Here is a 54,863-nt window from a genome sequence, read left to right as displayed (position 1 = left end):
GGTGGCGCAGTTCTCCGGCCTCGACAAGATCACGGGCCGGATCACCGGCTTTGACGTCTATATCAACGAGACGGTGCAGTTCGGCGCCCTGCAGATCACGCCGCGCGCCTGCTACACGCGGCCACCGACCGAAACGCAGCGCACCAGCGTGTTCGTAGAGGTGGACCAGGTGGCGCTGACCGGCAAGATCGAGCGGATATTCACAGGCTGGATGTTTGCCGACAGCCCGGCGCTCAATGCCATCGACCACGCGGTCTACGATATCTGGCTGCTCGACTGTAAGCAGAGCTCCGACGTGCCACCACCGGATGCGCCAGCCGCACCGCCGGCCGAGGGACAGCCGGACAACCGCGGCTAGGCCTTCGATGCGCGGTGGCGCAATCACCAAAGATGTCATCCCTGCGCAGGCAGGGATCCAACTCTCAGCCAGCGCCTGCGGCGGCTTGGATCCCTGCCTTCGCAGGGATGATACCGAGCGGGGGGCGCCTGCCCAGACCAATCAACTTCCGCCCGTACCTCGTTGACAAGCGCACGTGGCACGTATTTAACATTCGCGTTATTTAACGTATGCGTGAAATATGACTTCAACTCAACTCGCCCAGACCTTTGCTGCCTTGGCAGATCCGACGCGCCTCGCCATCCTCGAGCGCCTGAGCCAAGGCGAGGCATCGGTGAGCGAGCTCACCGAGCCGTTCGATATTTCCATGCCCGCCATTTCCCGGCATCTCAAAGTGCTGGAACATGCGGGGCTGGTGGTGCGGACACGGCAGGCGCAGTGGCGACCGGTGCAGCTGAACGCGGCGCCGCTCGCGGAGGTGTCGGGCTGGGTTGAGCGCTACCGGCGGCACTGGGAGCAGAATTTCGCGCGCATGGATGCCTATCTGGCGGAGCTGCAGGCAGGGGACCCGGATGGCCCGAAACAGTAGCGCGACGGCGGAACAGCTCGCCCTGGTGCTGAACATCGACCGGGTGTTCGACGCACCGCGGGAGCTGGTGTGGCGGCTCTGGCGCGATCCAGAGCACATGATCCGCTGGCACGGGCCGGAGGGCTATGCCCTGCTCGAATGCGAAATCGACTTCCGGGTCGGCGGTAAGTGGCGCCGCTGCATGAGCAACGGGCCGGGGCACCAGCACTGGATCCACGGCGAGTATCTCGAGATCGACGAGCCGGGCCGCCTCAGCTTCACCTACATCAACGACGCCGATGGGTTCGAGACCGTCGTAACGATGGAGTTCCTCGAAGCCGAGGGCGGCCGGACACGCATGTTGTTCGAGCAGACCCCATTCCTCAACCGCGAGGAACGCGACGGTCACGGCTGGGGCTGGAACAGCGGGTTCAATACATTCGCCAGCTATTTGCTGCTGTTTGAGGATGATGACTGGCGCCCGAAAGGGCGACCGCGCAGCGACGGAGTGACCGAGGACATTGCCGAGGCGCGGGAGCGGCAGAGGCAGGCAACGGAGGAAAGCCGGAATGGCGATAGAGCCGAAGATCGTTGAGCGGGCCGCCACGCCGTATGTGGCGGTGCGAAGGGCGGTGACGATTCCCTTCGGGGAGGTGATACCCGGGATCATGGAGAAGCTGTTCGCTGAAGTGAATAAGAAGCGTCTGCAACCAGATGGACCTGTGTTCTTCAAGTACAACTTCATCAACATGCCTGAGCTCGAGATCGATTTTGGTGTCCCTCTCGCCAGGCAGGTGGAGGCGGCAGGCGAACTCGTCGCCGGCGTGCTGCCGGCAGGGCGCTATGTCCAGCTCATTCATTTCGGTCACTACGACAGGCTGATCGACGCGACGGGCTTCCTGATCCGCTGGGCGCGGGAGCAGGGCATCCGCTGGGACGCGATCGAGACCCCGGAGGGCGATACGTTTGTGTCGCGGCTGGAGACTTACCCCAACGGGCCGCACGACGAGCCCGATCCGGACAAGTGGGAAACCATCATCGAGATCAAGCTCAGGGACTGATGCCATGCTGCTCGAGGGCAAGACGGCAATTGTCTATGGCGGCAGCGGCGCGGTGGGCGGCGCCGTCGCCAAGGCCTTCGCACGGGAAGGTGCGCAGGTGTTTCTCGCGGCGCGGAAGCTCGAGCGGCTGCAGGTGGTGGCCGGCGAGATTGCCGCGGCCGGCGGTCGCGCCGAGTTCGCTGCGGTGGATGCAACCGACAAGGACGCGGTGGAAGCGCACCTCGCTGGCGTCGTCGACCGCGCAGGGCCGGTCAGGCTGATGTTCAATGCTATCGACTGGGGCGACACGCAGGGCCAGCCGTTGGTCGAGATGGACATCGCCCGCTTCCTGCGCCCAATGCAGACCTCGCTGACCACCTGGTTCCACACCGGCACTGCGCTGGCGCGGCACATGGCGCAGAATGGCGGTGGGGTGATCGTTGGCATCACCGCCAATGCCGGGCGCGAGGCCTTCAGCCATGTCGCGGCTTCGGCATCGCCTGTGCGGCAGTGGAGCACTACCTGCGGCAGCTGGCGGTCGAGAACGGTCCGCAGCAGGTTCGCGTGGTCTGGGTCCGCTCGCCCGGGTCGCCCGATGCCCCCGGCGTGCGCGCCGCCTGGCAGTTGCGGGCCGACGAATGGGGATGGACCTGGGACGCGGTGGAGAAGGAGTTCAGCAAGGACACTCCGCTCCGCCGGGTGACGCGCCTGGCCCAGGTAGCCGATGCGGCCGTGCTCCTTGCGTCCGATCTCGCGGCGGGCATGACCATGACGATGGCCAACGCCACCGGTGGGGCTCAGATCGACTGAGTGTCGATGGCGCGGAAATCGGCGCTGTGCTTCAGCGCCTCCGCCAGGCGCGCCTCGTAGTCCTCGCGCGGAATCTCGATGCCGCCAAAGGTGCGGAGGTGGTCGGTGACGAACTGGGTGTCGAGCAGCCGATAGCCGCCAGCGACCAGCCGGTGCAGCAGGTGAGCCATGGCGATCTTGGAGCAATCGGTCTTCCGGTGGAACATCGATTCGCCGAAGAAGGCCGCGCCGAGCGAAACGCCGTAGAGGCCGCCGACAAGGTCCGGACCATCCCAGACCTCGACGGTGTGGACAAAGCGGCGCTCGAACAGGGCGCCATATAGGCGCCGGATCTCCGGGTTGATCCAGGTGCTCTCGCGATCGACGCCCGCCGTGGCGCAGCCCTCGATGGTGGCGGCGAAGTCGGTATCGACTTTCACCTCATACGGGTGGCTCCGCAGCGTCTTTCGCAGGGTGCGCGAGATGTGAAAGTCGTCGAGCGGGATAATACCGCGCTTTTGCGGGCTGACCCAGAACAGGTCAGGTGAATCCGCGTCCTCCGCCATGGGGAAAATCCCGGCCTGGTAGGCCCGGACGATGAGTTCCGGCGTGAGCTCGATGGCGAAGGGATCGGTCTTGCGAGACATGGCGCGAATATGGGCCGCCCCGCGCCGGCCGACAATGGCGACAGTTGTCGCGTCAAATGGATTAGGCGATGGTCCGCCCACTGAATCGGGGGCACATATGGGTAGGTGGGTGAAGCGGGTCGGTATCGGGCTTGTCGTCCTGGCGGGGCTATACGTGCTCGCCGGCGCGATCTTCACCTCGGCGCTGCTGAACCATCTGCTGACCCCGGGTAGCATCGACTGGGGCGGGTATAGCAATCCCAATCCGCCCAAGGACCCGTTCGAGCTCGGTTATTTCGGCGATCCGCAGGCGGCGCTCGGGCTGCCGTTCGAGACCGTGCACTACGACACCGATCTTGGACCGGCGGAGGCGTGGTTCGTGCCGGCGGCGAACGTGGATGGGCCGTGGGCGATCTATGTCCACGGCGTCGGCGGCACGCGCGAGAATGGCTATCGGCAGCTGTCGATCCTCCACGAGGCCGGCATCCCGACGCTGATGATCACCTATCGCAACGACCGCGGAGCGCCCGCCGATCCGAACCCGCTCTTCAGCTTCGGCATGACCGAATGGCGCGACCTCGATGCGGCGGTGAGCTGGGTACTTACGCAAGGCGCGCCGAACGTGATCGTCGCGGCGGAGTCGATGGGCGGGGCGATTGCCGGACAGTTCCTCCAGCACTCGCAGCAGGCCGACAGGGTCGTGGCGCTGGCGCTCGATGCCCCGGCGCTGGATTTCAACGAAGTGGTGGCTGACAAACTGGGGGCACGGGCGCTGCCGTTTGCACGGACGCTGGCGGCCGCCGGGGTCGGAGTGTTCGATCTCTACCGCGGTGCCAGGCTGAGCGACGCCGTGAGCCTCGATACGGTGGCGAAGTCTCCCGGGCCGGTTTTCCTGGCGCACGGCACGGCGGACACGCTGGTGCCGATCACGACCAGCGATCGGCTGGTGGCAGAGCGGGTCGGGCCCATCACCTATCTCAGGACCAGCGCCAACCATCTGCTCTCCTACAAGGAGAACCCCGCGCGCTATCGCGAGGAGATGCTGGGCTGGCTCCGCAGTCTCGGCGACTGATCAGCGAACGACGATTCGGACGAGGAACGGCAGGCTGATCGCGGCGGCGACGACGGGAAGCATGATGACGATGGCGTCGAGGTAATCGATGAAGTGCAACATGGCAGTTCCTCACGGGTGTGAGGGGAACATGCAGCAACGCAACTGAACGGGCGCTGGAGCGCTCGTTCAGAAATCGTTAACGAATTGAAGGCCGCCGTCAGGCCTTGTTGTCCCTGAGGAACTTTTCAAGCCAGTGGATGTCGTAGTTCGCGGCAGCGATGTCCTTGTTCTGGATCAGGCGCTGGAACAGGGGCAGGGTGGTCTTGATGCCGTCGATGACGAACTCGTCCACGGCGCGGCGCAGGCGCTGCAGGCACTCCTCGCGGGTGCGGCCGTAAACGATCAGCTTGCCGATCAGCGAGTCGTAGTACGGCGGGATCGTATAGCCCTGGTAGACAGCGCTATCGACGCGCACGCCGACGCCACCGGCAGGGTGGTAGAACTGGATCTTGCCGGGCGACGGGGCGAAGGTCTGCGGGTCCTCGGCGTTGATACGGACCTCGATGGCGTGGCCGTTGAACACCACCTGATCCTGGCGGAGGCTCAGCTTCTCGCCCGAGGCGACGCGGATCTGCTCGTAGACGATGTCGACGCCGGTGATGCGTTCGGTGACCGGGTGCTCCACCTGCAAGCGGGTGTTCATCTCGATGAAGTAGAACTTGCCGTTCTCGTATAGAAATTCGATCGTGCCGGCGCCGGAGTATTTCAGCTTGCGCATGGCGGCGGCGCAGATCTCGCCGATCTCGAGCTGCTCGTTGAGCGGCACGGTCGGGGCAGGGGCCTCCTCCCAGACCTTCTGGTGGCGGCGCTGCAGCGAGCAATCGCGGGTACCGAGGTGCACGGCGTTGCCCTGGCCGTCGCCGAGTACCTGCACTTCGATATGCCGGGGCTGGCCGAGGTACTTCTCCATGTAGACCGACTCGTTGCCGAAGGCGGCCTTGGCCTCGGCGCGGGCGGTCGACCAGGCGGTCAGGACGTCGGCCTCGGTGTGCGCGACCTTCATGCCGCGACCACCGCCACCGGCAGTAGCCTTGATCAGGACCGGGTAGCCGATCTCGAGCGCAGTCGCCTTGGCCTCGGCGTCGGTCTTCACCTCGCCCGCCGAGCCGGGGACCACGGGAATGCCGAGCTCCACCGCCGTCTTCTTGGCGGTGATCTTGTCGCCCATGATCTCGATATGGTGCGACGAGGGGCCGATGAAGGTGATCTTGTGTTCGCTCAGGATGCGGGCGAAGCGCGCGTTCTCCGAGAGGAAACCGTAGCCGGGATGTACGGCGTCGGCGCCGGTGATCTCGCAGGCCGCCATGATCGACGGGATGTTGAGATAGCTGTCCTTGGCCGGCGGCGGGCCGATGCAGACGCTCTCGTCGGCGAGGCGCACATGCATGGCGTTGGAATCGGCGGTCGAATGGATCGCGACGGTCTGGATACCGAGCTCCTTGCACGCCCTGAGGATGCGGAGCGCGATCTCGCCGCGATTGGCGATGAGGACCTTCTGGAACATGCGGGGTTACTCGATGACGACGAGCGGCTGGCCGTATTCGACCGGGGCAGCGTCCTCGACGAGGATGCGGGTGATGGTGCCAGAGCGATGGGCCGGGATCTGGTTCATCGTCTTCATCGCCTCGATGATGAGGACGGTCTGGCCCTCGGATACTTTCGACCCAACGGTAGCGAAAGCCGGCTTGCCGGGCTCGGGCGAAAGATACGCGGTGCCGACCATAGGAGAGGTCAGCGTGCCCGGGTTGGACGAGAGATCATCCGACGCCGTCACAGCTGCCGCCGCGGCGCCTGCCGGCACGGTCGACGCCTGAGGGGCCGGCGCGGCGGCCGGAGCCGGAGCGTAGGCCGGCACGCTCACCTGCTGCACGCCCTGAGAGGGGTAGCTGCGGGTGACGCGCACGCGCACGTCTTCGCGCTCAATCTCGATTTCGGCGAGGTTCTGTTCGTTGAGCAGTTTGGCGATGGCCTCGATGAGGGCCTGGTCGGAACTCGGGGGCGCCTTGGTCATGTTGTGCCTCTTATAGTTTTTCGGCCAGTGCGTGGAGGGCCAGCTTATAGCCAGTCGCCCCCAGCCCGCAAATCACCCCGGTCGCCACCGGCGACACATAGGAATGATGGCGGAAGGGCTCACGGGTGTAGATGTTGGACAGGTGGACTTCGATCACCGGCAACCCGACGGCCCGAAAGGCGTCGTGGATGGCAATCGAGGTGTGCGAATAGGCGCCCGGATTGATAATGATGGCGTCGAATTGCCCCATCGCCTGCTGGATCCAGGTGACAAGCTCGCCTTCGATGTTAGACTGCCGGCAGGTGACCTCGAGACCGAGTGCCTTGCCCTCGGCAACGGCCATCTTCTCGATGTCGGCGAGCGTCTGCGTGCCGTAGGTCTGCGGCTCGCGGGTGCCGAGCATATTGAGGTTCGGGCCGTTGAGGATGAGTACGCGGTGAGCCATGGTCCGTGCCTTGTGCACCGGCCCCCCCAACGGGCGCAAGCGCGGCGCGGAGTAATGCACGAAAAAGGGCGGATTTGGGGCGGGAGACTGGTCTGTCAGCCCGGCTGGTCGGTCGGGGCCGGGCACGCGGTGGCCCCGCACGCCCGCATGTTGGCGATGCGCTGCCTCAGCCCGTCGAGGCCAATGGCGCCGGGGATGACTTCTTCGCCGATGATGAAGGTCGGCGTGCCAGTGATCTTGAGCTGGTCGGCGATCTTGTAGCTCTCCTGCAGCACCGCATCGACCTTGGGCGTCGCCATGCCCATTTCGAGGGTGATCGGGTTGAGCCCGAGATCGCTCGCTGCCTTGAGCGCGGCGGCCTTGTCGACCTGGCCGCGGCTGGTGAACAGCGCCTGGTGGAAGCTCCAGTAGTCGACATCGGCTTCAGCGACCTGCACTGCGACACGCGCCGCTTCGATCGAGTCTTGCGACAGGATCGGGAACTCCTTGAGGACGATCTTAAGATTCTTGTCCTCGTCGAGCAGCGCCGCGATATCGGGCAGGGACTGGCGACAATAGCCGCAGTTGTAGTCGAACATCTCGACCAGGGTGACGTCACCCTGCGGGTTGCCGAGAACGATCTGGCCGGGCGACTCGAACAGGGTAAGCCTGAGTTCGGCGATAGCCGCCTTGGTCTCGGCAATGCGCTCGGCGGTAAGCTCGGCATTGAGCGCAACTGTGACGCGCTGCAGGATGCGAGGGTTCTTGAGGAGGTAATCCTCGATCATCGGGTTGATCGTCGCGGCGTCGATCACGCCTTCGCCGGGGTGATTCTGCTTCGGCTGGCGCGCGACAAGGTCGGCGACAATGGTCTCGACGGCGGACTCCGTAAGCCCGACCGTGGACTTGGGCGCCTGGGCCACGACGTCTTCGGCAATGGCCCGCACCTGGCTTACGTCCACCGTCGGGCGCGTGGCGATTGACACACCCAGGCCACCGGCGAGGACGCCGACAAGGAGAACGAGGGTGGTCGTGAAGCGAGACATGAAAGCTCCGAAGCGGCCCGTTGTCGGCAAGCTCTAGCAGACGGTGGTGAATTTGGCATTGCCGGCCCCGCGCAATTCTAGTTGAGCCCCCAGCCCATTTCCCATAGCCAAGGCGCCATGCAGGACGAAAAGCTCACCGGCCTCCGGCCGTTCTACGTGATGGAAATCACCGCGCGCTCGAAGCAGGTCGAGGCGAGTGGTCGAACCGTCATGCATATGGAGTCGGGCGAACCCGGGGCGCCGCCGGCGCCAAGGGTTCGACAGGCCGTGGCGGCAGCGCTGGACGAGCCGCAGAAGTACACCCATTCGGCCGGACAGATCGAACTGCGGCGGGCCTTGGTCGATTACTACCAGACGCAACACCGGGCTGGGGTCGATCCGGAGAGCCTGATGGTGACCATGGGCTCGTCCTCGGGCTTCATCCTCGCCTTCCTCGCGGCATTCGGACGAGGGGCGAAGATTGCCGTGACCCGGCCGGGCTATCCGGCCTATCTCAACACCCTCGATGGCCTGGGCATGCAGGCGGTGGAGATCCCCGTAACGGCCGCCGCGGGCTGGCGGTTGACGGCGGCGGATATCGAAGCAGCCTACCGGCGCGAGAAGTTCGACGGGCTGCTGTTCGCTTCTCCCGCCAACCCGACCGGTGCCGCGGTGACGCGCGAGGGGCTCGAAGAGATCGTCGCGACCTGTGCCCGGCTGGGCGTCCGCTTCATCTCCGATGAGATCTATCACGGGCTCGACTACCGGGCCCCGTCCGTATCGGCGCTCGAGTTCACCCGCGACGCGATCGTCATCAATAGCTTCAGCAAATACTACTGCATGACCGGCTGGCGTATTGGCTGGATGGTGCTGCCCGAGGACATCATTCAGCGCACCTACATGCTTCAGCAGAACCTGTTCATCGCGGCGCCGACCCTGAGCCAGATTGCCGGCCGCGTGGCACTGGGCGAGCGCGATTACTCGGAGGAGCAGAAGGCGCAGTACGCGGTGAACCGGCATGCGCTGGCCGAAGGCCTCGCTCAGTTCGGCCTCGCGACCGCCGGCGAGGGCGACGGCGCCTTCTACGCCTATGTCGATTTCTCCCGCTACACTAACGACTCGCTGAGCTTCTGCATCGAGATGCTGGAACAGGTCGGCGTCGCGGCGACGCCGGGCATCGACTTCGACCGCCTCAGCGGCAACCGCTTCGTGCGCTTCTCCTATGCTGGCACGAGGCAGACGATCGACGAGGGGCTGAACCGGATCGAGAGGTTTCTCAAAGGAAGATAGGGCAGCCATGATCGGGCTTGCGATTCCGACTATCGAGACATCCCGGCTGCGGTTACGCGCGCCCGCGCTCGACGACTTTCCGACCTTCGAGCGGATCATGATGTCCGATCGAGCAAAATACATGGGCGGGCCGTTCGACCAATGGGGCGCCTGGGGCATGTTCTGCCACGATATCGCCAGCTGGGCGCTGTTCGGGCACGGTGGGCTGATGGTCGACAGGCGCGACGATGGCGTGCGCGTCGGCGAGGTGAGCATCAACCACGGGCCGCTGTTCCCCGAGAAGGAACTGGGCTGGATGCTCTACGATGGGTTCGAGAGGCAGGGCTACGCGACCGAGGCGGCAGCGGGGCTACGCGATTGGGCCTTCGAGGCGCTCGGGCTCACGAGCCTCGTTAGCTATGTGGACCCGAACAATACAGCCTCTGCTGCCGTGGCGCAGCGGTTGGGGGCCGTGCTCGATCCGGACGCCGTGAGGCAGGATCCAGAGGATCTGGTGTTCCGGTACAGGCGGCCAGCTCGATAGCCGCCCGTGCCGGTTGCCGTCATCAGCGCGGGTTGTCGGCCGGCACGAACGGACGCAGGCGATGGCCATCCAGGTCCTCGGCGACAAAGGTGTAGCCAAAGTCCATGTCCGTGGGCTCCTGGACGATCTTCAGGCCGAGCGTCTTCCATTCCTCAAAGCTTGCACGGACGGCGTCCTTGCTGTCTTCGGTGAAGGAGATCTCGACGCCGCCGGCGGCGTTCGGCCTGGGCTCCATTTCATCGGCTAGCCACAGCCCGATCTTGAGGCCGGTCGGGAGCACGTAGAGCACAAAGGTCGTCGCCTTCTCGACCGGCTCGCGGCCAAGCAGTGGAGTGTAAAGGTCCGCGCTTTTCAGCGGGTCGCGGACGGCGAGGAGGATGTAGTTGAGGGTGCGCATGGGCGTCTCCTGTTGTCGATGGAGACGGTCTAGCGGCGGTGACTGACAGTTTTCGGCAGTGGTCAGCTGGGACGGATGCCTTCGCGCTCACGCCACTCCTTGAGCATCACGGCCCGGCGACGCGGATAACGGTCGGGCAGGGCTTCCATCCGCGAGATGCGATCGAGCCGGAAGGTGCGGTAGTCCTGCCGCAATTCGCACCAGGCGGCGACGACGCGGACACGGTCGAAGAAGCCGATAGCGAAGGGCCAGACCGCGCGTTCCGTAGCTGAGCCATCGGCATTGCGATAGGCGATAGCGAGTTTGCGCTCGCTTCGGATGGCGAGTCGGATCGCGCCGAGATCGACCACGGCCGGAGTGACCTCGCCGGCGCCAACGAGGAGGGCCGCCCCCTCCACCGACTGGCGCAGATCCTCGGGCAGGACCGACGTGATCTTGGCAATGGCGTTCGCCGCCGCATCGCCCAGCCGCGCGTCCTCGGCGCGACGCGCAACCCAGCGGCTGCCGAGGACCAGGGCCTCGATCTCATCGGCTGTGAACATCAGCGGCGGCAGCGTGAAGCCGGGCCGGAGGACATAGCCAAGACCCGGTTCGCCCTGGATATCGGCCCCCTGCGCCTGCAGCGTAGCAATGTCCCGATAGAGGGTACGAATGGAGATCCCGAGCTCGCTCGCGAGGGCCGGGCCGGAAACGGGCGCCCGGTGGCGGCGGAGCAGCTGGATCAGGTCGAGAAGCCGTTCGGCGCGAGACATGGCGGAAGCCTACAGGATTTTGCGTCGGCAGCGACCGTTTGCATGTCCCGCGTGTTCGAGGTTCTGGCGAGAAGCAGAGCTTTCGTTCACCCTCCGCATGATTGAGTCGCCGTCTGCCGGAGTGCCCATGCCTGACCCGAGTCCCGTGATCACCGCGATCGGCAGTTGCCGGGTGTACGATCCGATCAGGGCCATGGAACTAGAGGGCCGGGCGCAGCTCAACCAGCAGCGCGTGTTCGGCTACGTGCACAATACCCGCGAGGTGCTGCAGCAACTGCGGCTGATGACCGGCGAGATGCCGCTGGCTGGCCGGCTGCGGCCGTTCCTGAACGTTCCCTCCCACTGGAAGTGGCTGCCGCAGGACGAGGCGTTCGAGCTGGGTGATCTCTTCGCGGCAACCGATTGTTTCGTAGTCGAAATCTCCTCGATCCGCGCCATTCGTTTCAAGGCGATGTATCTGCAGCTCAACCGCACGCGCGAATTGCTGGTGACCAACGAGGCGATCGAGAAGCGCTGGTGGCAACCGCTTGTGCGACTGGGCCGCAACGAACCTCTGGCCTACCTTCTGGCGAACACGCTTGCGCAGATGGAACCGGTGCATCGCGAGGTGATGCAGGAGCTGGTGTGCGCCGAGCAGTCGACCGCGGAGATCGTCAAGGACATCCGCGCCATCCGCGACGCGCTGCCGGGCCCCGTGCTGTTCGTCTCGCACTTCAACACCGATGCCGAAAGCGAGCCGATAGAACAGCGGCAGACGATCGTCGACGCGATGGGACAGGCGCGCCGGCGCTATGGCATAAACTTCTTCGACCCGACCGACCTGGTCCTCGACACCGGTCCTGCAGTCGCGCTGCTGGACGGGGCCCACTATCAGCCCCAGTTCGTTCCCGAAGTCGGGCTGGCATTGCTCGCGCAGGTATCGGCAATCGTCACCGCGGCGGAGTTGCGGTCGGCGGGGTGAAAGTCGTCCAGCGGCTTTAGATAGAATTAGGGCAAATACGGACGCGCTTTTGACTTCCAGCCCAGCTCGCGAGATTCTCTCCCGACAAAGTTGGGATGGAGGCTCGCTTGAAGCCCGAAAGCATCGACTTCCAGGTTTTGAGCCGCCTCGGCGGTGAGCGCCGCGAATATCGGGCGGGAGAGATCATCTTCCGCGCCGGTGAGTCAGCCAACGAGTTCTTCGTTGTCCGCGAGGGTACGGTGGCCGTCGACGTCAACGGCGCGATCATCGAGCGCCTCGGCTCATCCGAAATCTTTGGCGAGATGGCTCTGGTGGAGGCCAAGCCGCGCAGCGCCACGGTCGTGGCGGAGACGGACTGCGCGGTCGTGCCGATCAGCGAAAAGCAGTTCCTCGCGATGGTGGAATACGCGCCCAGCTTCTCGCTCGCGGTGATCCGGACCCTGGCCCACCGCCTGCGTCGGGCCAACGCGCACCGCCGCGCCGCTTAGGCATCAGGAGATATTGGTGCTGGCGAAACCGACCAACCGCCCGGCCGTTTGCGTTGCACGAAACTCGCAAATCATCCGCTTGACACATTAGAGCAATAACTCTAAACACCCTTCGTAGAGTTAATACTCTAATCGGATGGTGTGATGTCGACGACCAAGGACCGCATTCTCGACGCCGCGTTGGTGCTCTTCAATGAGCGGGGCACCGACAACGTCACCACCAACCACATTGCCGAGGCGCTCGGGATGAGCCCGGGCAACCTCTACTACCACTATCGTAACAAGGCCGAGATCGTACGGGCGCTGTTCGTGCGCATCCAGGACGAGTGGGCTGGCAACTACGCCATGCCGGAGGGCAGCACGCCATCGATCAAGATGATGGAAACCATGCTTGCCGGCAACTTCGCGATCCAGGCGCGCTACCGGTTCTTCTTTCGCGACCTGACCCTGCTGCTCAACTCCGACCCCGAACTGGCGGCGGCCTATCGCGCCAATCGCCAGGAGGGAATCGCCAATACCGTGTTTCTAGTGCGGCTCTTCGTCGAAGCCGGGGTGATCGAAAGCCCGGGCGACGCCGACGCCGTAGACGATCTCGCCCAGTTGCTCTGGCTGGTGGGCGATTTCTGGCTTGTCTTCAAGGATGTCGGCGGCGCGCCGTTCACGCAGGCCGACAGTGACCACGGCGTCCGGATGTTCCGGCGCATCCTCGCCCCATACCTCAAAGGACACTGAAATGACCACCATAACCCGCACGACCGGCTCGCTGCTGGTCGCGATCCCGCTCGTCTTCACGGCCGGCTTCACCGGCCTGCAGATGACGTTCGACTACCCCGATATCCTCCGCCATCCGGCGGGCGAAGTGCTGACGCGCTTCGCCGCGGCGGGGGCCGACCTCCACCTCTACTGGTACGCCATGATGGCTTCGGCGCTGGCGCTGATCCCCACGGTCATCGGCCTTGGCCTCAAACTATGGGAGCGCGATCACCTCCTCGCCGCTCTGTCCATCGGGGCAGGGGTGCTGGCTGGGCTGGTGCAGGCCCTCGGGCTGCTGCGCTGGGTGCTGCTGGTGCCGATGCTGGCCCAGAGCTACGTGGCACCCGACGCGAGCGAGATCAGCCGGCAGGTGGCGGTTGCACTGTTCGATGCGGCCAATCACTATCTCGGCATGGGTGTGGGCGAGCACTTCGGTTACTTCTTCACTGCCGGTTGGACGCTGGCCGTGAGCGGCTTGATCTGGCGTCGGCACAAGATTCTCGCGCTAACCGGTGCCATGATCGCGCTCGGGGTACTGGCCGGAATGGCTGAGCCTTTCGGCGTGCCGGCAACCGGCGCCATCAACTCGATCAGCTACACACTCTGGGCACTTTGGGTACTTGCACTGGGCGTGATCGTGCTGCGCGGAGACCGCATCGCCAAGGTCGCCCCCGCGACCGCCGCGCTGGCATAACGGACCCGAAAACAGAAGCGGCGGCCACATGGACCGCCGCTCTGTCATTTATTTCGGTCCGGCTTAGCCGCCGAGACCCAGCCGGCGCTGCCACCAGCCGACCTTCTTGGGCTTGCCGTCTTCGACGGCCTGCTCTTCAGCAGCAACGGTCGAGCTGGTGAGGATCTCACCTTCCGGAATTTCCTTCTTGCGACGACGCGAAGCGGCCTTCGCTTCGGGCTCCGGCGCAGGCGCAGCTTCGACCGGCGCCTCGGCGACGGTGGCAGCGGGAGCTGCCTCCTCGGCCACCGCTGCCTTGGGCTTGCGGACCCGCGTGCGCTTCGGCTTCTCGGATGGAGCCTCTTCGGCGACCGGAGCCTCTGCTGCCGGCGCTTCGGCGACTGGCGCCGACTCGACGACCGCAGCCGCTTCTTCGGTCACAGGCTCGGCCTTCTTGCGGCGGCCACGCTTCGGCTTTGCCGGGGCTTCCTCGGCTGCAGCCGGCGCTTCGGCAACGACAGTCTCGATCGGCGTAGCGACAGCCATCACCTCGGCGACGTCCTCGGCGGCCGGGACAGTGGACTCGGTTGCGACCTCGGACGGCTGCTCGGCGCCATCCTCGGGACGACGGCTGCGACGACCACCGCGACGACCACGACGGCGGCGACGACGCGGCTCGCCATCCTCGCTACGCGGCGCGCCGTCTGCGGTCACTTCACCTTCGGCGGCCTCGTCGGCATCCTCGTCTTCGCCATCCGCCGCAGCGGGCGCTGCCGCTACCGGCTGGCGCTGCTGCTGGGCCGGACGCTCCTCGCCACGATCACCGCCGCGACGGCGGCGACGGCGGCGGCGGCCGCTGCGCTCCCCACCTTCTTCGGAGGCGCGGGCAGGGCGCTCGCTACCGCTGCTCGCTTCTTCTTCCTCTTCGTCCTCATCGTCGACCGCCAGGTCGGCAGCCTCGGCTTCGGCATCGATCAGGGTGGCGGTGTCAACGCGGACATGCGCGCCGGCAGTCTCCCCACGCTCGAGCTGGCGGGCCTCGCCACGCTCGATGGCAAAGTGCGAGGGACCGACATGGTCATCGGCAACGATGGTGATCGACAGGCCGTACTTGGCCTCGAGATTGTTCAGCGTACCGCGCTTGGTGTTGAGGATGTAGAGCGCCACATCGGTCGGAACGCGGACGTTGATCGACTGGCCGGGCTTTCGGAGGACATGGTCCTCGACATTGCGCATGACCATGAGCGCGAGGCTCTCGACCGAACGGACGATGCCGGTGCCGTTGCAGGTCGGGCACTTGTGGGTCGAGCTTTCGACGACGCCGAAGCGGATGCGCTGGCGGCTCATCTCGAGCAGGCCGAAATGGCTGATCCGGCCGACCTGGATGCGGGCGCGATCGTTCTTCAGCGCGTCCTTGAGCTTACGCTCGACCGCCCGGTTGGAGCGGTTCTCGACCATGTCGATGAAGTCGATGACAATCAGACCGGCGAGGTCGCGCAGGCGCAGCTGGCGCGCAACTTCCTCAGCGGCTTCGAGGTTGGTCTGGAGCGCCGTGTCCTCGATATTGTGCTCTTTGGTGGCACGGCCGGAGTTCACGTCTATCGAGACCAGCGCCTCGGTCGGGTTGATCACCAGATAGCCGCCCGACGGCAGGGTGACCTGCGGCGAGAACATCTGGTCGAGCTGGCCCTCGACGTTGAACTTCGAGAATATCGGCGCATCTTCCTTGTAGAGCTGCACGTTCTTGGCGTGGCTCGGCATGATCATGCGCATGAAGTCTTTGGCTTCGCGGTAGGCGTCGTCGCCGGCCACGAAAAGCTCGTCGATATCCTTGTTATATAGGTCGCGGATGGTGCGCTTGATCAGCGAACCTTCCTCATAGACGAGGCACGGCGCCTGCGACTTCAGCGTCAGCGTGCGAACATTCTCCCACAGGCGCTGCAGGTACTCGAAATCGCGCTTCACCTCGGCCTTGGTGCGCGAAGCACCGGCGGTGCGAAGGATGATCCCCTGGCCCTGCGGCACCTCGAGATCGCCCACGATATCCTTGAGGCGCTTGCGGTCGGCGGCGTTGGTGATCTTGCGCGAAATGCCGCCACCACGAGCGGTGTTCGGCATCAGCACGGAGTAGCGGCCGGCGAGCGACAGGTAGGTGGTGAGAGCCGCGCCCTTGTTGCCGCGCTCCTCCTTGACGACCTGCACCAGCATCACCTGCCGGCGCTTGATCACTTCCTGGATCTTGTACTGGTGACGGCGCTGCGAGGGGCGGCGACGCTCCTGCACGTCGTCCATGGCATCGCTGCCGCCGACGCTCTCGACCGGCTCGTTGCTGGTCGGCGCCTGTTCGATGTGGCTGGCCTCGTCGCCGTCATCGCCATGATCGTCGTCGGCGACGGTCTCGGCCGGAGCAGCCGCTGCGGCGTGCTCATGCTCGTCGTCGTCGTGGCCCTCTTCGTCGCGCAGCAGAGCTTCACGGTCGGCGACCGGGATCTGGTAGTAGTCGGGATGGATTTCCGAGAAGGCGAGGAAACCGTGACGGTTGCCGCCATACTCGATGAATGCCGCCTGCAGCGACGGCTCAACGCGCGTCACCTTTGCGAGGTAGATGTTACCCCTGAGCTGGCGCCGGGTGGCGGATTCGAAATCGAACTCTTCGAGCCGGTTACCGCTGGTGACGACGATCCGTGTTTCTTCCGGGTGGATGGCATCCACCAACATACGCTTTGCAGCCATAGTAATCTCCGCGCCTTCGCGCGCCGACGCGGATAGACCGGCGAGCCGGTCCTCCTAGCGTGGCGCCATGCGAGGCGAATGGTTCTAGGAAAGTGGCGCGACTGGCGCCGGCAAAAGCTGCGGCGAGAACGCCGCGGCGAGACTGGAGAGCGACAGCAGCCGGAACCTCTATGACAAAAGCGCAACCGCTATTCGGGATCGCGTCACTCTTTGCCTGTCCGGTCGTCATCAGACCTCTTCCTTGAGAACCGGCCAGCCTACTGCCACCGGTCCTTCGATCCCCAAGGGGATCGAGATTCATATGCGAGGCGCCAAATGTGCCGCACTTCGGACCAACTACTCTGGTCCGCCGCTGCCACCCTCAGGGGCCGGGGGCGCCGATTGCGCCGCTCCAGCATATGGTGGGGGCAGCAGGCCGCCTCAAGATCGCTTTAGGGTTGTTGCCGCAAATTGGCAACAGGAAACTCCAAACGCTCGCGTACGCCCGGGTTCGGACGTGATCACATTGTTGCAATATCGACTTCCGGATCGTAACGCCGCAGAATCGCCGGACTGGTCTGGTGTATGGACGTGGTTCAGGGGAGCATCGTCGCCTTGTTGAAGTCTGCCGGTTCCGACGGCCATTCCGGCGGATTTACGAATGTTGCCAGCGTATTGCTGGTGCTGATCCTCAGTCTGTTTGCCGCCCTGCCGGCTTATGCGCAGCTCGAATCAATCGAGGATTACCCGGATGTCATCGACGCCCGCGTGACCTCGACGGCGGATCGGGCACGCCTGATCATCGATCTCAGCGGCCCCACGGAGTTCGCCATCGCTTCCCTTGATGGTCCGAACCGCATCGCAATCGACGTCAAGGCGTTCGACCTCAAGATCCTGGCCCCGGCCGACGTGGCGGGGAAAGGCATTGTTTCAAGCTACAGCATCGAGATGGCGGAGAAGGGGAGGGCGCGTACCTCCCTGACCCTGAGCGCGCCGGCGCAGGTGCAGCAGGCCTATATCCTCGACGCGGTGGCGGACCAGCCGGCCCGGCTCGTGGTGGACATCATCCCTGCCACGCAGCAGGAATTCGAGATGAAGGTCGCGGCCGACCTTGCCGCTTCCATTGCCAACCAGGGCGCACCGCCGCCGACGCAATCGACCAACCCGGGCACTCATATCGAGGCGGCAACGACCCGCCCGCTGGTCGTGATCGACCCCGGTCACGGCGGCGTCGACAACGGCGCTTCGGCCCCGAACGGTGTGCACGAAAAGGACATCACGCTCGCTTTCGCGCTGCAGCTGCAGAAGATCCTGATCGACTCCGGACGGTTCGACGTCGCCCTGACGCGCGAGGACGACACCTATCTCACCCTCAACGAGCGGGTGGATCTTGCCCGGGCCAACAAGGCGGACCTGTTCCTGTCGCTGCACGCCGACAGCTTCCAGGAGCCAGATATCCGCGGCGCCAGCGTCTATACCCGCGACGAGAATGCCACCGACGTGCTCGACAAGGTGCTGGCGGACGGCGAGAACCGCTACGACATCGTCGCGGGATTTGCGGTGCCCCAGGCCACTCCGGCGGTGATGGATATTCTCGTCGACCTGATGCGCCGCGAGATGCGCAAATCGAGTTTCCTCGCCGCCGAGGCCATCATCCACCAGCTCGAACCGAGCGTGGCGCTGCGGCGATTCCCGGTCCGGCAGGCCGACTTCTTCGTGCTGCAGGCGCCGGACGTGCCGTCCATCCTCGTCGAACTCGGCTTCCTGTCGAACGCCTCCGACATTGCCAACCTGCAGAAGTCGGATTGGCGCGACCGGGTGGTCGATGCGCTGGCGCGCGGCGTGGCCGATTATTTCGACCAGACGCAGAAGACGGCCGCGGCGCCGCAGTGACGAAATGGCAACGGCGGGGCCGAGCCGGTGCTCGCAAGTTCTTGAAAAGACGGCTTTGTCCACATTTCCGCCCTTGTCTGGTATAATGCCGCAGTCTATCGCGCCTGATCCGGCCTCTCCGGAGGCGCTCGCTCCAAGGTTCAGGTACTGATGCTCAGACTTCTCGGCTGGCTGTTCGGTTTCGGCGTGTTCTGTGCGCTCGGAGCTGTCGCGGTGGGCGCCGTGTATCTCAACCAGCTCAACGCGAGCCTGCCCGACTATACGGTGCTGAAGGACTATCAGCCGCCGGTGACGACGCGCGTCCACGCCGCCGATGGCACGCTGCTGGCCGAGTATGCGCGCGAGCGCCGCTTGTTCCAGCCCATCGAGACGATCCCGCCGCTGCTGATCGACGCCTTCATTTCGGCCGAGGACAAGGACTTCTACCAGCACTCCGGCATTGCCGTGGACGGCGTGATCCGCGCGCTGCGCGACAACGTCATGGCCCGCATCGACGGCAACGATTCCATTCAGGGTGGCGGTTCGACCATCACCCAGCAGGTGGCAAAGAACTTCCTGCTCACCTCGGAGCAGACCTGGGACCGCAAGATCCAGGAAGCGATCCTGGCGCTCCGCATCGAGTCGACGTTCTCGAAGAACAAGATCCTCGAGCTCTACCTCAACGAGATCTTCCTCGGTCTGAACTCCTACGGTGTCGCCGCGGCCGCGCTCAACTATTTCGACAAGGCGCTATACGAGCTGACCCTCAGTGAAGCGGCCTACCTCGCGGCGCTGCCCAAGGGCCCGAACAACTACCACCCGTTCCGCCGCACCGAGCAGGCGATCGAGCGCCGCAACTGGGTGATCGATCGCATGGTCGAGAATGGCTATGTCACGACCGCGGATGCTGAAAAGGCCAAGGCCGAACCGCTGAACGTCAAGCCGCGCACCTCGGGCAGCCAGGTTTACTCGGCAGAGTACTTTACCGAGGAAGTCCGGCGGCAGCTCGGCAAGCTCTATGGCGAGGCCGAACTCTATGGCGGCGGTCTGAGCGTGCGCACGACGCTGGACCCGCACCTGCAGGAATTTGCCCGCAAGGCGCTCATGCATGGCCTCACGAGCTACGACCACGGCGAAGGCTTCCGCGGTCCGGTGGCCACCGTTGATATCTCCGGCGACTGGGGCGTGGCGGTGAATGCGGTCAAGCCGCTCAGCGACGTCCCGGAGTGGCAGTTGGCCGTGGTGCTCCAGATGGGCGACAACGATGCCCGCATCGGGCTCAGGCCCGAGACCGATGTCGAGGGCAAGGTCGTGGCCGACCGTGCCACGGGCACGCTGTCCGGTCCGGACGTGAAGTGGGTCAGCAAGAAGCTCGGCTCGCTCCTCAAGCCCGGCGACGTGATCTACGTCTCGAAGCTCGCCGATAGGGAAGGGGCCTACACCCTCGAACAGGTGCCGGAGCTGGAAGGCGCCCTCGTCGCCATGGACCCGCGCACCGGCCGCGTGCTCGCCATGGTGGGCGGCTTCTCCTACGCCGAATCTGAGTTCAACCGCGCCACCCAGGCGATGCGCCAGCCTGGTTCGTCGTTCAAGCCGATCGTCTATTCGGCGGCGCTGGACAATGGCTATACGCCGGCCTCGGTCGTTCTCGATGCGCCGGTCGAAGTTGTGAACGCCGACGGCTCGATCTGGCGGCCGGAAAACTACGCGCAGGAGTTCTACGGCCCGCAGACGCTGCGGCGCGGCATCGAGCGCAGCCGGAACGTCATGACCGTGCGCCTAGCGCAAGATCTCGGGATGCCGCTGATTTCCGACTACGCCAAGATGTTCGGCATCTACGACGACCTGAACCCGGTGCTCGCCATGGCGCTCGGCGCCGGCGAGACGACCGACATGCGCATGACTTCAGCCTACGCAACGATCGCCAACGGCGGCCGCAAGATCGTGCCGACGCTGATCGACCGCATCCAGGATCGCTACGGCAAGACCATCTACAAGCACGATGAGCGCGTCTGCGACGGCTGCGTGGCGGACGGCTGGCACAGCCAGGGCGAGCCGCTGATCATCGACAATCGCGAGCAGGTGCTCGACCCGATGACGGCCTACCAGATCACCTCGATGATGGAAGGTGTCGTGCAGCGCGGCACCGGTACCGGCGCCAAGTCGTTGGGCCGTCCCGTAGCAGGCAAGACCGGTACCTCGAACGACTACAAGGACGCGTGGTTCATCGGTTTCACGCCGGAACTGGCGGTGGGCGTCTATGTCGGCTTCGACACGCCGCGCAACATGGGCAGGCAGGCCACCGGCGGCGAGATGGCCGTGCCGATCTTCACCGACTTCGTCGCCGAGGCACTCAAGGGCAAGCCGCCGACCCCGTTCAACATGCCCGGCGGCATGGCGCAGGTCTGGATCGATCCGGGCACCGGCGTGAAGGCCAATGGTGGTGACCAGGCGATCTACGAGGCGTTCAAGCCGGGCACCGGCCCGAACCTCGTGACCTCGGTGATCGGCGTCGACTCGAACGCCTTCCAGGCCATCCAGCAGGGCCAGGACCCGGCCGCAACGGATATGACGCTGGGCCGCGGCGGGCTGTTCTAGGAACGGTTGCCATCGACGTCCCGTATGTGGATGGTGGCGTCCAGATTCCCGCCAGCGCCTTCGTTCGGAACCACAATTGACCACCCAGATCGACCGCATTGCAGAGGCATCCGCAGTGCGGCCCACGCCGCGCCAGCTCGCGTGGCAGCAACTTGAGTTCTACGGCTTCATCCATTTCGGCATGAACACCATGACCGATCGCGAATGGGGCCTCGGGCACGAGGACCCGGCGCTGTTCAACCCGGCACAGCTGGACGCCTACCAGTGGGTGGAGAGCCTGAAATCCGCCGGCATGAGGGGCGTGATCCTCACCTGCAAGCACCATGACGGCTTCTGCCTGTGGCCGAGCGCGCTCACCTCGCACTCCGTCGCTTCGAGCCCGTGGAAACAGGGCAGGGGCGATGTCGTCGCCGTGGTGGCAGCGGCCTGCTCTGCTCACGGCCTGAAGTTTGGCGTCTATCTCTCGCCTTGGGATCGGACCGAGCAAAGCTATGGCGCTGGAACGGTTTACGATGATTTCTTCGTCGGCCAGTTGCGGGAGCTGCTGACCGGCTATGGACCGGTGTTCTCCGTCTGGTTCGACGGCGCCAATGGCGAAGGCCCGAACGGCAAGACCCAGCTCTACGACTGGGACCGCTACTTCTCAGCGGTGCGCGAACTGCAGCCTGATGCCGTGATCAGCGTCTGTGGCCCGGACGTCCGCTGGTGCGGCAACGAGGCTGGACATACGCGGCAGAACGAATGGAGCGTCGTGCCGGCATCGTTGCGCGACGCCGAGCGGACAGCATCGCGATCGCAGAAGGCCGATGATGGCGGCTTCTCGCGCCAGGTGCGTTCCGATGAGGAGGACCTCGGCAGCCGTGAGGCCATCCTTGCCAGCAGTGATCCGCTCGTCTGGTATCCGGCCGAGGTGAACACCTCGATCCGCCATGGGTGGTTCTATCACGCGAGCGAGGACGACCACGTACGATCAGTCGACGAGTTGTTCGATATCTACTGCAGCAGCGTCGGCGGCAACGCGACGTTCCTGCTCAACGTGCCGCCCGATGCCAATGGCCGGATCGCCGACCCGGATCGCCGGACGCTGGCAGCGCTCGGACAACGCATCGAAAGCCTTACGGCGCGCGACGTTGCCTCAGAAGCGCAGCTGTCGGTGTCTGGCGGCCAGCTGACCGCGCGCAGCTGGCGAACTGCCGGCGCTGCCGACCGACCGTCCTTGGTGCTCGCCTGGGACCAGCCGATCGTGATCGATGGGGTCATCGTCGCCGAAGATATCGCCGATGGCCAGCAGATCGACGGGCTGCTGGTCGAAGCCCAGCTCGTGGACGGCCGCTGGGTCGAGATGGCAGAGCTGCAGTCGATCGGCTACCGCCGCATCAGATCGTTCGACGCCGTGACAACGCGCCAACTCAGGCTGACGATCACAAGCGCGCGGGGACCGACCAACATGAGCCTGCCGGCAGTCGTGCGTCACGTCGCAAGCGCAGCCAATGGTGGGTAACCGACTGGCCGGGGGTACCCTCCGCGAGTTACGGTGACTCCGTTTCCCGCTAACCCATTGATTTTAAACACCCGCACTTCGTCGATTAGGGCGATCCTCACCTTGATCGCGGGGATGCTTGAGGATTCTTGCGCTCGGCGGAATGCCGGCGTGGCATGGTGCGACAATGACGAACTGGCATGTCATCACCGGTGGCCCTAGTTCGGGCAAGACAACGATGATCCGCCTGCTGGCTCAGCGCGGCTATCGCACGACCATCGAACACGCTCGCCACTTCATCGACACCCAGCGGGTCACAGGCAAAAGCGTAGCTGAAATTCGTGCGAACCAGCGTGAGTTTCAAAGATCTGTGCTGATGATGCAGCTGAAGCAGGAGCAAGCACTTGATCCTGACGAGCTGTACTTTCTGGACCGTGCTCTTCCCGATTCCCTGGCCTACTATCGGTACTTAGGGCTCAAGCCCGAACCGGAATTGCTGGCAGCGCTGAAGACGACGTCGTACCGAAAGGTATTCGTGCTCGATCTGCTGCCGCTTGCGGAGGACTATGCAAGAACCGAGAGTTCCGTCGCTCAGCGCGAGATTCATGCGATGCTGATCGAGGTTTACGAGGGCCTTGGCTATCCCGTCGAGCGCGTGCCCGTCCTCCCGGTTGAGCAGCGGGTCGAGTTCATCTTGTCACGGGTTGAGACAAAGCCGCAGTTGGGTCATGTCGGTCCGGACGGGGCCGACCGCCGACACAGCTTCGCCAATGTGTCGCCCCCGGCCTCCCTCTCGCCCTCACCAGTTACCCCCTCAGCCACGACCATCGCTTGGCTCGAAGCAGGAGATGTCTCGGTTCAGTATCAGGCTCGACGCGATCTGGAAGGCCATGCCGATGCAGCACTGCAAAGCAGGATCGCAACGGAAGGCTGGGGGGCGGCCTTTCTGGCGCGGAGGAATGCCGACCAGTCCTGGGGGCGTGGCTTCTACCAGCCCAAGTGGACGAGTTCTCATTACACACTGCTCGACCTGAAGATGCTGGCGATCTCGCCAGTGCATCCGCTCATTCGAGCAAGCGTCCGCAAGATAGTCTCCGAGGAAAAGAAGGCCGACGGTGGCATTGGTCCCGGGAGATCGATCCCGGTAAGCGACGTATGCGTGAACGGCATGTTTCTCAACTACGCAAGCTACTTTGGCGTACCCGAGAACGAGCTCGAAAGCGTAGTCGACTTCATTCTCGCGCAGCGGATGACCGATGGTGGCTTCAACTGCCGGTTGAACCGCTCCGGCGCGCACCACAGCTCCATGCACTCCACGCTATCCGTGCTCGAGGGCATCAGCGAATATGCTCAGAACGGCTACAACTACCGGATCACGGAGTTGCAGCACGCTGCCGAGGAGGGGCGAGAGTTCCTCCTTCGGCACCGGCTGTTCAAATCAGATCGGACGAGCCTCATTATCCGACAGGACTTCCTGCGGCTGAGCTACCCCCCGCGATGGAAGTACAACATCCTCCGAGCCCTCGACTACTTTCGCGCCTCGGGCTCCCTTTGGGACCCGCGCATGTCAGACGCCGTCGCTGAACTGGTATCGAGGCAGCGTGAAGACGGGCGGTGGTTGTTGGCAAGCGCTCACCCGGGAGAAACGCACTTTGCCATGGAGACGGCGGGCCAACCCAGCCGGTGGAATACGCTATTGGCACTACGGGTGTTGAGATGGGTCCCCCGACAAGCAACGACAGACGAGGTGCGCCTCAAATCACCGCAAAGCCCTGAGGGCGTTTAGGATGACCACAATATCGATGGCTTCCTGAAACAGGGCTCCGGCCACTGGCGGCAGGAAACCGAACGCCGCGAACAGCATTCCTGCAAGCGATAGAAGCAAGCCGCCAGCGACGCTCTGCGTGGCGATTGCTCGAGTACGGGCTGCGATCTCGAGTGCGCCCAACGCGCGGTCGAGGCGGTCGACCAGGATCACGACTCCGGCCGTTTGCGACGACGCAGCCGAACCGAGTGCGCCCATCGCCACACCGACCGTGGCCGCTGCCAGCGCCGGTGCATCGTTAACGCCGTCGCCCACCATCATCGTGGGGGCATGCGCGGCCTCCCGCCGCACTACGTCGAGCTTGGCCTCAGGTGTGAGATCGCCGATTGCGGCGGTCACGCGTATTCGCGTTGCCAAGGCATCCACAACTTCCTGTCGGTCGCCTGAGGCGAGCACGATCCGCTGAACGCCATGCCGCGTGAAGCCCTCAATGACGTCGGCAGCGTCGTCTCGCAGTGGGTCGTGCAGGACGATGATGCCGGCGAGCCTGCCGTTGACAGCAGCTGCGACGACAGCGGCGCCAGACTCCAGTCCGGCCCGCAAGGCATAGGGATCGCCTTCGCTGCGGGCGGCTACGTACCGGCTCCCCCCGGCGGTCACCTCGTACCCGTCGACGCGGCCCGAAATTCCGGCGCCAGTCTCTTCGGTCACCGCCAACGGTGGTTCAAGCACCAACTTCCGACGGCGGGCCTCGGCGACCAGCGCCTGCGCGATGACGTGGTTGGAGGCCTGGTCGAGCGAGGCGACGAGGCGCAACAACTCGTTTGCGCCCAGCCATCCGTCGAAGGTGCGGATATCAGCGACATGGGCCACTCCGTGCGTAAGCGTGCCGGTCTTGTCGATGATGACTGTGCGCACTCGGGTCAACGCTTCGAGCGCCCCGCCATTCTTGATGAGAATGCCCTGACCGGCGGCTCTCGATATGCCGGAGATCAGGGCCACCGGTAGGGCGAGGATCAAGGGGCACGGGGTCGCGACCACGAGCACCGCCAGGGCACGCAGGTGGTCGCCGCTCGACCACCACGCGGCGCCGGCGATCACCACAGTCACCAGCAGGAACCACACGGCGAGGCGGTCGGCTACTCGGACCACGGGAGCTTTGCTTTGTTGAGCTTGCTCCACCAGGCGGACAATGTGCGCATAGGTGCTCTCGTCCGCGGGGTGCGTGACCGTCATCTCGAAGGCGTCGCCGGCATTGATCGAGCCGCTCAACACCGCTTCGTCCGCCATGCGGCTGACCGGCAGCGGCTCGCCCGTCAGGGCAGACTCGTCCACAATGGCCGTTGTCCCAACGACCTTGCCGTCCACTGGCAACGTGTCGCCGGCCCTGAGCAAAATGAGGTCGCCGGGAACAAGCTCGCCGATCGGCACCTCCTCCAATGTGCCGTCACGCTTGCGCATGGCAGTACGGGGAACGCGGCCCAGCAGCGCCGTCAGCTCGCGCTTAGCCCGCCCCTCGGCGAACTGCTCGAGCAGCTGGCCGCCGGCATACATGAGCCCCACCACATTGGCGGCGAGGGCCTCGCCGAACAGCAGCGCCGCAGTCATCGACAGCGCGGCCACGAGATCGAGCCCGACCGAGCCTTTACGCAAGCTGGTGACGATCTCCACGAGCAGTACCAGCAGGATCGGCAGTGTCGCTCCTGACCAGATCACACGCGACGCATCGGTCGATCCGGCCATTGCCGCTACGCCGCCGGTGGCAAGACCGGCAAGGGCCAGCACGACAAGACCCAGTCGCGGCGAGAATGGAAGGGCCGCGATCCATGGCGACTGGGGCAGGGTTGTCGTGTCGGTCATTGTGCCTCTCGTCGCGGCAGTTTGATCACCGCTTCAACACCGCTGGTCGTGCCAGGAACCGGGGAACTCAGGGCCAAACTTCCTCCCGCCTGTTCAATGATCCCTCTTGCGATCGAGAGGCCGAGGCCGCTGCCATCGGCGGTGGTTCCACCGCGCACAAAGGGCCGGCCGAGCTGGGCGAGCTCTGCGGGATCGAGGGGAGCCCCCTCATTCTGGATGTGCAACGTGTTGGCCGGCCCGACGAGCACTCGCACCGGCGCTGTTGGCGCACCGTGCTTCAAGCCGTTCTCGATGAGATTGCGCAAGACGATGGCGAATCCGTCCGGGTCCATGGCTGCGGGAAGGGTCTCTGCAGCGCCTGGGTCGAACCGCACACGATCGCGCCATGCCGTGCTGGCGTTTATGTCGCGAACGACCATCTTCAGTGCGGGCAACTGGTCGATCTCGCTGTCGGCCTTCGCGAAGCCCGCTTCGATGCGGGCCAGTTGCAGCAGCTTCTCAGAGAGTTGTGACAGGCGCTTGAGCGCGGCCTCGATCTCGCGTACGCGCCCGATCTCGGGCTTCCCGGCAAGCTCGTCTGCCAGCTGCTGCGTCTGGGCGAGCGCACCTGCGATGGGGGTCCGCAGCTCATGGGCTCCGCGCGCTGCAAAGGCCCGCTCGGCGTCGAGCGCAGATTTCAGCCGTCCGAGGAGCGCCCCGACCGCATCGGCAATGGGTGCGAGTTCGGCCGGATGGCGGTCGGAATGCAGCGGCTCTAGGTTGCGGCTGTCCCGTTGTGCGATGTCGTGGCGGAGCGCCTCAAGCGGGCGCAAGGCAAGCCGCATAGCCAACCACACACCTCCGGCGATCAAAGGGATAAGGGCAAGTAGCGGCAAGCCGAGAGCCGCGACGCTGTCCCGCAATGCCGTGACGCGTCGATCACTCAACTCGATGATGACGATCGAGTAGCCGGATCGCAGATCATCGAGCGCGAAGGTTCGTTGCCCGTCGAGTTCGCCGAAACCCTCCGGCGGCTCACCGGCGGGGATGTCGTCACGAGCGTGCTCGTCGCGCAGCACCAGAGTTCCGGCCTGGTCCCGGACGAAATAGGTGAAGCTCGCGTCGTGCTTGACGCCGTCCCGGGGGAAGTCGTCCTCGTCGCCATCGCCGTCTTCCCGGTCACCGCTGACTATCAACCGGTCCACGCCGTGGTCGCGCTCTCTCAGGTCATGAACGGCCAGCGGCAGGAGCCGCAGCGCACTCGCGCGCAGGCTGTCATCATAGGCTTCGTTGAGCTCGTGCTGCATCACAGATACGGAGATCGTGGCAGCGCCGGCCCACAGTAGTGCCATTCCAGCGCTCAGGCCGAGCGCAAGCCGCGAGGCGATGGAGGGTCGATGCTTCACTCCTGCACCTGGTAGCCAAGTCCACGACTGGTGTGAATGAACTCGCGCCCCAGCTTCTTGCGCAACCGGCTAATATAGACCTCCACGGCATTGCTCTCGATCTCAGCGCCAAAAGCGTAAAGCGAATCCTCAATCTCCGACTTTGTCACGACCGCCCCGCGGCGTGACAACAGCCGCTCTAGTACGGCCCACTCGCGGGCCGTAAGGCTGACTGGCCCGCCGTGGACGCTGGCCTTGCGGTGCGCAAGGTCGACGGCGACCCCGGCAGAGACGACGGTGGGTATTGGGTTACCACCGTAGCGGCGGGCGACTGCAGCGATGCGGGCGCTCATCTCGGCCAGATCGAAGGGCTTGACCAAGTAGTCATCGGCCCCGGCATTGAGTCCTTCGATGCGGACGGCGACCTGATCCTGCGCCGTCGTGATGATCACCGGCACCGTGTTCCCGACTCTCCTCAGCTCGCGCAACAGGTCGAGCCCGCGGCCGTCCGGCAGCCCAAGGTCAAGCAGGACCAACTCATACGGAACGCCGCTGAGCGCAAGCCGGGCGTCGTCGATTCGCCGCATCCAATCCACGGCATGGCCAGCCGACAGCATGTAGTCGCGGATGGCCGCGCCTAATACGTGGTCGTCCTCGATCAGCAATACGCGCAAAGAGGGTCCCGAGCTCCTTGTCTGCACCTAGGCCCGCAACCTTACGCCAACCTGAACGAGAAACCTCTGCAGCTTCAGCCTGACGTCAGGTTGGCATGTTCGAACGCCCATCAGGATTGCATACGATGGAGATTGGCAGATGAAGAAGCTTGCCGCGATGCTGATGCTGGCGACTGCGCTGGTCGCGCCCGCCACGGCCTGGGCCAGGGACGTGACAATGGAGGCACAGATGGTGCGCTACTCGGGTCGGGCGGCCTATTTGGCCGTTTATCTCACCGATCCGTCCGGGGCCTATCACTCAACGCTTTGGGTTTCTGGCCACAAGACCAAATATTACGGCACGCTGCGTGGCTGGGTTCAGGGGGTGTCTCAGGCCGGCGCGCTCAACCTGGACGGCATCACCGGTGCCAGCGTCGGCGGTGGCGAGACGCTGACCGTGCACGCCAATCTGGCTGATGCACTGATCGACGCCGGCTATCAGGTGCATGTCGATACGGCAGTCGAAGATGGTGGAGAATACGCCGACGATGCCGTGATCGCGGTCACCGCCACCCCGACTACGGTCGATGGCACTGGCTATCTCAGCAAGCTCTCGATCACCATGTAGGTCAGTTAGATGCGCCGCCTGCACGCCCTGGCAGGCCTCTCGGGCCTGGCTCTTGTCATCTTCATGGCCATTACCGGCTTCGTGTTGTCGCTGCAGCCGGTGCTCGAGACGGTCACCGCCGCGCCGGGCGTCGGCACGCCGAGTGTCGCCGCAGTCGCGGCGCGGGTAACCGACGCAGTGCCTGGCGCCGAGCGGCTCGTGCGGCTGGCATCAGGTGAGCTCGTCGCCTATGGCCGGGACGGGGCGACCCGAACAGCCGATATCATCGACCCGTCGAGCGGGTCGGTCATCGGCGCCTATGCGCCTTCGCCAGTGTTCTCCTTCATCTCCGAGTTGCATCGTTCGCTGTTTCTCGGCTCGGCCGGTCATGGCATCGCTGGCCTTGGCTCGCTCGCCATCCTGATACTTTCGGTGAGCGGCATCGGTTTGCTGGTCCGCAAGATGGGCGGTTGGCGTCAGCTCCTGGTCGCGCCCCGCGGCACCGGGGCGCAACGATTGCACACCAACCTCGCCCGGGCTGCAGTGCTGGCGCTGTTCATCACCGCATCCACCGGCATCTACATGTCGGCAGCCTATTTCGAGCTCGTGCCCAGCTCCGGTTCGGAGTTCTCCTTCGCGCCGACCGGTGCCGACGGGGCGCCGGCCCCCATTGCCTCGCTCTCCGGGCTGGCAGGTATTTCGCTCAACGACCTGCGCGAGCTGGTGTTTCCCGTTGCAGACGACGCCAGCGACGTCTTCACCGTCACCACCAGCACCGGCCAGGGCTATGTCGATCAGGCGACGGGGGCACTGATCTCCTATACGCCCAACAGCGCATGGCAGCAGGCCTACGAGCTCATCTACATGCTCCACACAGGGCAGGGGGCCTGGATTCTGGCGGTGCTGCTCGGCCTCGGGGCTCTCGCCGCGCCGGCGCTGGCGGTGACCGGTTCGGCGATCTGGTGGTTGCGCCGGCGTAGCATGCCGCGCATTGCGCACAACGCGTCGCCGCGCGATGCAGATACAGTTATTCTCGTTGGCAGCGAGTCCGGCAGCACCTGGGGCTTCGCCGCGAGCCTTCACGAGACGCTCGGCGCTCATGGCCACCGCGTGCACCTGGCCGCGATGAACGACCTCCGTCGCGCCTACCCCAAGGCGAGCCGCCTGCTTGTCCTCACCGCCACCTATGGCGACGGTGCGGCGCCTGCCTCGGCCCGGCAGTTCCTGACCCGGCTCAGGTCGTTCGGCTCGCGCCTCGATTTCGCTGTGCTCGGCTTCGGCGACCAGAGCTTCCCGCAGTTCTGCGGCTATGCGTTGGAAGTCGAGGCCGCGCTGGCCGATCGCGGGCTTCAGCCGCTCCTGCCTCTCTATGGCATCGTCCGCCAGTCCTCTGCGGACTTCGCCGCCTGGGGCAGCATTCTAGGCGAACGGCTGGGCATCGAGCTTGCGCTTTCCCACGTGCCCCCGCGCCCACGCACCCAGAGGCTCGTTCTGCAAGAACGTACGCTTTACGGCGTGGAGGTGCAGGCCCCGGTTGCGATGTTGCGCTTCGCGGTACCGGATCGCCGTCCAGGTCTTCCCCGTTGGCTCGGAGGACGGACCTTACCGCATTTCGAGGCTGGCGACCTCGTGGGGATTCTGCCGCCAGGCAGCGACGTACCGCGCTACTACTCGCTCGCCAGTTCATCGAGGGACGGCGTGCTCGAGATCTGCGTTCGCAAGCAGGCGAGCGGCATTTGCTCGGAATTCCTGCATGCACTCGCCCCGGGCGACGCGGTGGAAGCCTTCATCCGGCCCAACCCCGTTTTCCGCCCCAACCGTACCCGCCGACCGCTGATCCTTATCGGCGCGGGCGCCGGTGTTGCACCGCTCGCCGGGTTCGTCCGCAATAACCGGCATCGCCCAGTCCATCTGTTCTTCGGAGCCCGCGATCCGGGATCGGACTTCCTCTATCGCGACGAGATGCGCGATGCGCTGGCCGACGGTCGCCTCGCTTCCCTCACCACTGCGTTCTCGCGGGTTCTAGGCGGTGGCTACGTCCAGGATCGTCTGCTCGACGAAGGCGCTGCCATCCAGGAACTGGTCGCGCGAGGCGCCCAGATCATGGTTTGCGGCGGTCGCGAGATGGCGAGCGGAGTGCGTGAAGCGATAGACGCCTGCCTCGCCCCGGCCGGCCTCTCCGTCGACGGCCTCAAACGCAAGGGACTTTACCTCGAAGATGCGTACTGAAACCAACCTGGTCCGGCGAGCAATCAATGGTCCCACGATGGGGACACGCTATTCGGCGGTGTTCTTCGCGCGGGAGGAACGACCTCTAGCTGACCTGCACATTGCCCTTCAACGGGCCGTGGATGCTGTCGACAGCCAGATGTCCACCTGGAAGCCGGACTCCGATCTCATGCGGCTCAATCGCGAGCCGACCGGGACATGGTTGGACGTGCCCGACCAACTGGCAACCGTCTTGGCGTCTGCTCTGGACGTCGGTCGGCTTTCCGAGGGGGCCTTCGACATCGGCGTCGGCGACCTCGTGTCTGCCTGGGGCTTCGGGCCCGGTGCCGGCGTTCCCGATCCCGACGCCATCGCAACGGCCAGTTCAAGGCGACGAACGCCAGCGTATCTCGCCCTCGAGCTTGATCCGATCAGAAAACGCGTATGCAAACACGCTCCGATCACACTCGATCTTTCCAGCATCGCCAAGGGCTACGGGGTCGACGAGTTGGCTCGCGTGCTCGAGACAGGAGGCATATCGAGCTACCTCGTATCGATCGACGGCGAAGTGCGCGCGGGACAGCCAAAGCCGGATGGATCGCACTGGCGCGTCGCTGTGGAGAGCCCCGAGTTCGGGCGCCGGGCGGCCGCCGGCGTCATCGAAATCGTCGATGCAGCACTCGCTACGTCCGGCGACTATCGGCACTTCGTCGAGCACGGTCATGCCCGCGCCGGCCACACGATCGACCCGCTCAAGCAGGCACCTCTCCGCGACGGGCCATCTTCTGTGACCGTTCGCGCCGGAAGCAGCATGCAGGCGGATGCTTGGGCCACAGCCCTGATGGTCCTCGGTCCCAAGCGCGGCAGCGAACTGGCATCCACACTTGGCCTCGAAGTCTTGTTCGCCGAGCGCGTAACCGATGTTCCGCGCCCCATGACCCCAGCCCGTTTCGCCCACTACCCCAGCCCCTGAAAGGAGGAGCTATCATGACCAAGACCATCGTTACCATCGCTGCCACGGCATGCGGTATCTGCGTACTCGCCGCGGTACCGGCATCTGCTGCTGACGTCCGGAGCGAGCTTTCGCCCGACCTCATCTACGACCACTGCCTCGCGGCGGGCGTGGGCAGCGAGACTGAAGGCATCTTCATGCTGCCGGGCGGCCGTCGTGTCACCGGCACCGTGCTCTGTACTGCCGAAGACCTCGTTGTTGCCAAGGCCAAACCGTCGCGCCAACACGATGACGATGAGGACGACGACGATGAGGACGAGGAGCAAGAGAACGACGGCTACGAAGCCTGACCGGACGACAAGCGGAGCCTTGCCGGCTGCGGGCTGCCCCTAGACGACGGTGCCGAACAGTGCGCCGATGGCGGCAGTAATCAGCATCGCCAGGGCACCCCAGAACACGACGCGGACGGTCGGCTTCCACGGCGAAGCCCCGCCCGCGGCGGCTCCAGTTGCCCCAAGAGCGCCCAGGAACGCCAGTGATGCCAGGGCGACGATCCAGATCATCCACTCGCTCGGCGACACAAGGACGGCGAGCAGGGGCAACGCCGCACCAATGGCGAAGGTCACGGCCGAGGTGAGCGCTGCCTGCACCGGCCGCGCGGCGGATATCTCCGACAGGCCCAGCTCGTCGCGAGCATGGGCGCCCAGCGCATCCTTGGCCATGAGTTGCGTGGCAACCTGACCGGCGAGCGATTCTTCGAGTCCTCGAGCAACATAGATGGCGGTCAGTTCAGCGTGCTCCGAGGCGGGCGCGTTCGCGAGCTCCCACGTCTCCTTGGCAAGGCTCGCAGCCTCGGTATCCGACTGCGAGCTCACGGAAACGTACTCACCCGCCGCCATCGACATGGCGCCGGCGACAAGCCCGGCTACCCCCGCGACAACAAGCGCGCCCTTGTCCCCCGAGGCCGCTGCAACACCGATGATCAGGCTCGCCGTCGACACGATGCCGTCATTGGCTCCGAGCACGGCGGCCCTGAGCCAACCGATACGCCCGACCTGGTGATCTTCCGTATGGGTCTTCATCCTGGTCATGAGGTTTCGTTCTCGCGCTTGCTGTGGCGGCCGACGCCGTATCTCGACGCTGTTTGGACCGTGGCGCGGGTGTCGGTTGCTATGCAGCGCCCAAGGCCGCCGCAGAGCGCCACAGCATATACAAAGCCACGCCGAAGATGAGCGTCGCGAACAGGGTGTTTAGCAGGCCGCGACTTCTGGAGATTTGATCTGCCGCAAAGGCGCCGAGCATGCCGCCCCCAATGCCCCCGCCGACGAACACGGCCGCCAGCGGCCAGTCGACGAGACCAGAAGCGGCATAATTGAGCGCTGTGGTCAGCCCGAAGGCGGCGACGGCTACGAGCGAAGATCCGACCGCCGAGAGGATCGGCATGCCGGTTGCGGCGATCAGCCCGGGAACGATGAGAAAGCCACCGCCGATGCCGAAAAAGCCGGAGAACACACCGGTTGCGGCTCCGTATCCGACTGTCTTGGGGGCGTTCTCCAGCGTGCAGGCGGGGGCAGGGTTGGCAATCCTCGCGCGAGTTCGCAGCATCAGACCGCCCACAACCAGCATCAGCAAGGCAAACAGGAACAGCAGCTTCTCGCCATCGATCAGTTTGCCCAGGCTCGAGCCGAGATAGGCGCCAGCAACGCCGGCGGAAGTGTAGATCGCAGCGCAGCGCCAGCGGACGTTGCCGCGGCGGGCGTGGCTGAAGAGGTTGGCGAGGGCATTCGCCGCGACCGCGACGGCGCTGGTGCCTAGCGCCAGATGCGGGCTGGGCACCCCGACCAGATAGACCATCAGCGGCACGGCCAGGATGGAACCGCCGCCGCCGAAGAGCCCGAGCGTCAAGCCAACGAGCCCTCCGGAAAGGGCGCCGAGCAGGTACTGGAACGGTTCGAGCAGCATAGCCTCGAGAATCGGGGGGGCCGGCCGAGCCGGGCCTGTTGGCAGGGATCAGCGGACGGCGCTCTTGATGGCGCTGTACAGCGAACCAGCGCGCGCGCCGGAACGGCAATAGCCGAACATGGGCTTGGGCAGTTCCTTGAACGCCTGCTCGGCCCGGATCAGCGCTCCTTCGGTGAGTCCGCCGGAAACGGGGATATGCACAGCGAACAGGCCGGCCCGTTCCGCCGCGCTGGCGATCGAGGCGAAGCTCGGCTGGCCGGGCTCCTCCTGGTCGGGGCGGGCACAGAGGATCGACTTGAAGCCGGCATCGGCGATTGCCTGCACGTGTTCGGGCGTAATCTGGCCGGCAATAGCAAAGTCGGCGTCGAGCTTGCGGTGGTTCACGGTTTTGTCTTTCGTACTAGGGGAGGAGAAGGGCCACATGGTTGAGGTCTCGTTGGTTGAGGGGCGGGTCAGAGGGCGTTCACGGGCACCTTGAGGAAGGTGCGACCGCTCTCGTCCTTGGGTGGCAACTCGCCGCCGCGGATGTTCACCTGTAGCGACGGGATGATCAGCGCGGGCATGGCCAGGGTCGCATCGCGAGCGGTGCGGAGCCGGACGAACTCCGCCTCGGTCACCCCGTCATGGACATGGATGTTGTGCTTGCGCTCGTCGCCGACGGTGGTCTCCCAGCGGATCTCACGGCCGTTCGGACCGTAGTCGTGGCACATGAAGAGGCGCGTTTGGTCGGGGAGGCTCAGGATGCGCCTGATCGAGCGAAAGAGCGTTGCCGCATCGCCGCCCGGGAAATCGGCCCGAGCCGAGCCGCCGTCGGGCATGAAAAGGGTGTCGCCGACGAACGCGGCATCGCCGACCACATGCGTCATGCAGGCGGGCGTGTGGCCGGGGGTGGCCATCACATGCACCGTCATCGCGCCGATCGCATAGCTGTCGCCATCCTGGAACAGCCGGTCGAACTGGCTGCCGTCGCGCTGGAACTCGGTGCCTTCGTTGAAGACCTTGCCGAACACTTCCTGCACGGCCTTGATGTTCTCGCCGATCCCGAGCTTGCCGCCCAGGTGCCGCTGGATGTAGGGCGCGGCTGATAGGTGATCGGCATGGGCGTGCGTCTCGATCAGCCACTCCAGCGTCCAGCCCTTGTCCCGGATATGGGCGATGATGGCGTCGGCGTGTTCGAAACTGATGTGGCCGGACGCGTAGTCGAAATCCATAACGGAATCGACGACGGCGCAGGCGGTCGAACTGGGATCGCGGACGATGTAGCTGATGGTGTTGGTGGCCGGATCGAAGAACGGTACCACTTCGGGCCGGACGGTGAGTTCGGCGGCGAACGGAATTGGCTTGACGGTCATGAGGTCTCTCCCAATGGTCAGGTGCGCTGGCGCTTGCTGCTGAGACGCAATGCTGCGTAGATCGGGCAGAAGCCTAGGGCAGAGGTTGCGACCAGAACTGCGCCGGCGATGATGGCGCCCCAGAATGCCAGGCTGTCCGACCATATCGGCCAGCCGGTGACAAAGGGCGCGACGGCGAGAACTGCGCCAAGGATGAAGCGGATGATGCGATCCAGGTTTCCGACGTTCGACATACTGTCCTCTCGGGTGCCGCGAGATGCACGTGCATCTTCGTTGACATACATATTCGAATATTCTAATATGTCAACATGAATATCGCAGAACTTGAGCCGCGGGCCGACGAGGCCGCCGAACTGCTTGCCGCTATGGCCAATCCCAAGCGGCTGTTGATCCTTTGTCATCTGCTCGACGAGGAACTCAGTGTCGGCGAGCTCTCGGAGCGCGTGCAGCTTGCGCAATCCCCGCTGTCGCAACACCTGTCGAAACTCCGCGCCTTGCGGCTGGTGGCGACCCGACGCGATGGCCAGATGATCAAGTACCGCCTTGCCTCTGCCGGCGTGGCGAGCATCCTGAAGACGCTGCACCGCATCTATTGCATGCCGCTGGAAACGCGTGCTGACGCCCGGGATTAGTCGCCCTAAGTCGAGTGTTGCCTCGACAGGAAGGTAGTACGGCACGTCGAGTTGCCGCTTGACCCAGGTCAAGCGCTTCAACCGGACGTGGCGTAACCGTAGCAGGGCGGCGCCTGTGCGACGCCGCTTCAGCTGCGGGAGCGTATGATGCCCAGGTTCGTCCACATCGACATCTCGGCGGATCGGCCGGAAAGGGCAGCCGCCTTTTACAGGCAAGCCTTCGGCTGGACGGTGACTCGGCTCGATGGACCGGTGCCGTATTGGCTCGTGGCGGTGGATTCCGCCGACCCCAATGCTATGGGAGCCGGGATCGGGCAACGGACAGAGCCCTGGCAGACGACCGTACCCACTATCGATGTCGCCAACGCAGACAAAGCCGCCGCCACGATTGTCGAGGCAGGGGGGTCGATCGTCATACCCAAGACACGGATCCCCGGCGTGGGCCAATTGGTCACGTTCAAGGATACCGAGGGCAACGTTATGGCCGTTCTCGAGAGCGACCCTGCCGGTCAATGGCAGGCCGGGCCGGCGGGAGCGCAGGGAGCCACCTGAGAGGATGCACCAGCCGGCGCGCTTAACTGTCCGGCGAGGCAGCCGCGGGCAAGTTTGGTTCGACCTCGGGCAGGGGAGACGGACCCGCCCGCGTCGCTCGCAGTGGCGTCGTCCTTAGGAGACGATGAGACGGTCTTCGACCGAATGTACCCCAGGCGTCGCCCAAGCGGCTTCCTCAACCGCCGATCGTTCGCTTAGGGTGCGCACCGTGCCGGTCAGCGTCACCTTGTTGCCCGAAACGTCCACCTGGATCTGGTCAGCCTCGACCTCGGCACGGCGCCTCAATGCATCTTCGATGCGTTTCCTGACGTCACCGAAGGCGGGTTTGGGGGCCAGTGTGATGAGGTTGGTGACACCGCGTACGCCGTCGATGTGGCGGATAGCCTCGCCGGCTCCTGTCTTCTGATAGTGCCATTCGAGGGTACCGGTCAGTGTAACCCACCCGTCTTGCACCATGACCTGGACCCGGTTGTCCGGCACCAGTGTGCTCCACTTGAGGGTGTCGATCACGCGCCTGGCAATTTCGTCGTCGGCATCGCCCGTAATTGACGGAAGACGGACCTCAATCTCCTGGGCAATCGCGCGCACGCCCTTGACGTGCGAGACGGCGCGCGCAACCGCTTCCCTCTGGCTGTAGCTGGAGACATGGCCGGTCAGTGTGACGATACCATCCTCCACCGCCACGCCGATATCGTTCGCGTCGATAGACGGCTCGAACTCGAGTTCATCGAGAATGTCTTGCCGAAGTGCGCTGTCGTTCATTTCTTCCTCCGCTATGGGAAAATCCCAGTTGGCACCTTGTCCCGGTCCTTGGACTTGATCTGGCTCAAGCTGCCATACCGTGCGCCCGAGGAGGTGGCATCGTAGGTCTCACAACATCTAGAGTTGTTCGCCTGCGGGCACCGACACGACGACAGCGGTGCCGGAGACGATCGTGTCGGCTGGGTGGAGGATGACTTCGTCACCAGCCTTGAGCCCGGCGACCACCTCGGCGAGCTCTGCGTTTCGCTCGCCGAGTTCGATGCGCCTCGCTGTGGCCTTGCCATCCTCGACAACGAAGGTGGCCCAGTCGCCACCGAGGCGAAACAGCGCCCCGATGGGGATCGTAAGCAGGTCCTCGCCGCGCCAGCGGACAATGTGCGCCACGACGCGAAATCCGTGGCCGAGACGCTGCCACTCAGTGGGCGGGGCCAAGAGCTTGAGGGTCGCCGTCGTTCGCTGCTCCTCGATGCCGAGAGCCGAGACCTTGGTGACGGCCATGGGCTCGATCCTGACGAGTTCGGCAGCGAGTGGCGGACCACCCCAGCCATCGATTGACGCCTTCGCCCCGGGCTGAAGTTGCACGGCGTCGCGCGACGAGAGCTCCGCGGCGATCTCGAGGTCGGCCGGATCGCCAATGTTGAGGAGCGGCGTGCCGGCCTGGACGACCTGTTCACTCTCGGTCAGTACCTGCAGGATCCGGCCCGAAACGGGTGCCTTCAGCTCGACGCAGCATGCGTCGGTTCCGCTGCCGCCGACTCCCTCGATGAGGGCCGCCTCGGCGCTTTGGAGCTCACTCTCGCGCACTCCAAGGCTCGCTTTGGCGCTCTGCAGTGCGGAAGTGGCGACGTCGAGGTCATACTGGGCTTTTTCGAGAACCTGCGCCGATACCAGGCCACGCTGCGATAACGAGATAGTGCGCTCGAGCGCCCGTTCAGCGAAGTCGAGCTGCTTCTCGGCTTGAGTTAGCTGAGTTGACGCGAATTCAACCGCAGCACGCGCCGTCTCGGCTGTGGCCTGGGCGATGCGCCGCGAACGCTCGTCGAGGAGGCCTGGACCGGCGGGCCTGATGATCGCGATGACCGTTTCGTTGGCCAACACGGTGTCGCCCGCATGGAGGCTCAGACGCTGCAACTGGCCGGTGACCGGCGCCGATACGGTGAAGACTTCGCGAATCCGGCTTTGACCTTCCTCCTCGACCATCACGTCGAAGCTGCCGCGTTCGACCCTGGCCGTCTCAACCTCGATAGGGCGGGGCCACAAGGCCCATGCCAGCCCGGCTCCGATGAAGAGCGTAGCAATCACGATGACTATGCGACCGAACATGGGTGTCACTCCCTGGTCTTGAGCACTGCGATCATGTCGAGGCGATCGACCCGACGGCGAACAACGAGGCCAGACACGACTGCCGCGAGGCAGACGATCAGGCTCGAGTAGGCGTAGACCTCCGGCCCGAGGATCAGGGCCATCCGATAGACCTCATTGGAGAACCCGGCGACCATGGCCAGCGCGATCAGGTAGCCGATCGCCCAGCCGAGCGGTTGGGCCAAGAGGGTGACGATGGCGATCTCGCCCAGGAGCAGGGACGAGACCTCGCCACGCGTGAAGCCGAGGACCCGAAGACTGGCCATCTCCCGCCCCTGTTCGGAGAGCGAGATGCGCGCGAAGTTGTAGACGACCCCAAAGGCAATCAGCGCCGCCAGGCCGGCGAGTACCCCAATCATGACGAAGAGGTTCTGGACCTGCGTGTTTCGGAACTGCTTCAGAGCGATCGACTGCAGGGCGATGTAGCCGGCCGAGGGAGTGCGCTTGAGCACCGAGAAGAGGTTCGCCTGCTGCGCCGGGTCGATCGTCAGGTTTGCCCCGGATATCGCAGTGTCGTCACCGACCAGCCGGTTCAGCGCGTCGAGTTCCATGTAGGCGCCGAGCCCCATGAAGCCCTCCACCACATCGCTTATGGGAACCGCGAACTCACGGCGGTCACCTTCAAGCAATCTGATCCAAACCGTGCCGCCGGCCGGTACGTCGAGGATATCAGCGAGCGCCTTCGACAGGACCAGTCCGCTCCCAGGGAGCGGGACAGTGCGTCCGTTCTCGTCGATGACGCGGCTGAGATCGGCGTCGAGCGGGCGGCCGACAATGGCGACACGCCGGCTCACCTGGCCGCTGCTGATCTCCACGCCGACGGCCCGGTAGGGCTCGGCACGGATCACTCCGGGCAGGCGCTCCACCGCAAAGAGCGCCGACAGCGTGTTCTGGCTCTGGAACGCCAGGGTGGCATCCTGCCGGTCAGCCCGATTGAAGGTCAGCTGGATCATGTGCTCCATGGCACCGACCGTCCACAGCGAGCCCACGAGAATTGCGACCGAGAGGGCAACGCCGAGGACGCCACCAGCACTTCGCCACGGCCATCTCAGCAGGTGCCGGAGCGCGATCACCGAGGTCTGCCGCAAGCGAACGACTTGTCTCAGCCCGCGTCCGAGAACCTTGCGGTAGTCAGGCGGTGCCGGCGGCGACATAGCAACGGCTGGTGGCAGCCAGGCAGCCTTGCGGACTGCGTTCATTGCCCCAATCACGCCGGCGCCCATGGTCGTTCCAGCGGCAAGGACATAGGTGCTTGGATCACGGCTGAAGATCAGCAGCGGGAAGCTGTAGAACTTGGCGTAAACAAGGGTCAGCTGGGTTCCCAGCCAGTAGCCGCCGGCAAAGCCGATGGCGCACCCAACCAGCGCGATCAGCAGCACAAGCTCGATGTAATGTCGGGCGACGGCCCAGGAGGAGTACCCGAGCGCTTTCATGAGCCCAATCTGCTCGCGCTCGAGTGAAATCAGCCGCGACAAGGTGATGTTGACCAAAAAAGCCGCTACCAGCAGGAACACCGGCGGCAGCATCTGGCTCATCGCCTGCAATCCGATGAGTTCCGACTCCAGGAACACGTGGGAGATTTGCTGGTCGCGCCCATAGGCTCCGCGTCCGCCGTAGGGCGCCAGCAACTCGTCGAGCGCCTCGATCGCTTGCGCTTCCGAAGCGCCGGGCAGCAGTCGGAGCGATACGTTCGAGAACGCACCCTCGAGGCCATACGCAGCTGCCAGCTCCGCTTCCTGCATCCACAATATGCCGAAGCGGTGCTCGTCGGGCAGCATCTCGCCTGGCGCCATCGCGTAGATGAAGTCCGGCGAGAGGGCGATACCTGTCACCGCGATGGTGCGCAGAGTGCCATTGATCAGCACCTTGACGGACGAGCCAGGTACCAGGGCGTTTGCCTTGGCAAAAACCTCGCTAATCACGGCTTCGCCCGGTCCTTCTGGCAACCTACCGTTGCGCAGGTACAGGCGGTTGAGCACTGGCTCACCGATCCGCGGCAGGGAGACGAGGAGGACCGATGCCGGCGCGGAGACCCCCTCGATATCGGCCGTCGCCACCCGCTCGATCCGTCCCTCGGCCGATAGTACCCCGTCAATCTCGGCGATCCGGGCGAGCAGCGGGCGCGGCGCCCGGGTCACGGCGGCAAAGACGTCGGCGAAGCGGTGCGTCTCGTAGTAGGCGTCCCGGGTGTTGGCGAGCGACTGGTAGGTGCCGACGCCGATTGTCATGGTCGCAACGCCCGCCGCCATTACGAGCGCAATGGCGATCACCTGCGCCCACAAACGCCTCAACTCCCGCAGCAGCTTGATGTGAAGGGCGCGCATCGGTCACCAGCTCACTTCTGCGGGAGACTTGCGGGTGGCGTTGACTTCCGTCGTGGCGATCCGGCCGTCGGCGAACTGTACGACCCGGTGGGCAATTTGCCTGATCGCTACGTTGTGCGTGATGACGAGCGTGGTCGTCCCGAGCTCCTCGTTCACCTTGGTGAGCGCTTCAAGCACCAACACGCCCGTCTTGGAGTCGAGTGCCCCTGTCGGCTCGTCACACAACAGCAGGTCAGGACGCTTGGCGATGGCACGAGCGATCGCAACCCGCTGCTGTTCACCGCCGGAAAGCTGCGCCGGGAAATGATCGAGGCGGTCCCCAAGGCCGACCATCTCGAGCGCCTCCTCGGGCCGCATCGGATTGCCGGCGATCTCAGTGACGAGTTGCACGTTCTCCTTGGCGGTGAGGCTAGGGACGAGGTTGTAGAACTGGAAGACGAAGCCGACGTGATCGCGGCGATAGCGGGTGAGGCGCCCCTCGGAGGCCCGGGTCAAGGGATCACCACGGAACCAGACGTCGCCTGCTGTCGGAGTATCGAGGCCGCCGACGATGTTGAGGAACGTGGACTTGCCGGAACCGGACGGCCCAAGGATGACGATGAACTCGCCCGGAGACGCGGCGAAATCGACGCCCTTGAGTGCCTGAACCTCGACTTCGCCCATGCGATAGATCTTGGTCAGCCCCTCGGTGAGGAGCAGCCCACGGGATTCGTCGCTGGTGCGTTTGTCATGCATGCCTGATCTTGGACGTCATCGAGGCCCTAGCGGTTGATCTCGATCAAGCGCCGGACGGTCTCTTCAGGCGGCCTCCACCTCATGCCTCGAAGCACCTCGGCTCGACTAAGGCAACAGCACCGCGGCACCGTTGATGGCCCCGGACCGCAGGTCCCCAAGCGCCTCATTCGCGGCTTCCAGCGGATACGTTGTCACCGTTGTCGCGACAGTCAGCGATCCCAGCCGGGCGAAGAAGTCGGTTGCATCTGCAGTTGTCAGGTTTGCCACTGAGGCGATCTCTCGCTCACCCCAGAGGTCAGCGTACGGAAATGCAGGGATGTCGCTCATATGGATGCCAGCACAGACGACCCGGCCGCCCTTGTGTACGAGCCGCAACGCCAACGGAACGAGCTCGCCCGCCGGCGCAAAGATGATGATGGCGTCCATTTGCTCCGGCGGCTGTTCGTTGGTCCCACCTGCCCAGACGGCCCCGAGACTGCGGGCAAACGCCTGGCCGCTCGCGTCTCCCGGCTTGGTGAATGCGTAGACCGCGACACCGTCGGCACGGGCCAGCTGGGTGATAATGTGGGCCGCAGCCCCGAACCCCATCAGCCCCAGCCGTCTTGGCTTGCCGGCTCGCCGGTACGAACGAAAGCCGATCAGGCCGGCGCAGAGCAGGGGAGCAAGGTGCGCGTCGTCACCTCCGGCCGGCAGGCGAACGCAGTTGGCGGCCCGCGCGACACAGAACTCCGCATATCCGCCATCGCGATCGTAGCCGGTGAACTGCGGCCGGTCGCATAGGTTCTCCTGCCCGGCGAGGCAATAGCTGCACTCGCCGCATGTCGCTCCGAGCCAGGGGACGCCAACGCGGCCCCCGACAGTGAAGCCCTCAGCGCTCTCGGCCACAATCCCGACGACCTCGTGCCCCGGCACGAGGGGCAGCCGGTGCGCGGGCAGGTCGCCGTCGACGATATGCAGATCGGTGCGGCACACGCCACAGGCCGTGACCCTGATCAGCAACTCGCCTGGTTCAGGGGCAGGAACGGGAATCTCGTCGAGCATGAGCGGAATTCCGGCCCGGTGCAACCTCATGGCTCGCATTGCCTGTCCCCCTCGATCAAAATGCCCCGGCGATGCGCCGCACTGGCGCCAGGAGCTTGCTGGCCTCCACCAGGACCCAGGAGCCGAGAGCGGCGGCGGATGCGACAGCCAGCTCTAGTCCCGAGGGGACGCCGAAATGGAAGATCTCGCGCAGAGCCGGAACATAGATCGCAAGGAGGATCAGCGTCAGCGTAGCGGCGGCGATGGGCAGGAACAACGGCTGCGGTCGGGGCAGGGCGCCTTCGAAGACCGAATGCTGGCTCGAATTGCTGAGCACCAGCCCGAGGTTGCCGATGATCGTCGTCACGATCGTCATGGCCCGAGCGACGTCGTCGTCGACCCCTACCGCCAACGCACCTGCGAAGATCCCAAATGCGGCAGCAAGGACCGCTGTGCCCTGCGCGAGGCCATAAAGCAGTTGCGGCAGGGACGCGACGCTTTCGCTGCGCCGGCGCGGCGGACGGCGCATGATGTCGGGCTCAGCCGGCGTGTCCTCAAACGCAAGGGAGGACATCGAGTCAACGACCATCTCCAGAACCACCACGTGCAGTGGCCAAATTGCGATCGGCATGCCGAACACCACGGGGAGAAATCCCAGCCCGGCAATGGGAATGTGTACCGCGGCAATATAGATGATGACCTTGCGCAGGTTGTCGAATATCCGGCGTCCCAGTCTGATACCCTCGATGATGCTGCCGAAATCCTCCTCCAGCAGGACAATTCCGGCGGCCTCGCGAGCCACGTCTGTACCACGCTTGCCCATGGCGATGCCGATGTCGGCGGACTTGAGCGCTGGTGCGTCATTGACGCCGTCCCCGGTCATCGCGACGGTCTCGCCAACGGCCTGCAGCGCATCGACCAGCTGGAGCTTCTGCTCTGGCCTGACCCGAGCGAACACACTCACCGTCCGGGCCCACTTCTGCATAAGATCGGGGCCGGCGCCTCGCAGGTCCTCTCCCGTCACGACTTCTGAACTGGGAATTCCGGCTTCGGCGGCGACGGTGCGGGCCGTGGCTGGAAAGTCGCCAGTGATCATCTTCACTTCGACCCCAGCCGCATGGGCCGCCGTCACGGCGGCAGGCACACTGGCTCGCACCGGATCCTCGAAGGCGAGAAGGCCAAGGTAGCGGAACGCAAACTGGCGGGGGTCGTCGGGCAGCACCTCTGTGTCCCAAGCAGCCTCCGCTACCGCGAGCACCCGCAGTCCCTCGGTCGCCAAATCATGGGCACGGTCGATCATGGCTGCCGCGTCGCCGGCGCTCATGGGGCACATGCCGATAACCGCTTCCGGAGCCCCCTTGGTCGCAACGAACAGGCTTCCAGTGCTGTCGCGCCAAACCTGAGAAATGGCAAGCAGAGTGGTGGTGAGACCGTATTCTCGTGCCAGCCCGAGGCCTTCATCGAGGTCAGATGCCAGCACATTGTCAGCCAGATCGAATACCGCGAGATCCATTGGGTCATAGCCGCCGCGGCGGGAGGCGTAGCAGGCACCCCTTAGCAGCGGCACGAAGCCGGCCGGCAATACCTCTGTCTGCCGAACGTCAAGCCGCGTTGCGCCATCGTCGAGATAGCGCAACTGCATCCTGTTCTCCGTGATGGTGCCGGTTTTGTCGACGCACAGACAGGTCGTTGCGCCGAGCGCCTCGACTGCCGCCGCGCGACGAACCAACACCCCTACCTGTGCAAGTCGCCAGCTGCCTATTGCGAGGAATATGGCGAGTGCCACGGGAAACTCCTCTGGCAGCATCGCCATGCCGAGGGCGATGCCGGAGAGGATTCCTTGCAGCCAATCCTGCATCACCAGCCCGTAATAGACCGCGAGGCCCCCGCACACGAAGAGCGCGAGGATGCCGAACACGCGGACGAGCCGGCCGGTCGCCTGCTGCAAGTGCGTTTCCTCAGGAGCGATGGCCGCCAGCGAGGCCCCGAGCTTGCCGGTCTCGGTGCGTGGACCGGTCTCGGTCACGCGGGCGACGCCGTGGCCGTTGACGACGAGCGTACTGCCGAACACCCGATTTGGCGGGGGCAGCATTCCGGTCGGCGATGCGGCCTTGTCCACCGGCACGGCTTCGCCGGTGAGCAGCGACTCGTCGATGGACAGATGGGCGGCGGCCAACAGGACGCCGTCGGCGGGCACGCGCTCACCCTCGTTGAGAATGACCAGATCGCCGGGAACCAGATCTGCTGAAAGAAGGCGAACATCCTCACCATCGCGCCGCACCCGTGCAATGGGTGCGGAGAGCTGCTTCAGCGCTGCGAGTGCATCTTCGCTTCGTCGCTCCTGAATGAGCATCAGTGAGATGCTGAACAGGGCAAACAGCATCAGCATCGTGCCCTCAGCCATGCTGCCCAGCACGAAATAGATCGCCGCCGCCAGCAAGAGCAGGATCAGCATGGGCTCCCGGGCGAGACGCAACAGCCGATCCCACACAGTTGGTGGCTTGCCCGAAGGCAGGCTGTTGGGCCCGAACACTTCCAGCCGGCGCCGTGCCTCAATGCTGGTGAGGCCGGATTGGAGTTCCATGTCGATCGGCGCCGCTTGCACTCTATGGCTCCAGGGAACGGTCGGTTGCCGGAGGCTATCGGGATGCAATGAGGTGCCGATTGATACAGGTCAATCTGGACGCGAATTGACGCGAATCAAGACGCCCCGACGCGGGCGACGCCACACTGGCCGTCGGCCCTAAGAGGGGGAAATGGGGCGCCCCGATCGTCTGCAATGACGGCGTCACCATCGCCAAGGAGTTCAGTCTAAAGAACCCCGAGGAGAATCTCGGCGCTCGTATGCTGCGTCAGGCAGCCGAGAAGACCGGAGACATCGTCGGTGACGGCACCAGCACGGCAACGGACCTCGACGCACTCGCCGTTGCGATAAGGAATATGATGACCCGCTGCTGCCGCGGAGCGCCCGACCATAGGCGGTGAAGGCGCTAGCGAAGCACCAGCCTCACTCTGACGGCTTCGCTTGCATCTGTCTCAGGGACGCGGAAGAATCCCATGCGGGCGGCAAGATCGAGCATCGCGCCATTCTCCCTGAGGATCAGGCCATCGATCCGGGCGAGTCCATCCGCCCGGGCATAGTCGAGCAATTGGCGCATCAGAGCGGTACCGAGCCCCAGCCCCTGGAGGTCGCTCCGTACCATGATGCCGAACTCTGCGCTTTCATGGTCGGGATCCGAGGCGAACCGACCGATGCCGGCGAGATCCCCCGTTTCGGCCTCGAGCGCGACAAACGCGATGTCGCGGTCATAGTCGAGTTGGCTCAGGCGTACGATCATCTCGTGCGAGAGCGACCGCGTGGGCGTTAGGAACCGGAGTCGCATGTCCTCAGCTGTCACTCGTTCCAGGAACCGGGGATAGAGCGCCGCGTCTGCCGGTCGCATAGGGCGAATGTCGAATGTCTGCCCGTTGGAGCGGATCTGCTGCTCCCAACCCGACGGGTAGGGGCGAACTGCCAGCCTTCGGTTGGGGCTCGCCTCCCTCAGTCGCTCGGCCGCGATCTCGATACGGGCATCGAGGGCTATTGTCCCGTGGTCGTCGACCAGTAGCGGATTTATGTCGATCGCCACGATGCCCGGCTGCTCAATTGCCAATTGGGATAGCGACAGCATCGCAGATATGACTGCCTGCCTCGCTGCCGGCGGCCGGTCGCGATAGCCGGCCATAACGCGCGAGATGCGGGTGGCGTCGACAAGGTCGCCCGCGAGAACCTCGTCGAGGGGCACGAGTCCGGTCGCCGTGTCGCGCACGACCTCGACCGAAACGCCTCCGGCTCCGAAGACGACCACCGGCCCAAAACTCGGATCGGTGTTGAGACCTAGAAGCAGCTCATGCGCGTGCTTCCGACGGATCATAGGCTGGATCGTGAAGCCTTCGAACTCTTCGAGCCCTGCGGCCAACGCCCTGGCCCGTATGTCTGCGGCGGCCTTTTGGGCCAACTCGGGGCTGGTAAGGTCGAGGACGACGCCGCCGATGTCCGACTTGTGGGTAACCTGTTTGGCCAGAAGCTTCACTACCAGAGCATCGTGCCGCTCGAGCAGCTCGGCCGCAACGGCGCCGACTTCCAGTTCGCTGGCCGCGGTGCGTGTCTCGGGTACCGGAATACCATACGCGGCGAGCACCGCCTTGGCCTCCGGTTCGGTCAGCACGGTTCGGCCCTCGTGCGCTACTTCCTTGAGGATGCTCTGCACGCGCGGGGCATCGGTCTGCACGGCGCCCGCGCTAGGCGGCACGCGTTCCAGTCGCTCACGCAGCCTGGACCAGCGGGTGAGGAAGTCGACCGCCTGGGCCCCTGCTGCCGGTGTATCAACCGCGACGATGCCCGTCCGACGCAGAGCTATCCTAGCTGGTTCGGCCGTCTCCTTGCCAAGCCAACACCCGATCGTCGGCTTGCCGGCAATCATCCCGCTCGTCGCGAGTCCGGCGACGGCAAGCGCAGCGTCCAGCGAGGAGGAAAGCGCCGTCGGGCAGTTCATCGCGAGCACGACATCGACAGATGCGTCCGCCGCCACGGTTGAAACGGCGGCGGTGTAGCGTTCAGGAGGGGCGTCTCCAATAATGTCGACCGGGTTCGCACGAGACCACGTCGCCGGCAGCGAAGCGTCCAGGCTCGCCAACGTCTCCGGATCAAGCGAGGCCATGCTGCCGTCAAGATCGAGCAGGTCGTCGACCGCGAGTACACCGGCCCCGCCGCCATTGGTCACGATCCCAAGACGGCCTAACTTGAGAGGACGGAAGCGCGTCGTGACCTCGGCGGCGTAGAACAGCTGCTCGAGGTTGCGAACCCGGATGACGCCCGCGCGACGGAGCGCGGCCTCGATCACTGTATCAGAACCGGTGAGGGCGCCCGTGTGGGTCATCGCAGCCCGGGCAGCCTCGCCATGTCGGCCGGGTTTGACCGCGATCACCGGCTTGATCCGTGCCGCCGCGCGGGCGGCGGACATGAACTTGCGCGGTTCCGGAACCGACTCCAGGTACATGAGGATGGTGGAGGTCGACGCATCCATCGCCAGCCAGTTGAGGCAATCGCCTACGTCGACGTCGGCCATGTCGCCCAGCGAGATCAGCTGCGAGAAGCCCACTCCCTCGGCGGCCGCCCAGTCAACAATCGAACTGACGATTGCACCCGATTGGGAGATGAGCCCCAGTTTGCCGGGCTTCGCCGGCAGATGGGCGAAGCTGGCGTTGAGCGATACCAGCGGTGACAGCATGCCGATCGTGTTGGGGCCGACGATGCGCATCACATGCGGCTGCGCGGCATCCAGCATCGCCTGTCGGAGGCCGTTGGTCGCGCCGACACCCGCCGTGATCACGACCGCAGTCTTGCATCCACGGGCACCAAGTTCGCTAATGACACCGGGTACGGCGTGAGGTGGGGTGACGACAACAGCAAGGTCGGGCGCATCCGGCAGCTGGGCGGCGTTGCGGTAACAGGCGATGTCGTCGATCCGGTCATACTTGGGGTTGATCGGGTAGATCGCGCCCTGGAACCCGCCCGAGCGGATGTTTCGGAGCACGATCGCCCCGACAGAGTGGGGCCGCTGCGAGGCTCCCACGATCGCGACAGACTTGGGACGAAAGCACTGGTCGAGGTTGCGAACGGTCATATCTGCCAACGGGAAGGAAGGGGGAGGGGAGGGACTGCCGCCCTCGGTTGCGCGAACTCGAAACAGGATCCCACGGCGGCCAGCGCGCAACTTGAGCCAGATCAACTGGCGGACGCGTGCTCGTGCTCATCTCACCTGGAGCATTTGGGAGACTGAGAATGAGAGCGCTGGTTCTCTACTATTCCAATACCGGAAACACTCAGAAGGTCGCCAAGGCCCTGGCCGAGCGATTGGGTGCCGATCTGGCTGAGATAACCTGCCAGACATACCTGACCTGGTACAGGCCGTTGGCCATTGCGTGGGACGTCTTCACCCGGCATCACCCCAAGGTGAGCATCGTTGCCCCGCAGCATGCGCATTATGACCTGGTCATAGTCGGCGGCCCCGTATGGGCAGCGCGCGCCGCGCCGCCGGTCATGAGCGCCTTCGAGATGCTCCCGGAGGCAGATGCTGCGGCGGTATTCGTCACCTGTGCGGGCACAAGCCCGAATTCGCCACCGGAGCCGGCCCTGGCGGAAATGAAGGCTGCGGCCCCATCGCCAGCAATCGCGAGCCAGATTTTCCGCGAGGACGAAATTGGCGGTCCGATGCTGGGTCAGAGGCTCACAGAGTTGGTGGAGCGGCTGCAGGGCAAAGTCCAGGCTTGACGCAAATCAAGTTGGCAGAGCCAGACCCGGGCAACATGCCTCGAACACATCGGAGCGGCACAGATGGAACGCATACAAATCACGCAACATACTTCTCTGGGCGCCTTCTGGTTTGCCGGTTGGCTCTTCACTATCGGGTTTCTGAAGCTCCAGTTCTGGATGGGCCTGCTGGGCCTCTTCATCTGGCCGTACTTCCTGGGCAGCCACTTCGTCGCACAATAGGGGATCACCGTGATCAAGGATATTGCCGTCCACCTGACTGGCTCGAGCGAGGACAAGATCCGCATCGCCCACGCCGCAGCCGTTGCACGGACTTTGGATGCCCATCTCACGGGGATCTATCTGCACCAGCTGCCGGACGTGCTCTCCATCACCGACCCCAGCGGGTCAGCCTTCCTGCAGAGGCTGGTGGAGCAGTCGGTTGCGCAGGCCGAGGCTACGACCGAGGCGCTTGACTGCGAGTTCCGCCAGCTCGGCTTGACCTACGAGATCAGGCGCCTGGACGTCTATCCGCGTCAGGTCGGCCACATCCTTTCCAGTGAAGCGCGTCAGTCCGATCTCTTTGTTGGTACGCGGCCATATGGAGATCCGAACAAGGGACAGTGGATCGAGGAGGCGGTGCTGTTCCAGTCAGGCCGGCCATGCCTCTTCCTGCCGCCCGCGTTCCAGGGTTACTCCGTATACAGGAACGTGCTCGTTGCCTGGAAGAACACCCGTGAGGCGGCACGCGCTGTCGCCGATGCGATGCCGCTGCTGAAGAAGGCGAAGTCCGTCGTGGTCGCCATAGTTGATGAAGACCTTGGTGCTGCGGAAGAGCAGGGCAGGGCCCCTGACGCGGATATCGGGCGCTATATGAGCCGCCATGGTATCAATGCGGAGGTGCACGTCGTCGACGGATGGACCAGCCCCGGCGCTGCCATCCTGAACGAGGCTGTGAGAACAGCCGCAGATCTTGTCGTCATGGGGGCTTATGGGCACTCGCGCCTGCGCGAGTGGATGCTGGGCGGCGTGACACGCGATGTTCTGAAATCGGCGGCAGTGCCTGTCCTGGTGGCGCATTGAGGCGGTTTGAGGCACCGCCGGGCAAGATGCAGGCGCGCAGCCACGCCGAGCTGGTAAGAATGGCCATGGACGTGGATCTATCCGACCAACACGGGGAGGCTTGATCTAGAGCAAGAAACAGCGCAGCGGCTCGCCATACTGTTCAGATGCATCGACAGCGCTCTATGCAGAAAGAACAGTAGATGGTCCACCTGCTCGTTGTTGCGCCAAGCTCCACCTTTCGGAACTCCCTCCGGTTCGCACTCGAGGCGGAGGGCTACGATGTGACGGCCGCTGCCTCGATGCACGACGTCGACCAGCCTTCATCGTCCTTCGCCTGCACAGTCCTGGATCATCACGCGCTGGACGATGCCGGCTCCGAGAGCCGCCGGATTCTGGCAGAGTTTGAGCCGGTGGTGTTCCTGGCCAACAGCCCGGCGCACCCGATGGCCGCCTTGAGCTTTCGAACACTTACCAAGCCAACCCTGGGGCCGGCGCTGTCAGATGCAGTGAGGTCGGCAATCGCCACACGTACCGCCACGTAGTAGAATCCCTAGTACACCGACCGGAATTTCGCGCCGTGACTGGATGAGCGAGGCTCAGACATCCAAGATCGAGGTGTCGAGATGTCCAGCGTGCCGATGTTTCTTGCTAACGCTTCCGCCGCAACGTTGCGGCAGGGAACTGCCCTGAACCCCGCCCTTGTAGCCAAGGCAGAGGCAGGTCCGGTGACCTTCTATCCAACCGACTCCACGATCTTCGCGCAGGGCGACCAAGCTGGACCCGTGTATGTGGTCGAGTTCGGCACAGTGCGCATTTGCCGCGTGACCAGCGATGGCCGGCGCCAGATCAACAGCTTCCATTTCGCCGGCGATGTCTTCGGCTTCGAGGCTGGCGACGAGCGTCAGTGCTACGCCGAGAGCGTCGATGGGGCTGGGATACGGATTGTGCATACGGATGCTTCAGGCGTTCCGCCACACCGTCTGCTGCGGCTTGCTCTCTCGAGCTTCGCCGATGCGCAGCACCATTTGCTCAGGCTGGGGCGGATGAGTGCGGTCGAGAAGCTTGCTTCCTTCCTGGTTGATCTGCTCGACCGCCAAGCATCGGACAATGTCGTTGCCCTGCAAATGCAGCGTTGCGACATTGCCGACTACCTGGGCCTCACCTTCGAGACCGTCTCTCGCGTGCTGCGCAATCTCAAGGATAACGGGATTATCAAGGTCCCTTCGATCGATCGCATCGAGATCGTGGATGCCGCGGCTTTGGTTGCGCTGAGCGACTGACGCGTCCGGCCCGATCATTCAGGCCGGACGGCAACCACCTGGAACGTGTGCATCCGACCGTCGTCCTCGAGTACCGAAACGTACTCGCCAGGCACGAAGCTCTCGTCGGTGAGCCGGAACCCAATTTCGTCATCGAAATCGGTGCGGTCGTCATAGTCGAAGCTCCACTTGCCGCCTGGGCCACGACGAATCCAGCCATGCAGATCGTCCTCCCCTGGGCGGAAGCGGCGTACGCGGCAGGCGTTCCGCATCTTGTCCCAAGCCGCGAGATCGATGCGCCCTTCTTCGGTCAGGGGAAGATAGAGGTGATATCCGTGGCTGCGATCCCCATGCGGGTGGTCCGGCTCGCGAGCCAGTTCGAGCGTGATGTGCGAAATCCTGGCCATTGTCTTTTGCTCCGTTGAACGAACTTCAAATGACAGCATCGGTGCGGATCGACGTTGAGGTAGATCAATCAGGCGTATGGCCGGTTGAGCCAAGTCAAAGCACCTGCCTGGTACATCGGGTTCAGTGGCTCATCCGAACATGATGGAGCTGACAATGAGCTACGATTTTGAAGGAAGAGCCGCTGTCGTCACCGGCGCGGCATCGGGAATTGGCGCAGCAGTCGCCCGTGCTCTGGCCGCCCATGGCGCCAAGGTGCTGGTGGCCGATCTGGACCTCGCGGGAGCGGAAGGTGTGGCAAGTGCCATCAAGGCCTCCGGCGGCACTGCTGAGGCACATAAAGTCAACGTCGCCGATGCTGTCGAGGTGGAGGCAATGGTCGATGCCGCAAAGGCAGCCTTTGGGGGGCTGCACCTGGCCGTCAACAACGCCGGCATCGGCGGACCGGCTGCTCCTACAGGCGAATACCCGCTGGACGGCTGGCACAAGGTTATCGACACAAACCTCAACGGCGTCTTCTACGGCATGCGCTACGAGCTGCCGGCAATCGTTGCTTCAGGCGGTGGCGCCATCGTCAACATGGCATCCATACTGGGGACCGTTGGCTTTGCCACGGCTTCGGCTTACGTGGCAGCCAAGCATGGCGTCGTCGGACTGACCAAGGTTGCAGCGATCGAGTATGCCAAGCATGGCGTCCGCATCAACTCAATTGGTCCGGGCTTCATTGATACGCCGCTGCTTTCCAAGCATCTCGACGAGGCGGCGTTGACGGTGATCCGAGGCCTGCATCCGGTTGGGCGCCTTGGGACCTCTGAGGAAGTGGCAGCCCTCACCGAGTTCCTGCTCTCTGACGAAGCTTCGTTCATTACTGGAAGCTACCATCTCGTCGATGGCGGATACGTGGCCCAGTAGTCGAAGAGGGCCGGTTCACTCCGGCCCTCTTTCTTTCTCAACTTGTCGGCGGCGGACTATCGCCCGGTTCGGTCTTTGGCGGCTCAGTTCGAACGATCTCGAGCTTCACCTTGCCGAGCAGGCCCGCGATCGCCGCTATGACGGCCAGCCACGGCGCCGCAAGGGCGACTACGCCACCCGCCACGGCGCCGGCGGTCAATGGCACCGACAAGTACACATCGCCCTCTTCGGACCGGATCTCGAGCTTCCGAACACTTCCTTCCGCCAGCAGGCGGTTGACCTCGTCTACCAGATGGTGTCCAGCCACCTCGACTTCTTCGGTGAACGTCTTCCAGGAATCCTTAGCTTCGTCGCTCATGAACAACCTCCGTTGCTAACGCGAGGTAGCCTGCACGAACCAGCTCGGACCGCTTTGATCCTCGTCAAGTGGTCTGGACGCCGGATCCGGCGCCTTCGCCCGGTGTCGGACGACCTGAGCGTCGGCCGGGGCCACCGCCGCAGCATCTCGTCGCTGATCGACGCTCTGGCGTTTGACCTCGGTCAAATCAGGCACCCCTGCGCAGGCCTACAAACGAGCCAGCACAGCAGAGGAGGGGTAGGTGGCACCCAACCAGGCGGCAGTATCGGAGCGTCCGATGTCCCCCATTCCGCAACCGGCCCGGACTGGAGAGGCGACAGACTATCAAGGCCGGCCCCTTGTCTATGTTGTCCGCTTCTGCGGCACGGAAGAGTCGTCCGTCGCTTCCGCAATCCGGCAGGGAATCGGGGTGCTGGATAGCTTCCTTCAACGACAGGGGGCCGATGAGCCCAGTGAGCTTGTCATCGTCTACCGAAACCGACTGCCGGGTGCCGTAACGCTGCAGATCGGCTTTCCCGTGGATCAGCGCATCGCGAACGCCGCTGCTGGCGAAGTCTTCGCCGGACTGACGCCGTCGGGCCCGATGATCGAAATACTGCCGGGCGGCGATCTCGAAGAGGTCCTCAGTGTCGGCGCGCGGCTGCCCGAAGGCGGCCCATCGCTCACCTGGCAGACCTTTCGTCCGTCCGATTTTCGGCCGTGGCGCGCGCATCCGTCGGCGCCTGTCATGGCGCCGGCTGAACTCGGAGCCCCGGACACCCGACCCGAACCCTCGTGATCCCGTGGAGGTAACTATGCACCCCGTTGCAAGACTGCTTGCCGTTTCTCTGCTGTTCCTGCCGGCCCAAGCGCTGGCGCAGGACGGCCGTCTCACCTTCGGAGGCGATCAGTTCACGGCCGGCCAATCGGCTCAGATCGACGCAGCCGTGGCGCGTGATGTGTTCGCCGCCGGCTACGACGTTGTGGTTCGCGCTCCTGTCAGCGGCGACGCACATCTCGCGGGCTTCAACATCACGCAGAGCGCCGACGTAGCAGGTGACCTGTATGCCGCGGGCTTCTCGATCTCGGTCACCGGCAAGGTTGGCGGCGACGTCACCGCTATGGGCAATACGGTGTCGGTGGCCTCGTCGCAGCCGGTTGCCGGCAACCTGCGTGTTGCCGGCCAGACCGTCACCGTATCATCGGAAATCGGGGGCGCGGCCCTGATCACCGCCCAGACGGCGACCTTGGCCTCGGCGGTGAAGGGCGACCTGAGCTTCGTCGGCGAGAACCTTGCCTTCGGCCCCGGCGCCCGGGTGGATGGCACGGTTACGGTACGTGCGCCGCGGCAGATTGCCGTACCGGTATCGGTGGCCGCAGCCGACCGGGTGAAGTTCGAGCAACTGGTGGCCCCCGATTATGCTTCCGAGGCGGGCAAGACCGCCGAGCATGCGGTGCGCAACATATGGCCCGCCGTGTGGGGGATCGGCCTGTGGTGGCTGCTGCTCCTCGTCGTGGGGGTCGTTGTCATCACGTTGTTGCCGCAACTGACCCAGTCGCTGCAGTCAACGGGGGCAACGCGCCCATTTCGCCGCATCGGAGCAGGGCTCGTAACATTCGCCGCCGTCGTCGGCCTGGTACCAGTCTTGGTGCTGACCATCTTCGGCATCTTCCTGGTGCCGTTCGCACTGGTGTTCGTCGTGCTGGCCTGCGCACTCGCCCACCTGACGGGAACCTACCTCCTGGGCGTTCGCATCGCGCTTGCGCTGACATCGGTCGACAGCAACGTCAAGCGGGTCGGCGTTCTCGCGGCTTCGATCGTGGTGATGGGCTTGCTGGGAATGATCCCCGTCATTGGCTGGCTGCTCACGCTTGTGGTGCTCTGCTTTGGCTTCGGCGCCATCGCTGCCGTCATCATGGGCAGGCTTGCTGCATCGGATCGGCCGGCCATTGCAGCCGCTGTGGCGCAGACGCCGGAAGCCGTTTGAGGAGCATGCGATGTCCCTGAGCTTCTTCCTGCCGCTCAGCACCTATCCAGATCCCACGCCGA

Annotated in this window: 56 protein-coding genes and 2 pseudogenes (2 of these 58 cut by a window edge); 33 read left to right on the top strand and 25 right to left on the bottom strand. The window is 64.6% G+C overall.

What is annotated here, in order from left to right:
- From ACOYW5_RS03170 to ACOYW5_RS03145, 6 genes and pseudogenes are all read left to right on the top strand, one after another.
- Positions 1-358 carry the 3' portion of a DUF2155 domain-containing protein gene (locus ACOYW5_RS03170; RefSeq protein WP_423067810.1) on the top strand. 86 nt of this gene lie to the left of the window's left edge, so only the last 358 of its 444 coding nucleotides appear in the window; the start codon falls outside the window, past its left edge; the stop codon is at positions 356-358.
- A 220-nt stretch (positions 359-578) separates the two neighbouring features.
- Complete coding sequence (locus tag ACOYW5_RS03165) at positions 579-926, top strand: ArsR/SmtB family transcription factor (RefSeq protein ID WP_423067809.1); 348 nt, start codon at positions 579-581, stop codon at positions 924-926.
- Entirely contained in the window at positions 910-1,500 is a 591-nt protein-coding gene (locus ACOYW5_RS03160; RefSeq protein WP_423067808.1) for an SRPBCC family protein, read from the top strand. Before ACOYW5_RS03165 ends, ACOYW5_RS03160 begins: the two co-directional genes overlap by 17 nt.
- Complete coding sequence (locus ACOYW5_RS03155) at positions 1,475-1,966, top strand: GyrI-like domain-containing protein (RefSeq protein WP_423067807.1); 492 nt, start codon at positions 1,475-1,477, stop codon at positions 1,964-1,966. Before ACOYW5_RS03160 ends, ACOYW5_RS03155 begins: the two co-directional genes overlap by 26 nt.
- A gap of 4 nt (positions 1,967-1,970) precedes the next feature.
- Positions 1,971-2,375 (top strand): annotated as a pseudogene (locus ACOYW5_RS03150) (SDR family NAD(P)-dependent oxidoreductase); the annotation flags it as partial.
- A gap of 80 nt (positions 2,376-2,455) precedes the next feature.
- The gene (locus tag ACOYW5_RS03145; protein WP_423067806.1) at positions 2,456-2,755 is read left to right on the top strand and encodes an SDR family oxidoreductase; all 300 of its coding nucleotides are present in this window, start codon (positions 2,456-2,458) and stop codon (positions 2,753-2,755) included.
- On the opposite strand, the gene aat is transcribed toward ACOYW5_RS03145, so the two are convergent.
- Entirely contained in the window at positions 2,743-3,381 is a 639-nt protein-coding gene (gene aat / locus ACOYW5_RS03140; protein WP_423067805.1) for a leucyl/phenylalanyl-tRNA--protein transferase, read from the bottom strand. The two genes, ACOYW5_RS03145 and aat, sit on opposite strands and share 13 nt — an antisense overlap.
- Positions 3,382-3,478: 97 nt before the next feature.
- Between aat and ACOYW5_RS03135 the strand changes: the two genes are divergently transcribed.
- Positions 3,479-4,432 (top strand): alpha/beta hydrolase, encoded by a 954-nt coding sequence (locus ACOYW5_RS03135; RefSeq protein ID WP_423067804.1) that lies wholly within the window; start codon positions 3,479-3,481, stop codon positions 4,430-4,432.
- A 199-nt stretch (positions 4,433-4,631) separates the two neighbouring features.
- On the opposite strand, the gene accC is transcribed toward ACOYW5_RS03135, so the two are convergent.
- The 4 genes from accC to ACOYW5_RS03115 all read right to left on the bottom strand — a co-directional run bounded on the left by accC (position 4,632) and on the right by ACOYW5_RS03115 (position 7,955).
- The gene (accC, locus tag ACOYW5_RS03130; protein WP_423067803.1) at positions 4,632-5,978 is read right to left on the bottom strand and encodes an acetyl-CoA carboxylase biotin carboxylase subunit; all 1,347 of its coding nucleotides are present in this window, start codon (positions 5,976-5,978) and stop codon (positions 4,632-4,634) included.
- A gap of 6 nt (positions 5,979-5,984) precedes the next feature.
- The gene (gene accB, locus ACOYW5_RS03125; protein ID WP_423067802.1) at positions 5,985-6,485 is read right to left on the bottom strand and encodes an acetyl-CoA carboxylase biotin carboxyl carrier protein; all 501 of its coding nucleotides are present in this window, start codon (positions 6,483-6,485) and stop codon (positions 5,985-5,987) included.
- 10 nt (positions 6,486-6,495) lie between these two features.
- Complete coding sequence (aroQ, locus tag ACOYW5_RS03120) at positions 6,496-6,930, bottom strand: type II 3-dehydroquinate dehydratase (RefSeq protein WP_423067801.1); 435 nt, start codon at positions 6,928-6,930, stop codon at positions 6,496-6,498.
- Positions 6,931-7,025: 95 nt separating this feature from the next.
- Entirely contained in the window at positions 7,026-7,955 is a 930-nt protein-coding gene (locus tag ACOYW5_RS03115; RefSeq protein WP_423067800.1) for a DsbA family protein, read from the bottom strand.
- A 117-nt stretch (positions 7,956-8,072) separates the two neighbouring features.
- On the opposite strand from ACOYW5_RS03115, the gene ACOYW5_RS03110 reads away from it, so the two are divergent.
- Both ACOYW5_RS03110 and ACOYW5_RS03105 read left to right on the top strand, forming a co-directional pair.
- Entirely contained in the window at positions 8,073-9,224 is a 1,152-nt protein-coding gene (locus tag ACOYW5_RS03110) for a pyridoxal phosphate-dependent aminotransferase (RefSeq protein ID WP_423067799.1), read from the top strand.
- 7 nt (positions 9,225-9,231) lie between these two features.
- Positions 9,232-9,747 carry a GNAT family N-acetyltransferase gene (locus ACOYW5_RS03105; protein ID WP_423067798.1) on the top strand — a complete coding sequence of 172 codons (516 nt, stop codon included), beginning with the start codon at positions 9,232-9,234 and terminating at the stop codon, positions 9,745-9,747.
- 22 nt (positions 9,748-9,769) lie between these two features.
- Here ACOYW5_RS03105 and ACOYW5_RS03100 read toward each other — a convergent pair whose 3' ends face one another.
- The gene (locus ACOYW5_RS03100; RefSeq protein ID WP_423067797.1) at positions 9,770-10,144 is read right to left on the bottom strand and encodes a VOC family protein; all 375 of its coding nucleotides are present in this window, start codon (positions 10,142-10,144) and stop codon (positions 9,770-9,772) included.
- A 62-nt stretch (positions 10,145-10,206) separates the two neighbouring features.
- Positions 10,207-10,896 (bottom strand): helix-turn-helix transcriptional regulator, encoded by a 690-nt coding sequence (locus ACOYW5_RS03095; protein ID WP_423067796.1) that lies wholly within the window; start codon positions 10,894-10,896, stop codon positions 10,207-10,209.
- A gap of 145 nt (positions 10,897-11,041) precedes the next feature.
- On the opposite strand from ACOYW5_RS03095, the gene ACOYW5_RS03090 reads away from it, so the two are divergent.
- The 4 genes from ACOYW5_RS03090 (at position 11,042) to ACOYW5_RS03075 (ending at position 13,792) form a co-directional block, all read left to right on the top strand.
- Positions 11,042-11,857: a hypothetical protein gene (locus ACOYW5_RS03090; protein WP_423067795.1), complete on the top strand. Its 816-nt coding sequence runs from the start codon at positions 11,042-11,044 to the stop codon at positions 11,855-11,857.
- A 107-nt stretch (positions 11,858-11,964) separates the two neighbouring features.
- Entirely contained in the window at positions 11,965-12,345 is a 381-nt protein-coding gene (locus ACOYW5_RS03085; RefSeq protein WP_423067794.1) for a cyclic nucleotide-binding domain-containing protein, read from the top strand.
- 144 nt (positions 12,346-12,489) lie between these two features.
- Positions 12,490-13,077, top strand: coding sequence for a TetR/AcrR family transcriptional regulator (locus ACOYW5_RS03080; protein ID WP_423067793.1), 588 nt, complete (start codon positions 12,490-12,492; stop codon positions 13,075-13,077).
- Position 13,078: 1 nt separating this feature from the next.
- Positions 13,079-13,792: a DUF4386 domain-containing protein gene (locus ACOYW5_RS03075; RefSeq protein ID WP_423067792.1), complete on the top strand. Its 714-nt coding sequence runs from the start codon at positions 13,079-13,081 to the stop codon at positions 13,790-13,792.
- Positions 13,793-13,855: 63 nt separating this feature from the next.
- Here ACOYW5_RS03075 and ACOYW5_RS03070 read toward each other — a convergent pair whose 3' ends face one another.
- The gene (locus ACOYW5_RS03070) at positions 13,856-16,504 is read right to left on the bottom strand and encodes an Rne/Rng family ribonuclease (RefSeq protein ID WP_423067791.1); all 2,649 of its coding nucleotides are present in this window, start codon (positions 16,502-16,504) and stop codon (positions 13,856-13,858) included.
- A 564-nt stretch (positions 16,505-17,068) separates the two neighbouring features.
- On the opposite strand from ACOYW5_RS03070, the gene ACOYW5_RS03065 reads away from it, so the two are divergent.
- The 4 genes from ACOYW5_RS03065 to ACOYW5_RS03050 all read left to right on the top strand — a co-directional run bounded on the left by ACOYW5_RS03065 (position 17,069) and on the right by ACOYW5_RS03050 (position 24,219).
- Positions 17,069-18,376 (top strand): N-acetylmuramoyl-L-alanine amidase, encoded by a 1,308-nt coding sequence (locus tag ACOYW5_RS03065; RefSeq protein ID WP_423067790.1) that lies wholly within the window; start codon positions 17,069-17,071, stop codon positions 18,374-18,376.
- A gap of 150 nt (positions 18,377-18,526) precedes the next feature.
- Positions 18,527-20,953, top strand: a complete 2,427-nt coding sequence (locus ACOYW5_RS03060) for a penicillin-binding protein 1A (protein WP_423067789.1) — start codon at positions 18,527-18,529, stop codon at positions 20,951-20,953.
- 76 nt (positions 20,954-21,029) lie between these two features.
- Positions 21,030-22,454: an alpha-L-fucosidase gene (locus ACOYW5_RS03055; protein WP_423067788.1), complete on the top strand. Its 1,425-nt coding sequence runs from the start codon at positions 21,030-21,032 to the stop codon at positions 22,452-22,454.
- 142 nt (positions 22,455-22,596) lie between these two features.
- On the top strand, positions 22,597-24,219 hold the full coding sequence (locus ACOYW5_RS03050) for an AAA family ATPase (protein ID WP_423069394.1): 1,623 nt from the start codon (positions 22,597-22,599) through the stop codon (positions 24,217-24,219).
- Here the strand turns inward: ACOYW5_RS03050 and ACOYW5_RS03045 are convergent.
- The 3 genes from ACOYW5_RS03045 to ACOYW5_RS03035 form a co-directional block, all read right to left on the bottom strand.
- The gene (locus ACOYW5_RS03045; protein ID WP_423067787.1) at positions 24,193-26,058 is read right to left on the bottom strand and encodes a heavy metal translocating P-type ATPase; all 1,866 of its coding nucleotides are present in this window, start codon (positions 26,056-26,058) and stop codon (positions 24,193-24,195) included. The two genes, ACOYW5_RS03050 and ACOYW5_RS03045, sit on opposite strands and share 27 nt — an antisense overlap.
- A complete protein-coding gene (locus ACOYW5_RS03040) occupies positions 26,055-27,344 on the bottom strand; it encodes a sensor histidine kinase (RefSeq protein WP_423067786.1) in 1,290 nt (429 codons plus the stop codon). The genes ACOYW5_RS03045 and ACOYW5_RS03040 overlap by 4 nt, the downstream gene beginning before the upstream one ends.
- 95 nt (positions 27,345-27,439) lie before the next feature.
- Complete coding sequence (locus ACOYW5_RS03035; protein ID WP_423067785.1) at positions 27,440-28,096, bottom strand: response regulator transcription factor; 657 nt, start codon at positions 28,094-28,096, stop codon at positions 27,440-27,442.
- Between the two features lie 139 nt (positions 28,097-28,235).
- On the opposite strand from ACOYW5_RS03035, the gene ACOYW5_RS03030 reads away from it, so the two are divergent.
- The 4 genes from ACOYW5_RS03030 to ACOYW5_RS03015 are packed head-to-tail and all read left to right on the top strand — an operon-like array spanning position 28,236 to position 32,192.
- A complete protein-coding gene (locus tag ACOYW5_RS03030) occupies positions 28,236-28,703 on the top strand; it encodes a DUF2271 domain-containing protein (protein ID WP_423067784.1) in 468 nt (155 codons plus the stop codon).
- Between the two features lie 9 nt (positions 28,704-28,712).
- Positions 28,713-30,911 carry a PepSY domain-containing protein gene (locus tag ACOYW5_RS03025; protein WP_423067783.1) on the top strand — a complete coding sequence of 733 codons (2,199 nt, stop codon included), beginning with the start codon at positions 28,713-28,715 and terminating at the stop codon, positions 30,909-30,911.
- On the top strand, positions 30,901-31,863 hold the full coding sequence (locus ACOYW5_RS03020) for an FAD:protein FMN transferase (RefSeq protein WP_423067782.1): 963 nt from the start codon (positions 30,901-30,903) through the stop codon (positions 31,861-31,863). Before ACOYW5_RS03025 ends, ACOYW5_RS03020 begins: the two co-directional genes overlap by 11 nt.
- A 14-nt stretch (positions 31,864-31,877) precedes the next feature.
- Positions 31,878-32,192: a hypothetical protein gene (locus tag ACOYW5_RS03015; protein WP_423067781.1), complete on the top strand. Its 315-nt coding sequence runs from the start codon at positions 31,878-31,880 to the stop codon at positions 32,190-32,192.
- Between the two features lie 39 nt (positions 32,193-32,231).
- On the opposite strand, the gene ACOYW5_RS03010 is transcribed toward ACOYW5_RS03015, so the two are convergent.
- The 5 genes from ACOYW5_RS03010 to ACOYW5_RS02990 form a co-directional block, all read right to left on the bottom strand.
- Positions 32,232-32,933 carry a VIT1/CCC1 transporter family protein gene (locus ACOYW5_RS03010; RefSeq protein ID WP_423067780.1) on the bottom strand — a complete coding sequence of 234 codons (702 nt, stop codon included), beginning with the start codon at positions 32,931-32,933 and terminating at the stop codon, positions 32,232-32,234.
- A 79-nt stretch (positions 32,934-33,012) separates the two neighbouring features.
- On the bottom strand, positions 33,013-33,804 hold the full coding sequence (locus ACOYW5_RS03005) for a sulfite exporter TauE/SafE family protein (RefSeq protein ID WP_423067779.1): 792 nt from the start codon (positions 33,802-33,804) through the stop codon (positions 33,013-33,015).
- Positions 33,805-33,852: 48 nt separating this feature from the next.
- A complete protein-coding gene (locus tag ACOYW5_RS03000) occupies positions 33,853-34,188 on the bottom strand; it encodes a TIGR01244 family sulfur transferase (RefSeq protein ID WP_423067778.1) in 336 nt (111 codons plus the stop codon).
- 68 nt (positions 34,189-34,256) lie between these two features.
- On the bottom strand, positions 34,257-35,156 hold the full coding sequence (locus ACOYW5_RS02995) for an MBL fold metallo-hydrolase (RefSeq protein WP_423067777.1): 900 nt from the start codon (positions 35,154-35,156) through the stop codon (positions 34,257-34,259).
- A 17-nt stretch (positions 35,157-35,173) separates the two neighbouring features.
- A complete protein-coding gene (locus ACOYW5_RS02990) occupies positions 35,174-35,389 on the bottom strand; it encodes a YgaP family membrane protein (protein ID WP_423067776.1) in 216 nt (71 codons plus the stop codon).
- 75 nt (positions 35,390-35,464) lie between these two features.
- Between ACOYW5_RS02990 and ACOYW5_RS02985 the strand changes: the two genes are divergently transcribed.
- A complete protein-coding gene (locus tag ACOYW5_RS02985; RefSeq protein WP_423067775.1) occupies positions 35,465-35,788 on the top strand; it encodes an ArsR/SmtB family transcription factor in 324 nt (107 codons plus the stop codon).
- Between the two features lie 147 nt (positions 35,789-35,935).
- Entirely contained in the window at positions 35,936-36,340 is a 405-nt protein-coding gene (locus ACOYW5_RS02980; protein WP_423067774.1) for a VOC family protein, read from the top strand.
- 114 nt (positions 36,341-36,454) lie between these two features.
- On the opposite strand, the gene ACOYW5_RS02975 is transcribed toward ACOYW5_RS02980, so the two are convergent.
- From ACOYW5_RS02975 to ACOYW5_RS02950, 6 genes are all read right to left on the bottom strand, one after another.
- Positions 36,455-37,102, bottom strand: coding sequence for a BON domain-containing protein (locus tag ACOYW5_RS02975; protein ID WP_423067773.1), 648 nt, complete (start codon positions 37,100-37,102; stop codon positions 36,455-36,457).
- A gap of 117 nt (positions 37,103-37,219) precedes the next feature.
- The gene (locus tag ACOYW5_RS02970) at positions 37,220-38,425 is read right to left on the bottom strand and encodes an efflux RND transporter periplasmic adaptor subunit (protein ID WP_423067772.1); all 1,206 of its coding nucleotides are present in this window, start codon (positions 38,423-38,425) and stop codon (positions 37,220-37,222) included.
- Between the two features lie 5 nt (positions 38,426-38,430).
- Positions 38,431-40,788: an ABC transporter permease gene (locus tag ACOYW5_RS02965; protein WP_423067771.1), complete on the bottom strand. Its 2,358-nt coding sequence runs from the start codon at positions 40,786-40,788 to the stop codon at positions 38,431-38,433.
- Between the two features lie 3 nt (positions 40,789-40,791).
- Positions 40,792-41,523, bottom strand: a complete 732-nt coding sequence (locus ACOYW5_RS02960) for an ABC transporter ATP-binding protein (RefSeq protein WP_423067770.1) — start codon at positions 41,521-41,523, stop codon at positions 40,792-40,794.
- 105 nt (positions 41,524-41,628) lie between these two features.
- Positions 41,629-42,603 carry a zinc-dependent alcohol dehydrogenase family protein gene (locus tag ACOYW5_RS02955; RefSeq protein WP_423067769.1) on the bottom strand — a complete coding sequence of 325 codons (975 nt, stop codon included), beginning with the start codon at positions 42,601-42,603 and terminating at the stop codon, positions 41,629-41,631.
- Positions 42,604-42,619: 16 nt separating this feature from the next.
- Positions 42,620-45,148 (bottom strand): cation-translocating P-type ATPase, encoded by a 2,529-nt coding sequence (locus tag ACOYW5_RS02950; RefSeq protein WP_423067768.1) that lies wholly within the window; start codon positions 45,146-45,148, stop codon positions 42,620-42,622.
- Positions 45,149-45,297: 149 nt separating this feature from the next.
- Here ACOYW5_RS02950 and ACOYW5_RS02945 point away from each other — a divergent pair.
- Positions 45,298-45,456 (top strand): annotated as a pseudogene (locus ACOYW5_RS02945) (TCP-1/cpn60 chaperonin family protein); the annotation flags it as partial.
- A 77-nt stretch (positions 45,457-45,533) separates the two neighbouring features.
- Here the strand turns inward: ACOYW5_RS02945 and ACOYW5_RS02940 are convergent.
- Positions 45,534-48,209 carry a bifunctional acetate--CoA ligase family protein/GNAT family N-acetyltransferase gene (locus tag ACOYW5_RS02940; protein WP_423067767.1) on the bottom strand — a complete coding sequence of 892 codons (2,676 nt, stop codon included), beginning with the start codon at positions 48,207-48,209 and terminating at the stop codon, positions 45,534-45,536.
- A 158-nt stretch (positions 48,210-48,367) separates the two neighbouring features.
- Here ACOYW5_RS02940 and ACOYW5_RS02935 point away from each other — a divergent pair, with 158 nt between their 5' ends.
- The 5 genes from ACOYW5_RS02935 to ACOYW5_RS02915 all read left to right on the top strand — a co-directional run bounded on the left by ACOYW5_RS02935 (position 48,368) and on the right by ACOYW5_RS02915 (position 51,180).
- Complete coding sequence (locus ACOYW5_RS02935; protein WP_423067766.1) at positions 48,368-48,856, top strand: flavodoxin family protein; 489 nt, start codon at positions 48,368-48,370, stop codon at positions 48,854-48,856.
- A 63-nt stretch (positions 48,857-48,919) separates the two neighbouring features.
- On the top strand, positions 48,920-49,078 hold the full coding sequence (locus tag ACOYW5_RS02930; RefSeq protein ID WP_423067765.1) for a hypothetical protein: 159 nt from the start codon (positions 48,920-48,922) through the stop codon (positions 49,076-49,078).
- A 9-nt stretch (positions 49,079-49,087) separates the two neighbouring features.
- A complete protein-coding gene (locus ACOYW5_RS02925) occupies positions 49,088-49,918 on the top strand; it encodes a universal stress protein (protein ID WP_423067764.1) in 831 nt (276 codons plus the stop codon).
- Positions 49,919-50,100: 182 nt separating this feature from the next.
- A complete protein-coding gene (locus ACOYW5_RS02920; RefSeq protein ID WP_423067763.1) occupies positions 50,101-50,442 on the top strand; it encodes a DNA-binding response regulator in 342 nt (113 codons plus the stop codon).
- Positions 50,443-50,523: 81 nt separating this feature from the next.
- A complete protein-coding gene (locus tag ACOYW5_RS02915; RefSeq protein ID WP_423067762.1) occupies positions 50,524-51,180 on the top strand; it encodes a helix-turn-helix domain-containing protein in 657 nt (218 codons plus the stop codon).
- 14 nt (positions 51,181-51,194) lie between these two features.
- On the opposite strand, the gene ACOYW5_RS02910 is transcribed toward ACOYW5_RS02915, so the two are convergent.
- Entirely contained in the window at positions 51,195-51,566 is a 372-nt protein-coding gene (locus ACOYW5_RS02910; protein ID WP_423067761.1) for a hypothetical protein, read from the bottom strand.
- Positions 51,567-51,720: 154 nt separating this feature from the next.
- On the opposite strand from ACOYW5_RS02910, the gene ACOYW5_RS02905 reads away from it, so the two are divergent.
- The gene (locus tag ACOYW5_RS02905) at positions 51,721-52,476 is read left to right on the top strand and encodes an SDR family NAD(P)-dependent oxidoreductase (RefSeq protein WP_423069393.1); all 756 of its coding nucleotides are present in this window, start codon (positions 51,721-51,723) and stop codon (positions 52,474-52,476) included.
- Positions 52,477-52,513: 37 nt separating this feature from the next.
- Here the strand turns inward: ACOYW5_RS02905 and ACOYW5_RS02900 are convergent, their stop codons facing one another.
- Positions 52,514-52,834 carry a DUF4342 domain-containing protein gene (locus ACOYW5_RS02900; RefSeq protein WP_423067760.1) on the bottom strand — a complete coding sequence of 107 codons (321 nt, stop codon included), beginning with the start codon at positions 52,832-52,834 and terminating at the stop codon, positions 52,514-52,516.
- Positions 52,835-53,111: 277 nt separating this feature from the next.
- Here ACOYW5_RS02900 and ACOYW5_RS02895 point away from each other — a divergent pair, with 277 nt between their 5' ends.
- The 3 genes in view from ACOYW5_RS02895 to ACOYW5_RS02885 are tightly spaced (at most 16 nt apart) and all read left to right on the top strand, a layout consistent with a single transcriptional unit that may run on beyond the window.
- A complete protein-coding gene (locus tag ACOYW5_RS02895; RefSeq protein ID WP_423067759.1) occupies positions 53,112-53,612 on the top strand; it encodes a hypothetical protein in 501 nt (166 codons plus the stop codon).
- 16 nt (positions 53,613-53,628) lie between these two features.
- Positions 53,629-54,801 (top strand): hypothetical protein, encoded by a 1,173-nt coding sequence (locus ACOYW5_RS02890; protein ID WP_423067758.1) that lies wholly within the window; start codon positions 53,629-53,631, stop codon positions 54,799-54,801.
- Between the two features lie 10 nt (positions 54,802-54,811).
- Positions 54,812-54,863: the 5' end (the start) of a universal stress protein gene (locus tag ACOYW5_RS02885; protein WP_423067757.1), read on the top strand. The gene runs 782 nt beyond the window's last position; 52 of the gene's 834 nt are visible here — the first part of the coding sequence; its start codon is at positions 54,812-54,814; its stop codon lies beyond the right edge, outside the window.

This window comes from Devosia sp. CN2-171 (assembly GCF_049354815.1).
Classification (GTDB): Bacteria; Pseudomonadota; Alphaproteobacteria; order Rhizobiales; family Devosiaceae; genus Devosia_A.
Note: the sequence above shows the minus strand (reverse complement) of the source record. Positions and strands in the feature narration are given on the sequence as shown.

Excerpts from the sequence above, each read along its gene's own strand:
- ACOYW5_RS03165 (WP_423067809.1), top strand. The coding sequence starts at position 579 with ATGACTTCAACTCAACTCGCCCAGACCTTTGCTGCCTTGGCAGATCCG.
- ACOYW5_RS03160 (WP_423067808.1), top strand. The coding sequence starts at position 910 with ATGGCCCGAAACAGTAGCGCGACGGCGGAACAGCTCGCCCTGGTGCTG.
- ACOYW5_RS03155 (WP_423067807.1), top strand. The coding sequence starts at position 1,475 with ATGGCGATAGAGCCGAAGATCGTTGAGCGGGCCGCCACGCCGTATGTG.
- aat (WP_423067805.1), bottom strand. The coding sequence starts at position 3,381 with ATGTCTCGCAAGACCGATCCCTTCGCCATCGAGCTCACGCCGGAACTC.
- ACOYW5_RS03135 (WP_423067804.1), top strand. The coding sequence starts at position 3,479 with ATGGGTAGGTGGGTGAAGCGGGTCGGTATCGGGCTTGTCGTCCTGGCG.
- accC (WP_423067803.1), bottom strand. The coding sequence starts at position 5,978 with ATGTTCCAGAAGGTCCTCATCGCCAATCGCGGCGAGATCGCGCTCCGC.
- accB (WP_423067802.1), bottom strand. The coding sequence starts at position 6,485 with ATGACCAAGGCGCCCCCGAGTTCCGACCAGGCCCTCATCGAGGCCATC.
- aroQ (WP_423067801.1), bottom strand. The coding sequence starts at position 6,930 with ATGGCTCACCGCGTACTCATCCTCAACGGCCCGAACCTCAATATGCTC.
- ACOYW5_RS03115 (WP_423067800.1), bottom strand. The coding sequence starts at position 7,955 with ATGTCTCGCTTCACGACCACCCTCGTTCTCCTTGTCGGCGTCCTCGCC.
- ACOYW5_RS03110 (WP_423067799.1), top strand. The coding sequence starts at position 8,073 with ATGCAGGACGAAAAGCTCACCGGCCTCCGGCCGTTCTACGTGATGGAA.
- ACOYW5_RS03105 (WP_423067798.1), top strand. The coding sequence starts at position 9,232 with ATGATCGGGCTTGCGATTCCGACTATCGAGACATCCCGGCTGCGGTTA.
- ACOYW5_RS03100 (WP_423067797.1), bottom strand. The coding sequence starts at position 10,144 with ATGCGCACCCTCAACTACATCCTCCTCGCCGTCCGCGACCCGCTGAAA.
- ACOYW5_RS03095 (WP_423067796.1), bottom strand. The coding sequence starts at position 10,896 with ATGTCTCGCGCCGAACGGCTTCTCGACCTGATCCAGCTGCTCCGCCGC.
- ACOYW5_RS03080 (WP_423067793.1), top strand. The coding sequence starts at position 12,490 with ATGTCGACGACCAAGGACCGCATTCTCGACGCCGCGTTGGTGCTCTTC.
- ACOYW5_RS03075 (WP_423067792.1), top strand. The coding sequence starts at position 13,079 with ATGACCACCATAACCCGCACGACCGGCTCGCTGCTGGTCGCGATCCCG.
- ACOYW5_RS03070 (WP_423067791.1), bottom strand. The coding sequence starts at position 16,504 with ATGGCTGCAAAGCGTATGTTGGTGGATGCCATCCACCCGGAAGAAACA.
- ACOYW5_RS03065 (WP_423067790.1), top strand. The coding sequence starts at position 17,069 with ATGGACGTGGTTCAGGGGAGCATCGTCGCCTTGTTGAAGTCTGCCGGT.
- ACOYW5_RS03060 (WP_423067789.1), top strand. The coding sequence starts at position 18,527 with ATGCTCAGACTTCTCGGCTGGCTGTTCGGTTTCGGCGTGTTCTGTGCG.
- ACOYW5_RS03050 (WP_423069394.1), top strand. The coding sequence starts at position 22,597 with ATGCCGGCGTGGCATGGTGCGACAATGACGAACTGGCATGTCATCACC.
- ACOYW5_RS03045 (WP_423067787.1), bottom strand. The coding sequence starts at position 26,058 with ATGACCGACACGACAACCCTGCCCCAGTCGCCATGGATCGCGGCCCTT.
- ACOYW5_RS03040 (WP_423067786.1), bottom strand. The coding sequence starts at position 27,344 with ATGCAGCACGAGCTCAACGAAGCCTATGATGACAGCCTGCGCGCGAGT.
- ACOYW5_RS03030 (WP_423067784.1), top strand. The coding sequence starts at position 28,236 with ATGAAGAAGCTTGCCGCGATGCTGATGCTGGCGACTGCGCTGGTCGCG.
- ACOYW5_RS03025 (WP_423067783.1), top strand. The coding sequence starts at position 28,713 with ATGCGCCGCCTGCACGCCCTGGCAGGCCTCTCGGGCCTGGCTCTTGTC.
- ACOYW5_RS03020 (WP_423067782.1), top strand. The coding sequence starts at position 30,901 with ATGCGTACTGAAACCAACCTGGTCCGGCGAGCAATCAATGGTCCCACG.
- ACOYW5_RS03015 (WP_423067781.1), top strand. The coding sequence starts at position 31,878 with ATGACCAAGACCATCGTTACCATCGCTGCCACGGCATGCGGTATCTGC.
- ACOYW5_RS03010 (WP_423067780.1), bottom strand. The coding sequence starts at position 32,933 with ATGACCAGGATGAAGACCCATACGGAAGATCACCAGGTCGGGCGTATC.
- ACOYW5_RS03005 (WP_423067779.1), bottom strand. The coding sequence starts at position 33,804 with ATGCTGCTCGAACCGTTCCAGTACCTGCTCGGCGCCCTTTCCGGAGGG.
- ACOYW5_RS02995 (WP_423067777.1), bottom strand. The coding sequence starts at position 35,156 with ATGACCGTCAAGCCAATTCCGTTCGCCGCCGAACTCACCGTCCGGCCC.
- ACOYW5_RS02990 (WP_423067776.1), bottom strand. The coding sequence starts at position 35,389 with ATGTCGAACGTCGGAAACCTGGATCGCATCATCCGCTTCATCCTTGGC.
- ACOYW5_RS02985 (WP_423067775.1), top strand. The coding sequence starts at position 35,465 with ATGAATATCGCAGAACTTGAGCCGCGGGCCGACGAGGCCGCCGAACTG.
- ACOYW5_RS02980 (WP_423067774.1), top strand. The coding sequence starts at position 35,936 with ATGCCCAGGTTCGTCCACATCGACATCTCGGCGGATCGGCCGGAAAGG.
- ACOYW5_RS02975 (WP_423067773.1), bottom strand. The coding sequence starts at position 37,102 with ATGAACGACAGCGCACTTCGGCAAGACATTCTCGATGAACTCGAGTTC.
- ACOYW5_RS02970 (WP_423067772.1), bottom strand. The coding sequence starts at position 38,425 with ATGTTCGGTCGCATAGTCATCGTGATTGCTACGCTCTTCATCGGAGCC.
- ACOYW5_RS02965 (WP_423067771.1), bottom strand. The coding sequence starts at position 40,788 with ATGCGCGCCCTTCACATCAAGCTGCTGCGGGAGTTGAGGCGTTTGTGG.
- ACOYW5_RS02960 (WP_423067770.1), bottom strand. The coding sequence starts at position 41,523 with ATGCATGACAAACGCACCAGCGACGAATCCCGTGGGCTGCTCCTCACC.
- ACOYW5_RS02955 (WP_423067769.1), bottom strand. The coding sequence starts at position 42,603 with ATGCGAGCCATGAGGTTGCACCGGGCCGGAATTCCGCTCATGCTCGAC.
- ACOYW5_RS02940 (WP_423067767.1), bottom strand. The coding sequence starts at position 48,209 with ATGACCGTTCGCAACCTCGACCAGTGCTTTCGTCCCAAGTCTGTCGCG.
- ACOYW5_RS02935 (WP_423067766.1), top strand. The coding sequence starts at position 48,368 with ATGAGAGCGCTGGTTCTCTACTATTCCAATACCGGAAACACTCAGAAG.
- ACOYW5_RS02930 (WP_423067765.1), top strand. The coding sequence starts at position 48,920 with ATGGAACGCATACAAATCACGCAACATACTTCTCTGGGCGCCTTCTGG.
- ACOYW5_RS02920 (WP_423067763.1), top strand. The coding sequence starts at position 50,101 with ATGGTCCACCTGCTCGTTGTTGCGCCAAGCTCCACCTTTCGGAACTCC.
- ACOYW5_RS02915 (WP_423067762.1), top strand. The coding sequence starts at position 50,524 with ATGTCCAGCGTGCCGATGTTTCTTGCTAACGCTTCCGCCGCAACGTTG.
- ACOYW5_RS02910 (WP_423067761.1), bottom strand. The coding sequence starts at position 51,566 with ATGGCCAGGATTTCGCACATCACGCTCGAACTGGCTCGCGAGCCGGAC.
- ACOYW5_RS02905 (WP_423069393.1), top strand. The coding sequence starts at position 51,721 with ATGAGCTACGATTTTGAAGGAAGAGCCGCTGTCGTCACCGGCGCGGCA.
- ACOYW5_RS02900 (WP_423067760.1), bottom strand. The coding sequence starts at position 52,834 with ATGAGCGACGAAGCTAAGGATTCCTGGAAGACGTTCACCGAAGAAGTC.
- ACOYW5_RS02895 (WP_423067759.1), top strand. The coding sequence starts at position 53,112 with ATGTCCCCCATTCCGCAACCGGCCCGGACTGGAGAGGCGACAGACTAT.
- ACOYW5_RS02890 (WP_423067758.1), top strand. The coding sequence starts at position 53,629 with ATGCACCCCGTTGCAAGACTGCTTGCCGTTTCTCTGCTGTTCCTGCCG.